The organism is Ectothiorhodospira shaposhnikovii, assembly GCF_022227765.1.
GTDB lineage: Bacteria > Pseudomonadota > Gammaproteobacteria > Ectothiorhodospirales > Ectothiorhodospiraceae > Ectothiorhodospira.
The window spans coordinates 112701-168572 of sequence record NZ_JAJMLZ010000001.1 but is presented as its reverse complement, the minus strand read 5'-3'; the positions used below and the strand labels follow the sequence as shown (position 1 = coordinate 168572).

At 64.7% G+C, this 55872-nt stretch carries 61 protein-coding genes and 2 tRNA genes (2 of these 63 running past the window's edge); 26 read left to right on the top strand and 37 right to left on the bottom strand.

The genetic code is table 11. The features are described 5' to 3' along the window. The 5 genes in view from LQD11_RS00830 to LQD11_RS00810 are tightly spaced (at most 30 nt apart) and all read left to right on the top strand, a layout consistent with a single transcriptional unit that may run on beyond the window. Positions 1–414, top strand: partial view of a thiamine pyrophosphate-dependent enzyme gene (locus tag LQD11_RS00830; RefSeq protein WP_238615822.1) — the 3' end only. Its footprint begins 1218 nt before the window's first position; 414 of the gene's 1632 nt are visible here — the last part of the coding sequence; its start codon lies beyond the left edge, outside the window; its stop codon occupies positions 412–414. A 30-nt stretch (positions 415–444) separates the two neighbouring features. Further along, positions 445–951: an indolepyruvate oxidoreductase subunit beta gene (locus LQD11_RS00825; protein WP_238615821.1), complete on the top strand. Its 507-nt coding sequence runs from the start codon at positions 445–447 to the stop codon at positions 949–951. Beyond that, a complete protein-coding gene (locus LQD11_RS00820; RefSeq protein WP_008932551.1) occupies positions 952–2286 on the top strand; it encodes a phenylacetate--CoA ligase family protein in 1335 nt (444 codons plus the stop codon). It begins immediately after the preceding gene. A 27-nt stretch (positions 2287–2313) separates the two neighbouring features. Continuing rightward, positions 2314–2751 (top strand): ACT domain-containing protein, encoded by a 438-nt coding sequence (locus LQD11_RS00815; RefSeq protein WP_090209239.1) that lies wholly within the window; start codon positions 2314–2316, stop codon positions 2749–2751. A gap of 17 nt (positions 2752–2768) precedes the next feature. Beyond that, positions 2769–4073: a DUF3422 family protein gene (locus LQD11_RS00810; RefSeq protein ID WP_238615820.1), complete on the top strand. Its 1305-nt coding sequence runs from the start codon at positions 2769–2771 to the stop codon at positions 4071–4073. Position 4074: 1 nt separating this feature from the next. On the opposite strand, the gene LQD11_RS00805 is transcribed toward LQD11_RS00810, so the two are convergent. Next, complete coding sequence (locus LQD11_RS00805; protein WP_238615819.1) at positions 4075–5712, bottom strand: fatty acid--CoA ligase; 1638 nt, start codon at positions 5710–5712, stop codon at positions 4075–4077. Positions 5713–6070: 358 nt separating this feature from the next. On the opposite strand from LQD11_RS00805, the gene LQD11_RS00800 reads away from it, so the two are divergent. Continuing rightward, a complete protein-coding gene (locus tag LQD11_RS00800; RefSeq protein WP_238615818.1) occupies positions 6071–7687 on the top strand; it encodes a methyl-accepting chemotaxis protein in 1617 nt (538 codons plus the stop codon). Positions 7688–7763: 76 nt separating this feature from the next. Here the strand turns inward: LQD11_RS00800 and LQD11_RS00795 are convergent, their stop codons facing one another. From LQD11_RS00795 to LQD11_RS00785, 3 genes are read right to left on the bottom strand one after another with little or no spacing between them, the layout of a single operon-like run. Then, positions 7764–8162 (bottom strand): CBS domain-containing protein, encoded by a 399-nt coding sequence (locus LQD11_RS00795; RefSeq protein WP_238615817.1) that lies wholly within the window; start codon positions 8160–8162, stop codon positions 7764–7766. A 14-nt stretch (positions 8163–8176) separates the two neighbouring features. Then, positions 8177–8524, bottom strand: coding sequence for a P-II family nitrogen regulator (locus LQD11_RS00790; protein WP_238615816.1), 348 nt, complete (start codon positions 8522–8524; stop codon positions 8177–8179). Continuing rightward, positions 8521–8658: a hypothetical protein gene (locus tag LQD11_RS00785; RefSeq protein ID WP_238615815.1), complete on the bottom strand. Its 138-nt coding sequence runs from the start codon at positions 8656–8658 to the stop codon at positions 8521–8523. Before LQD11_RS00785 ends, LQD11_RS00790 begins: the two co-directional genes overlap by 4 nt. Positions 8659–8740: 82 nt before the next feature. Between LQD11_RS00785 and nadC the strand changes: the two genes are divergently transcribed. Next, a complete protein-coding gene (gene nadC / locus LQD11_RS00780) occupies positions 8741–9580 on the top strand; it encodes a carboxylating nicotinate-nucleotide diphosphorylase (RefSeq protein ID WP_238615814.1) in 840 nt (279 codons plus the stop codon). Positions 9581–9596: 16 nt separating this feature from the next. Here the strand turns inward: nadC and mazG are convergent, their stop codons facing one another. The 10 genes from mazG to LQD11_RS00730 all read right to left on the bottom strand — a co-directional run bounded on the left by mazG (position 9597) and on the right by LQD11_RS00730 (position 17833). After that, positions 9597–10421 carry a nucleoside triphosphate pyrophosphohydrolase gene (mazG, locus tag LQD11_RS00775; RefSeq protein WP_238615813.1) on the bottom strand — a complete coding sequence of 275 codons (825 nt, stop codon included), beginning with the start codon at positions 10419–10421 and terminating at the stop codon, positions 9597–9599. A gap of 2 nt (positions 10422–10423) precedes the next feature. Next, positions 10424–10990 carry a YfaZ family outer membrane protein gene (locus tag LQD11_RS00770; RefSeq protein ID WP_238615812.1) on the bottom strand — a complete coding sequence of 189 codons (567 nt, stop codon included), beginning with the start codon at positions 10988–10990 and terminating at the stop codon, positions 10424–10426. Positions 10991–11066: 76 nt separating this feature from the next. Next, positions 11067–11462, bottom strand: coding sequence for a monovalent cation/H(+) antiporter subunit G (gene mnhG, locus LQD11_RS00765; RefSeq protein ID WP_412852786.1), 396 nt, complete (start codon positions 11460–11462; stop codon positions 11067–11069). A 4-nt stretch (positions 11463–11466) separates the two neighbouring features. Then, entirely contained in the window at positions 11467–11742 is a 276-nt protein-coding gene (locus LQD11_RS00760) for a cation:proton antiporter (protein ID WP_238615810.1), read from the bottom strand. 48 nt (positions 11743–11790) lie between these two features. Then, positions 11791–12267 (bottom strand): Na+/H+ antiporter subunit E, encoded by a 477-nt coding sequence (locus LQD11_RS00755; protein WP_238615809.1) that lies wholly within the window; start codon positions 12265–12267, stop codon positions 11791–11793. Next, the gene (locus LQD11_RS00750) at positions 12267–13763 is read right to left on the bottom strand and encodes a Na+/H+ antiporter subunit D (protein WP_238615808.1); all 1497 of its coding nucleotides are present in this window, start codon (positions 13761–13763) and stop codon (positions 12267–12269) included. Before LQD11_RS00750 ends, LQD11_RS00755 begins: the two co-directional genes overlap by 1 nt. After that, positions 13760–14107, bottom strand: coding sequence for a Na+/H+ antiporter subunit C (locus tag LQD11_RS00745; RefSeq protein ID WP_008932565.1), 348 nt, complete (start codon positions 14105–14107; stop codon positions 13760–13762). The genes LQD11_RS00750 and LQD11_RS00745 overlap by 4 nt, the downstream gene beginning before the upstream one ends. A 19-nt stretch (positions 14108–14126) precedes the next feature. Then, a complete protein-coding gene (locus LQD11_RS00740) occupies positions 14127–14564 on the bottom strand; it encodes a Na+/H+ antiporter subunit B (RefSeq protein WP_238615807.1) in 438 nt (145 codons plus the stop codon). Further along, positions 14561–16870, bottom strand: a complete 2310-nt coding sequence (locus LQD11_RS00735; RefSeq protein WP_238615806.1) for a putative monovalent cation/H+ antiporter subunit A — start codon at positions 16868–16870, stop codon at positions 14561–14563. The genes LQD11_RS00740 and LQD11_RS00735 overlap by 4 nt, the downstream gene beginning before the upstream one ends. A gap of 270 nt (positions 16871–17140) precedes the next feature. Further along, complete coding sequence (locus LQD11_RS00730) at positions 17141–17833, bottom strand: TIGR04211 family SH3 domain-containing protein (RefSeq protein ID WP_238615805.1); 693 nt, start codon at positions 17831–17833, stop codon at positions 17141–17143. Positions 17834–18070: 237 nt separating this feature from the next. Here LQD11_RS00730 and LQD11_RS00725 point away from each other — a divergent pair, with 237 nt between their 5' ends. Next, a complete protein-coding gene (locus LQD11_RS00725; RefSeq protein ID WP_238615804.1) occupies positions 18071–18502 on the top strand; it encodes a rhodanese-like domain-containing protein in 432 nt (143 codons plus the stop codon). Between the two features lie 31 nt (positions 18503–18533). On the opposite strand, the gene LQD11_RS00720 is transcribed toward LQD11_RS00725, so the two are convergent. Beyond that, positions 18534–19949, bottom strand: a complete 1416-nt coding sequence (locus tag LQD11_RS00720) for a hypothetical protein (RefSeq protein ID WP_238615803.1) — start codon at positions 19947–19949, stop codon at positions 18534–18536. Between the two features lie 196 nt (positions 19950–20145). Here LQD11_RS00720 and LQD11_RS00715 point away from each other — a divergent pair, with 196 nt between their 5' ends. From LQD11_RS00715 to LQD11_RS00700, 4 genes are all read left to right on the top strand, one after another. Beyond that, positions 20146–20469: a hypothetical protein gene (locus LQD11_RS00715; RefSeq protein WP_008932571.1), complete on the top strand. Its 324-nt coding sequence runs from the start codon at positions 20146–20148 to the stop codon at positions 20467–20469. 74 nt (positions 20470–20543) lie between these two features. Next, complete coding sequence (gene fabA / locus LQD11_RS00710; RefSeq protein ID WP_040405731.1) at positions 20544–21056, top strand: 3-hydroxyacyl-[acyl-carrier-protein] dehydratase FabA; 513 nt, start codon at positions 20544–20546, stop codon at positions 21054–21056. 71 nt (positions 21057–21127) lie between these two features. Beyond that, positions 21128–22594, top strand: a complete 1467-nt coding sequence (locus tag LQD11_RS00705; protein ID WP_238616137.1) for a glutamate-cysteine ligase family protein — start codon at positions 21128–21130, stop codon at positions 22592–22594. After that, entirely contained in the window at positions 22588–23625 is a 1038-nt protein-coding gene (locus LQD11_RS00700; RefSeq protein ID WP_238615802.1) for a M14 family metallopeptidase, read from the top strand. Before LQD11_RS00705 ends, LQD11_RS00700 begins: the two co-directional genes overlap by 7 nt. Here LQD11_RS00700 and LQD11_RS00695 read toward each other — a convergent pair. The 11 genes from LQD11_RS00695 to LQD11_RS00645 all read right to left on the bottom strand — a co-directional run bounded on the left by LQD11_RS00695 (position 23594) and on the right by LQD11_RS00645 (position 32053). Further along, complete coding sequence (locus LQD11_RS00695; protein ID WP_238615801.1) at positions 23594–24403, bottom strand: transglutaminase family protein; 810 nt, start codon at positions 24401–24403, stop codon at positions 23594–23596. The two genes, LQD11_RS00700 and LQD11_RS00695, sit on opposite strands and share 32 nt — an antisense overlap. A 63-nt stretch (positions 24404–24466) precedes the next feature. Then, positions 24467–24670, bottom strand: coding sequence for a hypothetical protein (locus tag LQD11_RS00690; RefSeq protein ID WP_238615800.1), 204 nt, complete (start codon positions 24668–24670; stop codon positions 24467–24469). Positions 24671–24789: 119 nt separating this feature from the next. After that, a tRNA-Met gene (locus LQD11_RS00685) sits at positions 24790–24866 on the bottom strand. A gap of 279 nt (positions 24867–25145) precedes the next feature. After that, positions 25146–26237 carry a redox-regulated ATPase YchF gene (gene ychF, locus LQD11_RS00680; RefSeq protein ID WP_238615799.1) on the bottom strand — a complete coding sequence of 364 codons (1092 nt, stop codon included), beginning with the start codon at positions 26235–26237 and terminating at the stop codon, positions 25146–25148. 61 nt (positions 26238–26298) lie between these two features. Beyond that, positions 26299–26880, bottom strand: a complete 582-nt coding sequence (gene pth / locus LQD11_RS00675) for an aminoacyl-tRNA hydrolase (protein WP_008931086.1) — start codon at positions 26878–26880, stop codon at positions 26299–26301. Between the two features lie 43 nt (positions 26881–26923). Then, on the bottom strand, positions 26924–27553 hold the full coding sequence (locus LQD11_RS00670; protein WP_238615798.1) for a 50S ribosomal protein L25/general stress protein Ctc: 630 nt from the start codon (positions 27551–27553) through the stop codon (positions 26924–26926). Between the two features lie 78 nt (positions 27554–27631). After that, positions 27632–28570 (bottom strand): ribose-phosphate diphosphokinase, encoded by a 939-nt coding sequence (locus LQD11_RS00665; protein ID WP_200174853.1) that lies wholly within the window; start codon positions 28568–28570, stop codon positions 27632–27634. Between the two features lie 228 nt (positions 28571–28798). Further along, positions 28799–28873: transfer RNA gene (locus LQD11_RS00660), tRNA-Gln, on the bottom strand. Between the two features lie 17 nt (positions 28874–28890). Next, the gene (gene ispE / locus LQD11_RS00655; protein ID WP_420828243.1) at positions 28891–29769 is read right to left on the bottom strand and encodes a 4-(cytidine 5'-diphospho)-2-C-methyl-D-erythritol kinase; all 879 of its coding nucleotides are present in this window, start codon (positions 29767–29769) and stop codon (positions 28891–28893) included. After that, positions 29769–30368, bottom strand: coding sequence for a lipoprotein insertase outer membrane protein LolB (gene lolB, locus LQD11_RS00650; RefSeq protein ID WP_238615796.1), 600 nt, complete (start codon positions 30366–30368; stop codon positions 29769–29771). The genes ispE and lolB overlap by 1 nt, the downstream gene beginning before the upstream one ends. Then, on the bottom strand, positions 30365–32053 hold the full coding sequence (locus tag LQD11_RS00645) for a tetratricopeptide repeat protein (protein ID WP_238615795.1): 1689 nt from the start codon (positions 32051–32053) through the stop codon (positions 30365–30367). Before LQD11_RS00645 ends, lolB begins: the two co-directional genes overlap by 4 nt. A gap of 541 nt (positions 32054–32594) precedes the next feature. Here LQD11_RS00645 and hemA point away from each other — a divergent pair. Genes hemA through prmC form a run of 3 tightly spaced genes read left to right on the top strand, consistent with a single transcriptional unit; the run spans position 32595 to position 35808 of the window. Beyond that, the gene (gene hemA / locus LQD11_RS00640) at positions 32595–33869 is read left to right on the top strand and encodes a glutamyl-tRNA reductase (protein WP_040404872.1); all 1275 of its coding nucleotides are present in this window, start codon (positions 32595–32597) and stop codon (positions 33867–33869) included. After that, positions 33866–34948 (top strand): peptide chain release factor 1, encoded by a 1083-nt coding sequence (gene prfA, locus LQD11_RS00635; RefSeq protein ID WP_238615794.1) that lies wholly within the window; start codon positions 33866–33868, stop codon positions 34946–34948. Before hemA ends, prfA begins: the two co-directional genes overlap by 4 nt. Before the next feature lie 8 nt (positions 34949–34956). Then, positions 34957–35808 carry a peptide chain release factor N(5)-glutamine methyltransferase gene (gene prmC / locus LQD11_RS00630; protein ID WP_240544848.1) on the top strand — a complete coding sequence of 284 codons (852 nt, stop codon included), beginning with the start codon at positions 34957–34959 and terminating at the stop codon, positions 35806–35808. Here the strand turns inward: prmC and lipB are convergent. The 9 genes from lipB to ppa form a co-directional block, all read right to left on the bottom strand. After that, complete coding sequence (gene lipB / locus LQD11_RS00625; RefSeq protein ID WP_238615793.1) at positions 35795–36421, bottom strand: lipoyl(octanoyl) transferase LipB; 627 nt, start codon at positions 36419–36421, stop codon at positions 35795–35797. The genes prmC and lipB overlap by 14 nt on opposite strands. A 10-nt stretch (positions 36422–36431) precedes the next feature. After that, positions 36432–36701, bottom strand: coding sequence for a YbeD family protein (locus LQD11_RS00620; protein ID WP_238615792.1), 270 nt, complete (start codon positions 36699–36701; stop codon positions 36432–36434). Further along, positions 36701–37552 carry a D-amino acid aminotransferase gene (locus LQD11_RS00615; protein ID WP_238615791.1) on the bottom strand — a complete coding sequence of 284 codons (852 nt, stop codon included), beginning with the start codon at positions 37550–37552 and terminating at the stop codon, positions 36701–36703. Before LQD11_RS00615 ends, LQD11_RS00620 begins: the two co-directional genes overlap by 1 nt. A gap of 20 nt (positions 37553–37572) precedes the next feature. Continuing rightward, positions 37573–38742, bottom strand: coding sequence for a D-alanyl-D-alanine carboxypeptidase family protein (locus tag LQD11_RS00610; RefSeq protein ID WP_008931098.1), 1170 nt, complete (start codon positions 38740–38742; stop codon positions 37573–37575). 87 nt (positions 38743–38829) lie between these two features. Further along, positions 38830–39696: a septal ring lytic transglycosylase RlpA family protein gene (locus LQD11_RS00605; protein WP_238615790.1), complete on the bottom strand. Its 867-nt coding sequence runs from the start codon at positions 39694–39696 to the stop codon at positions 38830–38832. Next, positions 39693–40760, bottom strand: coding sequence for a lytic murein transglycosylase B (gene mltB, locus LQD11_RS00600; RefSeq protein ID WP_238615789.1), 1068 nt, complete (start codon positions 40758–40760; stop codon positions 39693–39695). The genes LQD11_RS00605 and mltB overlap by 4 nt, the downstream gene beginning before the upstream one ends. After that, positions 40757–41875 (bottom strand): rod shape-determining protein RodA, encoded by a 1119-nt coding sequence (rodA, locus tag LQD11_RS00595; protein ID WP_238615788.1) that lies wholly within the window; start codon positions 41873–41875, stop codon positions 40757–40759. The genes mltB and rodA overlap by 4 nt, the downstream gene beginning before the upstream one ends. Then, positions 41875–43728 carry a penicillin-binding protein 2 gene (gene mrdA, locus LQD11_RS00590; protein ID WP_238615787.1) on the bottom strand — a complete coding sequence of 618 codons (1854 nt, stop codon included), beginning with the start codon at positions 43726–43728 and terminating at the stop codon, positions 41875–41877. Before mrdA ends, rodA begins: the two co-directional genes overlap by 1 nt. 115 nt (positions 43729–43843) lie before the next feature. After that, positions 43844–44377 (bottom strand): inorganic diphosphatase, encoded by a 534-nt coding sequence (ppa, locus tag LQD11_RS00585; protein ID WP_238615786.1) that lies wholly within the window; start codon positions 44375–44377, stop codon positions 43844–43846. Positions 44378–44555: 178 nt separating this feature from the next. On the opposite strand from ppa, the gene LQD11_RS00580 reads away from it, so the two are divergent. The 11 genes from LQD11_RS00580 (at position 44556) to LQD11_RS00530 (ending at position 55289) form a co-directional block, all read left to right on the top strand. Then, positions 44556–45209: an adenylate kinase gene (locus LQD11_RS00580; RefSeq protein WP_238615785.1), complete on the top strand. Its 654-nt coding sequence runs from the start codon at positions 44556–44558 to the stop codon at positions 45207–45209. A 145-nt stretch (positions 45210–45354) separates the two neighbouring features. Next, entirely contained in the window at positions 45355–47538 is a 2184-nt protein-coding gene (locus LQD11_RS00575; RefSeq protein WP_238615784.1) for an LPS-assembly protein LptD, read from the top strand. Beyond that, complete coding sequence (locus tag LQD11_RS00570; protein ID WP_238615783.1) at positions 47522–48865, top strand: peptidylprolyl isomerase; 1344 nt, start codon at positions 47522–47524, stop codon at positions 48863–48865. The genes LQD11_RS00575 and LQD11_RS00570 overlap by 17 nt, the downstream gene beginning before the upstream one ends. Then, complete coding sequence (gene pdxA, locus LQD11_RS00565) at positions 48862–49863, top strand: 4-hydroxythreonine-4-phosphate dehydrogenase PdxA (protein WP_238615782.1); 1002 nt, start codon at positions 48862–48864, stop codon at positions 49861–49863. Before LQD11_RS00570 ends, pdxA begins: the two co-directional genes overlap by 4 nt. A gap of 23 nt (positions 49864–49886) precedes the next feature. Continuing rightward, positions 49887–50216 carry a DUF4156 domain-containing protein gene (locus LQD11_RS00560; RefSeq protein WP_238615781.1) on the top strand — a complete coding sequence of 110 codons (330 nt, stop codon included), beginning with the start codon at positions 49887–49889 and terminating at the stop codon, positions 50214–50216. Positions 50217–50242: 26 nt separating this feature from the next. Continuing rightward, positions 50243–51034 carry a 16S rRNA (adenine(1518)-N(6)/adenine(1519)-N(6))-dimethyltransferase RsmA gene (gene rsmA, locus LQD11_RS00555; RefSeq protein ID WP_238615780.1) on the top strand — a complete coding sequence of 264 codons (792 nt, stop codon included), beginning with the start codon at positions 50243–50245 and terminating at the stop codon, positions 51032–51034. A 55-nt stretch (positions 51035–51089) separates the two neighbouring features. After that, positions 51090–52214, top strand: a complete 1125-nt coding sequence (gene tal, locus LQD11_RS00550; RefSeq protein ID WP_238615779.1) for a transaldolase — start codon at positions 51090–51092, stop codon at positions 52212–52214. A 25-nt stretch (positions 52215–52239) separates the two neighbouring features. Then, positions 52240–53247, top strand: a complete 1008-nt coding sequence (gene glk, locus LQD11_RS00545; RefSeq protein WP_238615778.1) for a glucokinase — start codon at positions 52240–52242, stop codon at positions 53245–53247. A gap of 87 nt (positions 53248–53334) precedes the next feature. Continuing rightward, positions 53335–53718, top strand: a complete 384-nt coding sequence (apaG, locus tag LQD11_RS00540) for a Co2+/Mg2+ efflux protein ApaG (protein ID WP_238615777.1) — start codon at positions 53335–53337, stop codon at positions 53716–53718. Positions 53719–53840: 122 nt separating this feature from the next. Beyond that, the gene (locus LQD11_RS00535; protein ID WP_008931113.1) at positions 53841–54440 is read left to right on the top strand and encodes a class I SAM-dependent methyltransferase; all 600 of its coding nucleotides are present in this window, start codon (positions 53841–53843) and stop codon (positions 54438–54440) included. Positions 54441–54449: 9 nt separating this feature from the next. Next, entirely contained in the window at positions 54450–55289 is an 840-nt protein-coding gene (locus LQD11_RS00530) for a symmetrical bis(5'-nucleosyl)-tetraphosphatase (protein WP_238615776.1), read from the top strand. Between the two features lie 12 nt (positions 55290–55301). On the opposite strand, the gene LQD11_RS00525 is transcribed toward LQD11_RS00530, so the two are convergent. Together LQD11_RS00525 and LQD11_RS00520 are read right to left on the bottom strand one after the other, a co-directional pair. Then, entirely contained in the window at positions 55302–55841 is a 540-nt protein-coding gene (locus tag LQD11_RS00525) for a phosphatase PAP2 family protein (protein WP_238615775.1), read from the bottom strand. Further along, positions 55832–55872: the final stretch of a glycosyltransferase family 4 protein gene (locus tag LQD11_RS00520; protein ID WP_238615774.1), read on the bottom strand. It continues 1198 nt past the right edge of the window; only the last 41 of its 1239 coding nucleotides appear in the window; the start codon falls outside the window, past its right edge; it ends in the stop codon at positions 55832–55834. Before LQD11_RS00520 ends, LQD11_RS00525 begins: the two co-directional genes overlap by 10 nt.

The window sequence follows — 55872 nt, the reverse complement described above, 5'->3', positions numbered from 1 at the left end:
GTCATCGGTGACTCCACCTTCGTGCACTCCGGCCTGACCGGCATCGCCGAAATGGTGTACAACCCGCCGCCCACCGGCCATGTGGTCCTGATCGTGGACAACAGCACCACCGCCATGACCGGACGCCAGGAACATCCGGGGACCGGCCGCAGCCTGAACCACGAACCGACCAACAAAATGGACTTCGTGGCCGTGTGCAAGGCCATGGGCGTGAAGAACGTCGAGGTGGTGGATCCGCAGAAGGATGAAGCGAAGTTCGAGGAGATCCTCAAGGACATGATGGCCCGGGACGAGTTGTCCGTGCTGATCGCCGAGCGGCCCTGCATCCTGGCGGCACCGCTGATCCGCAAGCTGGAAAAGGCCGAGGCGGAAAAGCATTGTGCTGCCGGTTGTGCGGCCGCACCGGTGGAATGACCCATCCAACGAATCTTTAGGGGATCATCAATGGCAGTTACCAACGTAGTGCTGGCCGGCCTGGGCGGACAGGGCGTGGTCAAGGCATCCGACCTGCTCTCCACCACCGCCTTCTCCAGCGGGTTGCAGGTCAAGAAGAGCGAAGTCCACGGTATGAGCCAGCGTGGCGGCTCCGTCACCACCGACGTGCGCTTCGGCAAACAGGTCCTCAGCCCCATGGTGCCCATGGGCGAGGCGGATTTCCTGATGGTGTTCGAATCCACTCAGGTGGATCTCAACCTGGGCTGGCTGCGTCCCGGCGGCGTCCTGATCACTCCGGACCTGATCCCGGAGGGCGAGCTGAAGAATCGCAAGAGCCTGAACGTGGCCCTGCTGGGTGCCGCCTCCATGGTGATGGACTTCTCCGAACAGGAATGGGTGGCGGCCATCCATCAATGCTTCCCGCCCAAGCTCCATGCCGTCAATGAACACGCCTTTGCCCTGGGGCGCAAACTGGGGGCGGGACTGTCCCGCCCGGAAGTGATCGAGGGGGTTTGAATGCTGAGCGAACGCTGGAACGACGTGGAGGGTGGATTCCACCCTGCCAGTGCACCCGACTATCTGCCCGTGGAACGCCTGCGGGAAGTGCAGCTACGGCGCCTGCGCGCCGTGGTGACCCGCGCCTACGACAACGTGGACCTGTTCCGCTCCCGCATGCGGGAGCGGGGGCTGACCCCGGCGGACATCCGGACCCTGGACGACATCGCCCAGCTGCCGTTCACCGTCAAGGTGGATCTGCGCGACACCTACCCCTTTGGCCTGTTTGCCAGCCCCATGAGCGAGATCGTGCGCCTGCACGCCTCCTCCGGGACCACCGGCAAGCCCATTGTGGTGGCCTACACCCGTGAAGACCTGAATGTCTGGGCCGAGGTGATGACCCGCACCTTCGCCGCCTGCGGCTTGCACCGGGGCGACATCGTGCAGAACGCCTTCGGCTACGGCCTGTTCACCGGCGGTCTGGGCGCCCACTACGGGGCCGAGGCCCTGGGGGCAACGGTGATCCCCGTTTCCGGCGGCAACACCGAGCGCCAGCTGATGGTGATGAAGGACTTCAACGTCAGCGCCGTCTGCGCCACCCCCAGCTACTTCATCCATGTGATCGAACGGGCCAACGACATGGGGCTGGACCTGCGGGAACTGCCCCTGCACACCGGCATCTTCGGCGCCGAACCCTGGAGCGAGGAAATGCGCCGGCGTATCCAGGAAGGGGCCGGCATCCGGGCCTACGACATCTACGGCCTGTCGGAGATCATCGGCCCCGGGGTGGGCAGCGAGTGCGAGCACCAGGACGGCCTGCACATTTTCGAGGATCACTTCTACCCGGAGATCATCGATCCGGAGACCGGCGCGGTGCTGCCCGACGGCGAGGAAGGGGAACTGGTGCTCACCACCCTGAGCAAGCAGGCCATGCCCATCATCCGCTACCGCACCCGCGACATCACCCGCATCATCACCGAGACCTGCGGCTGCGGCCGTAGCCTGCGCCGTATCCGTCGCGTGGGACGCCGCTCGGACGATATGTTCATCATCCGCGGTGTGAACGTGTTCCCGTCCCAGGTGGAAGCGGCGCTGCTGGCGGTGGAAGGCACCCTGCCCCACTACCAGATCATCCTCACCCGCGACCATGGCCTGGACCAGATGGCGGTGGAAGTGGAAGTGACGCCCGAGGTCTTCAGCGACAAGGTCCGCGCCCTGGAGGATGTCCGCGCCGAACTGGCCAAGGCCATCGAGCAGATCATCGGCATCCGCGTGGCCCTGCGCCTGGTGGAACCCCGCACCATCGCCCGCAGCGAAGGCAAGGCCAAGCGGGTGATCGACAAGCGTGCCATCTAGTCGGCCCGCATCAAGGAGTATCGCTTCATGAAGCTGCAACAGCTTTCCGTGTTTCTGGAGAATCGTCCCGGGCACCTGGCCGAGCCCCTGGCCCTGCTGTCCCGGGAAGGCATCAATATCCTGAGTCTGTCCCTGGCGGACACCTCGGACTTCGGCATCCTGCGCATGATCGTGCGCGACTGGGAGCGGGCCGCGCAGGTACTCAAGGCGGATGACTGGGTGGTCAAGCTCACCGAGGTGGTGGCGGTGGACGTGGAGGACCGTCCCGGCGGCCTGGCCGAGGTGTTGCAAGCGGCCGGCAAGGCGGAACTCAAGATTGAGTACATGTACGCCTTCTCCCTGCGGCGCAACCACCGGGCCGCCCTGATCTTCCGCTTCGAGGAACCGGACCGGGCCATCGACGCCCTCTCGGCCGCCGGTTGCCATGTGATCGAAGCCGAAGCACTCTTCGCCGCGGTGGAATAAACAGGACGCTCACGGCCATGCCGCTGCCCTTCAAGGAACACCCCCTGCGCCATGCGGTCACCACCGAGCTGCATGCCCGTACCTTTGAGCCCATCAAGGCACCGGCCAGGGTCTCGCACCTGGCCTTCATCTGCGGGGAACGGGGCAGCGGCCGCAATACCGGGCACCTGATCAAGCTGCTGGAGTTCTTCGGTGCCCCGGTGCCGGAGTCCGTGGGTCAGTACCACGTGGCGGATCTGGGCGGCATCCGCCTGCACTGGGAGCGGCATACCGAGTTCGTCACCTATACCTTCACCGAGCCCGGACCTTACACGCACCCCTTTGACAACCCGGTCATCGAGCGGCTGCCGCCCCAGTGGCTGGCGGCCTCTCCGGGGGAGCTGGTCAGCGCCGTTTCCGTGGCGCTGGAGTCGAAGGACATGCCCGAACGCAGCCCGGCGGAACTGGCCGAGCTGTTCGGTCACAACATCATCATCGGCTCGGAAGTGGTGGGGGGACTGGGACGGGCTTGGTCGGATCTGCGCATCCACACCGACGGTTATGCCCGCATCCTGCTGCGCAACGAAGGCCTCACCGATGCCCAGGCCGGCCGCATGGTCAAGCGGGTACTGGAACTCAACGCCTACCGCTCCATGACCCTGCTGGCCCTGCCCGTGGCACGCAAGGTCAGCCGCACCCTGGACATGGCGGACCGACGTCTGGCGGAACTGGCCGCCGTCATGACGGAGCAACCCTCCCAGACCCCGGGCCAGCCGGTGGAAAGCCGACTGCTGGCGGAACTGACCGGCCTGGCAGCGGAAATCGAGTCGGCGGCGGCCCAGACCACCTTCCGCTTCGAGGCCTCCAAGGCCTATTACCGGGTGGTCAAGCAGCGTTTGGAACAATTGCGTCAGCGGCGTATCGTCGGCCTGCAGACCTTCACCGAATTCCTGGATGCCCGGCTGGCGCCGGCGGTGGCCACCTGCGAATCCGTGGGCAGCCGGCAACGGGACCTGGCGGAGCGGGCGGCCCGTCTCACCGCCCTGCTGCGGGCTCGGGTGGAGGTGAGCCTGCAGGCCCAGAACCGCAACCTGCTCGAATCCATGGACCGCCGCGCCAAGCTGCAGCTACGGTTGCAGGAGACGGTGGAAGGCCTGTCGGTCATCGCCATCGGTTATTACGGCGTGGGCCTGGTGGGGTATCTGCTCAAGGGCCTGGAGTCCCAGGGTCTGCCCGTCAACGCCACCCTGGGCATGGGGATTGCCATGCCCATCGTGGTACTCAGTGCCTGGTTCTTCCTCAAACGGGTGAAGAAGCGCCTGATGCAGGGACACGGCGAATAGATCAGGTGAGGTATTTCTCCCGCAGGGCCACCTTGTTGGTCTTGCCCACGGAAGTCTTGTCCACCTGATCCACGAAGCGCACCTTGAGCAGGATGGACTCCTTGGGCAGCATGCCCTTGTCCACGAACTCACGGACATGGTGGGTCAGTTCGCGCTCACCCGGCTCGGTGCCGGCACGGGGCACCACCAGGGCCAGGGGGATCTCGCCCCAACGCGCCGCCGGCTGTCCGATGACCGCCACCTCGGAGACATCCGGGTGCTGCATGAGCACATCTTCCAGCTCCAGGGAACTGAGCCATTCCCCGCCCACCTTGATCACGTCCTTGGTGCGATCCGTGATGCGGATGCTGCCGGTATGGTCGCGGCAAGCCACGTCGTGGGTATGCAGCCAGCCACCGGCCCAAAGACGCTCGGATTGTTTTTCGTCCTTCAGGTACCCACGGGTCAGCCAGGGCGCACGGACCTGCACCTCGCCCGGGGCATGATCATCGGCCGTCACTTCCCTGCCCTCGGCATCCACCACGCGCAAGGCCACCAGCGGCAGCGGACGGCCGGTGCGGACCCGGCGATCGATCTGTTCGTCCATCGGCAATGCCAGTTCGTCATCGCTCAGTTGGGACAGGGTGAGGATGGGACAGGTCTCGGACATGCCGTAACCGGTATAGATGTCCACGCCACGGCCCATGGCCTGACGGCACAGGGCCTTGGACAGGCTGGAACCGCCGATCAGCACCTTCCAGCGCGAGAGGTCACAGTCCGCATTCTTCGCATCGTTGAGCAGCATGTGCAGAATGGTGGGCACGCAATGGCTGAAGGTGACCCCTTCCGTCTCGATGAGCCGGGCCAGCTGGTGAGGGATGTACTTGCCCGGATAGACCTGCTTCACCCCCAGCAGGGTGGCCATGTAGGGGATGCCCCAGGCATGGACATGGAACATGGGTGTGATGGGCATGTAGACGTCTTCCCGGTGAAAACGCCCCTGGGTGCCGTTGGAGGCCAGAGTCAGCAGGCTGGTCAGCGTATGCAGCACCAGCTGGCGATGGCTGAAATACACCCCCTTGGGCAGACCCGTGGTACCGGTGGTGTAGAAGCAGGTGGCCCGGGTGTTCTCGTCCAGGTCAGGGAAGGTCTCCAGGGGCTGTGCCGCCTGCAGCAGCTGCTCGTACTCACCCACGAAATTCAGTCCCGCCGGATCGACCCGATCGTCGCTTTCGTCGGAGGTTTCATCCGTCAGCCGGATGAACTTCCGCACCGATTCGATCCGGCCGCGGATCGGGGCCAGCAAGGGGATGAACTCGTCGTGGACCAGGATCAGATCATCCTCGGCGTGGCTGATGGTATAGACCAGCTGTTCGCTGGACAGTCGCACGTTGATGGTGTGCAACACGGCCCCGATCATGGGCACGGCAAAGTAGCACTCCAGGTAACGATGGCTGTCGTAGTCCATCACCGCCACAGTATCCCCCGGCTCGACGCCCTGGGCTTTGAGCATGGCCGCCAGCCGGGCGACCCGCTGCCGAAACTCCGCATAACTGAAACGATGCTCGCCCTTGTAGACGATCTCTTGCGCCGGATCGTAATGGACGGGAGAAAACAGCAGGTGCTTGATCAGCAGCGCAGGCAGGGAACCCATGGGCATGGCATGAAATCTCCTTGTGGGCAACGTTGCCTGAGACTATACAGGATGCATCCGCACCGATTGTCGGACATTCTCTGCCGGTAATGGGGCTCAATGACAAAACTCAAAACCTGATCGCCCGATACGGCGCACAATAAGCCGTCGTACAGTCCACATTAGCCTTCCCGACAGGATGTTTCCAAGGATCGGCCCGATGTGTCACCACGGGACGAGTACTGTCGATCCGGAAAAATGCCTTGCCGCGCGACTCTGCCGGCAACAGGCCATCAACTTCTTGCCAACGCGGCCGATATCTACTCCATGCAGGGGCTGTTCAGGGCAGTGCCGCAATGATCAATGGGTATCCTGGGGAACCAACATGCAGCGTATCAATGACTTGCCGATCTGGGTCCGCCTGGTGGGGGCCATGTGGCTCATCCTGGTGCTGGCCTGGGGCGGCATGACCTTCTGGACGGTCCAGGAACAGCGGCAAACGGCCGTTCGTCAGGCAGAGTCTTTTTCCGAGACCCTGCATGAGATCACCATGGCCGGCCTGACCACGATGATGATCACCGGCACCATCAATCGGCGTGCCGAATTCCTCGACCAGATCATCGAACTCCAGAACGTCCACGATCTCAGGGTGCTGCGCGGTGATAACGTCTCCCGCCAGTACGGTCCCGGCGGCGAGCATGAAAGACCCCGGGATGCCATCGAGCGCAACGTGCTGGAAACCGGAGAGCCCTACATTGCCCTTTCCGAAGATCGCTCCACCCTGCGGGCGGTCATGCCGGTACTCAATTCACGCCAGTATCTGGGCAAGAACTGCACCTTGTGTCACGCGGTGGCGCCGGAGGGCGCGGTGCTGGGCGGGGTGAGCCTGCAGATCAGCCTTGAGGATGTCAATACCGCCTCGCGTCGGTTCGGCTTCAACTTCCTTGCCGTGGCCACCCTGATCAGTTTGCCGGTGCTGCTGTTCCTGTTCCTGTTCACCCGCCGCTTCGTCACCAACCCCCTGCATGAAATGACCCGCGGGCTGCAGGGCATCGCCCAGGGCGACGGCGACCTGTCCCATCGTCTGCCCATCCACGGCAAGGACGAGATCGGCCAGGCCGCACAGGCCTTCAACGCCATGATGGACAATTTCCGCGACCTGATCAGCCGGGTCCTGCAGTCCACCAGTCAACTGGCCAGGGCCGCCAGTGATCTGGCCTCGGTCACCGAGCGCACCAACGACGGCGTCTCCCGCCAGCGCAGCGAGATCGATCAGCTGGCCACCGCCATGAACGAGATGAACAGTACCGCCCATGAGGTGGCGCGCAACGCCCAGCAAAGCTCGGATTCCACCCGGCAGGCGGAAGAGGCGGCCCAGGAAGGCAAGCATGTTGTCTCCGGCACCATGAAGCGCATCGAGCAGTTGGCCAAGGAAGTGCAGAAGGCGGCCGATGTCATCCGTGAACTGGACAACGGCAGCGAGGAGATCGGCAAGGTGCTGGACGTGATCCGGGGCATTGCCGAACAGACCAACCTGCTGGCGCTCAATGCCGCCATCGAGGCGGCCCGTGCCGGCGAGGCCGGTCGCGGCTTCGCCGTGGTGGCCGACGAGGTCCGCTCCCTGGCCAACCGCACCCAGAGTTCGACCCAGGAGATTCAGGCCATGATCGAACGGCTGCAGCAGGCCAGTCGTCGCGCGGTGACGGCCATGGACGAAAGCCGGCAGTCGGCCCAGGCCAGCCGCGACAGCGCCGCCCAGGCGGATGCCTCGCTGGATGCCATTACCCTGGCGGTCACCACCATCAGCGACGTGAACGCCCAGGTGGCCAGTGCCGCCGAGGAGCAAAGCGCCGTGGCCGAGGAGATGAACCGCAATGTGACCAGCATTTCCGATGCGGCCGAACTCAACGCCCAGGGCGCGGAGGAAACCACCCTCGCCTCCGAACAGCTGGCCCGACTGGCGGACGAACTGCAGGATCTGGTGGGCCGGTTCAAGGTGTGAAAACGGCGCGGGGCGGGCCATGGGCCCGCCCCGCGTGACCATCAGCCCCACTCCACCGAATGGGGGCCGTGATGAATTACTCGGCGTCCACCTCGGACATCTCCAGGATGGAGGCGACGATGTCGTTCATCGTCACCAGCCCCACCAGGGTGTTGTCCTTGAGCACGACGATGCGGCGAATCCCCTGATTGACCATCAGCTTGGCCACGTGCTTGACCTCAAGCCCCTCCGGCACACTGATCACCGGCTTGGAGCAGACGTCGTAGACATTGATCAGGTCGATGTCCCCTTCCTCCGCCACGATGGTGCGCAGGATGGTGGTATAAGTGATGATGCCGTAGGCATCATGCTCGTAGCGCTTGTCCACCACCAGGGACTTGACCTGGTGCCGGCGCATCTCGCGCATGGCCTCGCGAATGGTGGCGAGGGGGGAAATCATCGCCACGTCCTTCACCATGATATCTTTGACCAACATGGGTTACCTCGGGCTTACAGCTCGTCCTTGAGACGGTCTTCAAACTGTTCGATCTGGCGCATGTCGATACCGGCAATATGCTCCAGGGGCACGGTGAACACCACGCCGTGGCTATGAGACTTCAGATCCAGTTCATCCCGCAGCGCCTTCATCACCGCCAGGGACAATTTCTTCTCCAGGACCATCAACAGAATCGACTGGCTGCCCTCATAGGTCAAGCCGAAGAAGGTTTTCTTCTCCTTGGCGCCGATCCCCCGGGCATCGATGATGGTCACCCCGCCGGCCCCCGCCTGCTTGGCGACGTCGATGGCCTTTTCTTCCAGGTTGTCGGCCACAATGGCCACCAGAACGGCAAACTTCATGATTCAGCTTCCCTCCACCCAGTGGTGAGTTCAACCGCGGTAGCATAGATCATCACGCCGATGATCGGGAAGACGATGATTTTAAGACGCGTTCCCGGCGCCACCGGAAAGCCGCCCGGGTCGGCATGCTGCAATCCGGTCAGTCCGTGATGGGCTTGACCGGCATTTGAGGTATGCTTGCCCCCTGACCGGAGCATTCAGAATCAAAAGGCGATCATGTCCCTTAAACTGCCCCACGAAATCATTCGCGAATCCGTCAAACTGGCCCTGATCGAGGATATCGGAGGCGGCGACCTCACCGCCGGCCTGATCCCGGAACAGACCCGGTGCCGGGCTCATGTGGTCTGCAAGGACCAGGCAATCGTCTGCGGACAGGCCTGGTTTGACGAGACCTTCAGACAACTGGACCCGACGGTGGAAATCACCTGGCATTGCCGGGAAGGCGAGGCGGTGGAGCCCGACACCCGGCTGTGCACGCTGAGCGGACCGGCCCGGCCCATTCTCACCGGGGAGCGCACGGCGCTGAATTTCCTGCAGACCCTCTCGGCCACGGCCACCCGGACCCGGCGCTATGTGGATGCCGTGGCCGGCACTCCCGCCAATATCCTGGACACCCGCAAGACCCTGCCCGGCCTGCGTCTGGCACAGAAATACGCGGTCAGCTGCGGCGGCGGCATGAACCATCGCCTGGGTCTCTACGATGCCGTGCTGATCAAGGAGAATCACATCATGGCCGCCGGCTCCATTGCCGCAGCCGTGGCACAGGCCCGCGCCCTGCCCGGCCAGGTAAAGGTGGAAGTGGAAACGGAAACCCTGGACGAGGTCCGTCAGGCGCTGGAGGCCGGCGCCGATGTGATCATGCTGGATGACTTCGACCTGGAAGGGATGCGCGCCGCGGTCGCCATGGTGGGCGATCGTTGCAAGCTGGAAGCCTCCGGCGGCGTGGACCTGTCCAGGATCCGGGAAATCGCCAAGACCGGCGTGCACTTCATCTCCGTGGGCGCCCTGACCAAGCACATCCAGGCGGTGGATTTGTCCCTGCGCCTGGAGGCCTGATCCTTTTCTTCTTTCTCTAGCCCACCCGGGTCTTGGCCAGCTGCCAGAGGGCTTCCAGGGCCTCCAGGGATTCGTCTTCCATGCGGCTGCCCTCCCGGGTCAGGGTCTCCTCCATGAAGCGGAAACGGCGCTCGAACTTGGCATTGGTGCGCCGCAAGGCCGCCTCGGGGTCCACTTTCAGGTGGCGGGCCAGGTTCGCCACAGCAAACAGGACATCCCCCAGCTCGTCCTCCAGGCGGGCATGGGGGGCTCCGGCCCCCATCTCCGCCCGCACTTCGTCCAGTTCCTCATGGATCTTGTCCAGGATGGGAGCGGCATCGGCCCAGTCGAACCCCACCCGGGCGGCACGCTTCTGGATCTTGGCGGCACGGGCCAGGGCCGGGAGTGTCAGGGCAATGCCGTCCAGAACACCGGATGCCGGTTCATTTCCGCCGCTGCCTGCGCCCTGACGGTCGGCCCGCTCCCGGGCCTTCTCCGTCTCCCAGGCCGCATGCTGGACGTCTTCCGATTCAAACCGGACACCGGCAAAAACATGGGGGTGACGGCGGATGAGCTTGTCCGCCAGGGTGCGGGCCACATCATTGAAATCGAAACGCCCCTCCTCTTCCGCCATCCGGGCATGAAACACCACCTGCAACAGCAGATCCCCCAACTCCGAGCGCAGCTCATCAAAATCGCGCCGGGCAATGGCATCGGCCACCTCATAGGCCTCTTCCAGGGTATGGGGGACGATGCTGTCGTAGGTCTGCTTCAGATCCCAGGCACAGCCCCGCTCCGGATCCCGGAGTCGGGCCATGATGCCGAGAACCTCATCCAGTGCGGGAGATGATGAGGGTTTCATGGCTAGAAACTGAAACGGATGCCGAAGTGAATGTTGTCGTCCAGTTTGTAGTTCTTCTTGTAGTCCAGATCCGTCTCGATCCGCCGGTAACCGATGAATCCGGCCGCGCCCGGCGTCACTTCCAGTTCATAGCGCAGGGAAACGTCCCACAGATCATCGGCATCGCCGAAGCTGGTGATGGGCGGGGCATAGTAGGCTTCCAGGGCAAAGTACATGGGCGTATTGGCCGGTATCGTGTACCTCACCTCGCCCCCCAACCCCAGGGCCTGGAACTTGTCGTCCGGTTCATCGATAAACCCGAAAAAGAGCTTGCCGCCGACACCGAAGGTCAGCGGCTGCTCGCCGGCGGGGACACCCCGTACGTGCATGCCGGTGGTCAGCATGTAATCACTGTCTTCATTAAAGAACAGGCCGAAGAACAGGTCGGCGCCGCCGAACCCGACGGCGCTGGAGTCGGTGATGAAGTTGAACTGGGCCGTTTCCTTGCTCAAATAGATGTCAAGGGTGTGGGCCGAGGCCATGGGGGCCATCCCCATCAAACAGGCCGCTGCCAGCAGTTTTGCGCGCATAGAGGTGTTCCAATGAGTGTTTAAAAAGTCAGGACGCAATTGTAACGCTTCACGCTGATATCGGCCCTTGTTGCTATCAGCCCTTGGGCTGTTCATCCCGGGTCTTGTTCAGCCCCGGCGGGGACATCAGGGTCTGGGTCTTGTGATCATAACGCCCCTTGAGCTCATCCTTGATGGTACCCGACCACATGGGGACACCCACGAAATATCCGGCACGTCCGATCAGATGGGCCGCCACCGGACCGGTCAGCACCAGGAACACGATGATGGCCGCGGCCTTGGCGGCCACCGCCACGTCACCGAAAAATTCCAGCCCCACGGCGATCATCAGCAACCCTCCCCCCAGGGCACCGGCCTTGGTGGTGGCATGGAGCCGGATGGGCAGATCGGGCATGCGCAGCAGGCCCAGGGCCGCCACGAACATGAAGCCGACCCCGGTAAGCAGGAACAGGCTGATCAGGATTTCCACCAACAGATCAATCATCATCCCGGCTACCTCCCTTGGCAATCAGACGGGCAAATCCCACCGCGGCCAGAAACGCCGTCAGGGCCAGCACCATGGCCACGTCCAGGAAGGCCGTCACGCCGCTGGAGAGGGTGTAGACGGCGATGAAGCCCACCGTCAGCGTTGCCAGCATCTCCAGGGCCACCACCCGATCCGGCAGGCTGGGCCCCAGGATCAGACGAAAGAAGATCAACACCAGGGACACCCCCAGCACCAGATAGGCAATGAATATGGAGAACTCAAGCATGGCTGCCCCCGCTGCAAATTCTTGAATGCCGATCCTGTCCCGCACACCTCACCGCAGCACCTCCAGGGCACGATATTCCATGTAGCGGATGCTCTCGATCACCGCTTCCTCGTTTTCCAGGTACATCACATGGATGTACAGCACCTTGCGGTCACTGGAGACGTCCAGGCTCAGGGTGCCCGGCGTCAGGGAGATGAGATTGGCGACCACGGTGATTTCCGCATCCGTCCTGGCCTCCAGCGGAAACGCGATCACGCCCGGCTTCATGTAATACGTCGGCGTGAGCACATCATAAGCCACCTTGAGATTGGAAAGGATCAGCTCCTTGATGAAAAAGCCGATGAAAAGGATCGCCTTGGGAATCTTGCCGGTATAGGCGGCAAAACCCGGTTGATCCCGCAGGGCGGAGGCCAGGATCAGATAACCCAGCACCAGGCCGATGAACAGGTTGGTACCCGTGAAGCTGCCGGTCAGGCCCATCCAGACCAGGGCCAGCAGGATATTCGAGGCCAGTGGACCGATCATTACCGTTCCCCCAGGACTGCATCAATGTACAGGCTCGGATTGAGCAGCTGATGGGCTGCCGCATCCGCGATCCGGTAGATGGGCTCCGCTCCCAGACCGATGAAGACCGTCAGGGCCGCCATTCCGCCGATGGTCAGATAGAGCACGCCGGAGCCGACGCTGCCATGGACCGGACGATCGGCATGTTCCTCCGGCTGAGCCTTCCAGAACACCTCGGCCCAGATCTTGATCATGGAGTACAGCGTCAGCAGACCCACCACCAGGGCCACACCCACGATCCACCAGGCCTCGGCCTCCACGCCGGCCCGGATGAGGATGAACTTGGCGAAGAACCCGGACAGGGGCGGTATCCCGGCCAGGGACAGGGCCGGGATCAGGAACAGGATGGCCAGCATGGGATGGGACCGATACATGCCCCCCAGTTCCTTGAGCTCGTAGGTCCCCTTGAGCCGGTACACCAGACCGCTGACCAGGAACAGATTCGCCTTCACGATGATGTGGTGCATGATGTAGAACACCCCGCCGACGATGGCCAGGGGCGTGAACAGCGCCAGTCCCATGATCATGTAACCGATCTGGCTGATGATGTGAAACGACAGGATGCGGCGGAACTCGAACTGGGCCGCCGCGCCCAGCACCCCGGTGAGCATGGTGGCGGCGGCCACCCACAGCAGGATCTCATGGGTGTAGTCCACGTCCTGGGTGAAGATGAGGGTGAACACCCGGAACAGGGCATAGACCCCCACCTTGGTCAGCAGGGCCGCGAACAGGGCCGAGACCGCCACCTGGGGCGTGTGATACGAGGCCGGCAGCCAGAAGAAGAAGGGAAAGGCACCGGCCTTGATGCCGAAGGACACCAGGAACAGCATGGCGATCACGGTGATGATGCCCGGATCTTCGGCATAACTGAGCTTGTCGGCAATGTCCGCCATGTTCAGGGTGCCCGTCAGGCCGTAGAGCAGGCCGATGGCGGACAGGAACATGGCCGAGGACACCAGGTTCAGGGTCACATACTTGATGGCCCCTTCCATCTGCGCCCGTTCCCCACCGAGGATCAGCAGGGCAAAGGAAGCCACCAGCATCACCTCGAACCAGACGTAGAGGTTGAAGATGTCGCCGGTGAGGAAGGCCCCGTTCACCCCCGCCAGCAGCAGGTGCAGCAGCGGATAGTAGCCGAAGGCCTCATGGCGCTTGCTCATGGAGGTCAGGGAATAGACCGCCGTGGCAAACCCGCTGATGCCCGCCAGCACCACCATGATGGCGCCGAGCAGGTCCGACACCAGCACGATGCCGAAGGGGGCCTGCCAGTTGCCCATGTGCATCACCAGGATGCCGTCCTGCCAGGTGGCGGACAGCAACCACAGGGCGGACAGCAGCATGAGCCCGGTCCCGACCACGGTGGTCACGCGCTGGGCAAGGCGCCAGCGCCAGAGGATCAGCGTCAGGGCGCCGAAGAACAGGGGAATGATGACAGGCAGCGCGACCTCGAGCCTCATGTGTCGGTATCCTTCATCTGGTCCATATCGTCAGCCTGCACCACTTCGTAGGCGCGGTGGATCAGCACCACCGCAAAGGCCAGCACCCCGAACCCGATCACGATGGCGGTCAGGATCAGGGCCTGGGCCAGGGGATCGGCCACCACGCCCGCCGGCTGCATGGCACCCTCGGGCACCAGGGGCGGCGCACCGCGCAACAGACCGGCCTGGGTGAACAGCAGCAGGTTGGCGGCATTGGACAGCAGCACCAGCCCGATCACCAACTTGACGATCGAGCGTCGCAGCATCATGTAGATGGCGGCGGCAAACAGGCCGCCGACGGTAAACGCCATCAAGGTTTCCATGGGTGATCTCCTGTCATCATCACTCTTCCGCCTCGGCCAGGGACAACAGGATCAGCAGTACCCCGCCGATCACCACCAGATAGACCCCGATATCGAACAACAACGGCGTCCCCACCTTCAGATCACCCAGCACCGGCAAGGTCAGCTCCAGCCACTGGGAGGTGAAGAAGGGCTGCCCCATGAAGACCGCGGGCACCCCGGAGATCACGCCGAACAGCAGGCCCCAGCCCAACAGGTCCCGGGGTTCGAAGCGCAACACCCGCTTGGCGCTGCGGATATCCAGGGCGAACATGTAGAGGGCGACGGCGGAGGCCGCCACCAGTCCGGCGATGAAACCGCCGCCGGGCTCGTTATGCCCTCGCAGCAGCAGGAACACGGAGAAGATCAGCAATAGCGGCAGCAGGAAATGGGCTGCCGTGCGCAGGATCAGCGACTGCAGGGTGAACTGTGGGCTCATCGTCTTCTGTCCTCCGCACGGAACTTGATCATGGCGTAGACCCCCACCGCGGCCAGTGCCAGCACCACGATCTCACCCAGGGTATCCAGGGCACGGAAGTCCACCAGGATGACGTTGACGATGTTGCGGCCATAACCGGAGGGCTGACTTTCCTGGATGAAGTACGCGGAAATGCTGTCCGCATACTGGGTGGTACTGGCGGCCAGCTTGAGCACAGCCATCATGGCGCCCACAGCCAGGGCAATGATGGCATCCCGGACCCTCAGGACCATGGGTGTCAGGCCGAGGAAGCCCGGCAGACGGAACAGCACCAGCACCAGCATGATGACGGTGAGCGTCTCCACCAGCACCTGGGTGATGCCCACGTCCGCGGCACTGAACAGCACGTAGATCAGGGCCACGCAGAACCCCACCACCCCCAGGGAAGCCACCGCTCCCAGGCGGGAACGGGTGGTCACCGACACCAAGGCCGCCATCAGCAGCACCGCGACGATGAAGGCCTCGTGCACCAAGATGCCGGAAAGATCCAGATCGATGTGCACGTCGGTGCGGGTGAGCAGGGTCACCATGACCAGGCCCACGGTGGAGATCAGGATGGTGAGCAGGTAGTAGCGCAGATAACCATTCTGCAGCACCCGTGTCTGCCACTCGGAGAGCCACACCATCCCGGCCATGGTCTTTTCATAGGCCGCTTCGGGACCATAGCGATTGACCACCTCCATGAAGCCGGTGACGCGGCGGAACCGTTCCCAGTTGAGGTAGAGCAACAGGCCCAGGGCCAGGCTCACCCCGCTCAGCAACAGGGGCAGATTGAAGCCGTGCCAGAGGGACAGGTAGGGCGATACCGGCGCCCCATACACCGCCGCCGCCGCCCAGGCGATCAGGCCCTGATCCACCAGCCCCGCCCCCAGTCCGAACAGCAGTCCCAGGGAGGCCAGGACCACGGGGCCCGCCAGCAGGGCCGGCGGCGCCTCATGGGCAGGCACCTTGGGCGTGTCGGCCCGAGGACCATACCAGGGCCGGATACCCACGATGGCCGCCACCGCCACCACCATGACGGCGGAGATCACGGCAAGGACACTGAACAACCCGGCCAGGGCCGGTGCCTCCAGCACCGCCTCGAACAGCAGTTCCTTGGCCACGAAGCCGAACATCGGCAGCACCCCGGCCAGGGACAGGGCGGCCAGACCGGCAAAGACGGTGGTCACCGGCAGCGCGCGGCGCAGCCCGCCGGTCTGCAGGAAGTCCTTGCAGCCCGCCTCGTGATCCAGGATGCCGGCCACCAGGAACAGCGCCCCTTTGTAGAGGGAGTGGGCCAGCAGGAAGGCCATCGCGGCCAGCATGGCGGTCTCGGTGCCCACGCCGATGAGCATGGTGAGGGTACCCAGGGCCATGACGGTGGAATAGGCCAGCACCTGCTTGACGCCGGTGGAACGCAACGACAGGAAGATCCCGACGAACATGGTCACGGCCCCGAACAGGCCCAGCAGCAACATCCAGGCCTCGGTCCCACCCAGGGAGGGATTCAGGCGGGCCATCAGATAGACCCCGGCCTTGACCATGGTGGCGGAGTGCAGGTAGGCGGAGACGGGGGTCGGTGCCGCCATGGCATTGGGCAACCAGAAATGGAAGGGATACTGGGCCGACTTGGTGAAACACCCCAGCAGGACCAGCAGCAGGATGGCCAGATACCAGTCGTGCTCGCGGAAGATGTCGCCGGAGGTGAGGAGTTCGTGCAGCTCGTAGCTGCCTCCCACCAGGGCCATCATGACCAGGCCGGTGAGCAGGGCCAACCCGCCGGCCACGGTGACGAACAGCCCCTGCAGGGCGGACTTGCGGGCCTTGGCGTCCTCATGGTTGTAGCCGATGAGCAGATAGGACGTGATGCTGGTGAGTTCCCAGAACACGAACAGGGAGATCAGGTTGCTGGAGAGCACCAGCCCCAGCATGGAGGCCATGAAGGCGAGGATAAGGACATAAAAGCGCCCCAGGTCCCGATGACCTTCCAGATAGCGGCCCGCGTAGGCCACGACGAAGAAACCGATCCCCGAGATCAGCAGGGCAAAGAGCAGGCTGAGACCGTCGACAAGGAAGGTGAGCTGGATGCCCAGACTGGGAATCCAGTCGTATTCCATGATGATCCGCCCGCCGTCGGCCTCGCGTAGCGCGGGCAGGAAGGAGGCGAAGTAGATGAACAGCACCGCGGGCAAGGCGGCCAGCGCCCAGCCACTGTGGCGACCCAGGCCCCGATGCACCCAGGGCGCAACCGCGGCAATCAGAAATCCGGACAGGACGGCAAGCAGCATGGGTTGTCTGATGGGCGATTCAGCAGAGGCCGGCGCGGTGTTCGGCACCAATACCCCCTGCCCCGCGTCAAGGACCGACCGCGGATGCCTCTCTCCTCCAGGTTGAACGTGGATGGATGCAATATTGCCCCCGGACATCGGGCAGGCAAAAATTAGCGGCACACGACTCCGTGAGCCTTCACTCAGGCACGTTTTATGCTAACCAAACTTGCTTTTTGTTTGCAATCCCTTTCTGCTGCGACGCAGCAGAAAGGGATGTCGCCGCCGGGATCAGTCGATCCAGCCACTTTGCCGACGGCGCCAGCGAATACGGGTCAGGATGATCCCCAGCAACAGGCTGCCGATGGATACACCGGCTCCCACCAGAAACCAGTCCCTGCGCACATTTTCCTGTAAGGCACGATTCTGATCCTGGAGCGCCCCGACCCGGGCCTGTTCCCGGGTCAGCGCGTCGGTCAGGGCCTCGTTGCGACGGGCGGTTTCCAGTGGATCCGCCGCCACCTCGCGCAGGGTTTCCAGTTCCCGCTCCAGCTCCGCCAGCCGCGCACTCAAGGCGTTGGCCCGCTGGGTTTCATTGTCCCGTTCAGCCGTCAGACCACGAATCCGGTCGCCCTGTTCCCCGCGATTTTCCTCCAGCTGCTGTATACGACGCTCTGCCTGGGCCAAACGTTCCCTGGCGTGGGGACGGTTCATGAGAAAACGGCTCTCGATCCACCCCTCGGTCCCGTTGGCCGTCCGAACCAGGCTATAGCCGTCGTCATCCACCTGCAGCACGGTCACCGCCGTGCCGCTGGTGAGAAACTGCAGGATGCGATGCTGCAGCGTCTTGCCGGTACGGATATGGGCGCTGAGTTCGTCGGAGATATAGGCCGTGCTCTGGGCCTGGGCCAAGCCGGACCAGGCAGTTGTCAGCAGCAGGATGACCAGGATCAGAGGCGGCAGGGATACCAGAGGGTGTTTCACGAAAGATGTCCTTTGCTTGTCGGTCATGGATCAGGCGCGCCTATTGTAATCGTCCCCCCGGCAGGGCCGGGGACAGCAGGACTGTTACTTGTGCCGAAGGTCACAAAAACACGGCCGGCCCTCACCGCGTGCGGGGTGACGGACGAGCGCCACTCCCCTACTCTATCAGCCTTGCAGGCCTGAAACCTGAACGCCTGCCCCAGGATCACGTCACACCAACCACTGGAATCACAGCCCATGGCAGAGAAAGACCCTGCTCACCTGAGTCCGCGGGAAGCCCATGAATTGCTCAGGGAAAATCCGAGAGCCCTGCTGATCGACATCCGCTCCAGCATGGAATTCCTGTTTGTCGGGCACCCGGTCGGCGCCGTGCACATCCCCTGGATGGACGAGCCGGACTGGACCCTCAACCCGAGGTTCGTGCCCGAGGTACGCAAGCTGCTGCTGGGCAGCGTCGGGAGTGAGTCAGCCCCGGAAACCGGTGCCCCGGTGATCCTCATCTGCCGTAGCGGCAAGCGTTCCCTGGATGCGGGTCGACTGCTGATCAGGGAGGGGATTCCCAACGTCTACCACATCGGCGAAGGCTTTGAGGGAGAACTGGACGAGAAGCACCAACGCTCCAGCCTGGGCGGCTGGCGCTTCCACGGTCTGCCCTGGGAGCAGTGCTGATCCCTTCGGCCCGGCATGGCGGCCCGGGACATCACGTCTTCGTGGATGCCCTGGACCGCTGCCATCGCCGTACCCGGTGCTCCAGTTGCAGGGGCAGGAACAGGATCAGGTCATAGACTACCGGCAGGAACCAGGACAGCAGCCGCATCGTGCGGGCAAGATGGAAGCTCAGGAACGCCAGTACCTGCAGCACCACCACGACCCACCACCCCCCCAGCACCCCCATGGCCTGCATGAACAACTGCAGCGGCAACGGGGTCAGCGCCAGCAGCAGGGTCATCAACCCGCCCAGGGACAGCAGCGTCAACAGGGAAAGCCATTCCAGCGGCGGCAGCGCCAGTTCCGGCTCACCTTCCAGCAGTCGGCCCAGGGCGTCCTCGTGCAGGATGAACAGATCACGGGACGCGGCCAGCGCGCCGGACAGCCAGGCCAGCAGGATCAGCAATAGAATGCCGCCCCACATCAGGCGCCGCCTCCCCGCCGCGTCCCAACCGGCAACCATGGGCAACAGGGAGGTCACGCCCCGGGACTCCAGAATCATGCCACCGGCCATCGCCGGCATGAGCAGAAACAACAGCGTTGCCAGGGAGGCCAGGCCGGGGCCACCCGCTTCCCCGGGATGCCAGCCCAGCATTTCCGTGACGGGCATGAGCAGCAGGTGATACCCCGTCACCCCCGCCATCAGGATCAGACCCAGCAGTAGCAGGCTCACCAGCAGCTGGCCCAGCGAGGCCAGGGTCAGGGCGGGCGGGGGCATGCCCCGGTCCCTGAAGCGCTGGTACTGGGACAGCGTCACATCCAGGTGTCGCGCCTGATCCCGCACCGCGACCACGCCTTTTTCCAGGTCGGTCAGACGGTCGCCCAGGGCACGCCATTCCGGCAATAAACCACGGAGTATCTTCAGTCGCTCCCGGTTGCCCTGGCGATACTCCTCCAGGGTATCCCGGCCCACGCGGGCCAGGGTGTCGTGGATCTCCTGCAGCATGGTGCCGACACGAGGATCCGGTTTTGGGGGGGCCTCGGCCAGGGCGCGGGCGGTATGGATCCAGGCGGGCTCCTCGGGAATCTGGTCCCGGGTCTGGCGGTAGTCCTCTTCGATCCTTTCGATCTGTTCGGCAATGCGTCGCTGCAGGAGGGCATACCCTCCCAGATCCCGGTTGAGACGATGATGGATGCCCAGATATTCCCGTTCCACCCTCAGCTGCAGACGGCGCAGCGCCACGCCACGCAGATAGGCCTGGTGACGATGACGCACCTTGCGACCGGCAAATCGCAGGCCATGGGCGGCAGCTCGGAACTGCCATTCCAGCAGATGAAAGAGCTGCCGCAATCCACGGCGCAGCCAGGGGCGACTGAAGTAAAGGACCAGGATCCCGATCACCACCCAGATCAGGATGGAAATACCCAGGCTGTCCGCCCACAGGCCCCATAGATCGTTGCTGCTCATTCATCAACTCCCGGTTTTCGGTACGGGTGGCCGGCAGACGGCTTAAAGTTTTCCGATGGACGGCCGACAAATCTATTGAGGCCATCCTGTTCCAGGCTACCCCGTTGTACACCACCTGGACTGACAGGCGCATGCATGTTCACGCATGAATATGCCGAAATACAATCGGATCATGCAATTCAATAGAGACCGACCCATGGACCGAAGCCAACTGGAACTGAAAATGGGCGCCCAGCTCACCCCCTACCGGGAACTGCCGGACATGACGGCCGGGGCTGCCGTGCTGGGTTTTCTCCCTGCGTTCATGGACGTGCAGACGCACGAAACACACCTGTCCATCAACGAGGATGGTTCGCTGGCGGTCATCCACCTGCTGGATGGGCTGCCGGATCACTGGGTGATCGAACGGGATGAACAGGGCCGCATCACCGCCCTGAAGGACGGCATTGTCGCCGGCTTCATGCGTCAGGGCCGGTTCTTCACCCGTTCGGAACTGGCTCAGCTACGCTGGGACGCCTGAAACCGGATTTCCCCTTGTGCCCGGGGGCGTAATCCGGTCCAATAGGCGGCTCCTTATCGCCAGACACCCAACCCATGCGAAAGAACAGTTACGAGCGCGAAGAACTTCTGCAATGCGGCCACGGAGAGATGTTCGGCCCCGGCAATGCTCAGCTGCCGGTCCCGAACATGCTGATGATGGATCGCATCAACCATATCAGTGACGAGGGCGGCGCCTTCGGCAAGGGTGAGATGCGTGCCGAACTGGACATCAATCCCGATCTCTGGTTCTTCGACTGCCATTTCCCGGGTGACCCCGTCATGCCCGGCTGCCTGGGCCTGGATGCCATGTGGCAGCTGGTGGGCTTCTACCTGGCCTGGATCGGCAATCCCGGCCGCGGTCGCGCCCTGGGTGTGGGCGAAGTGAAATTCACCGGGCAGGTTTTGCCCAGCGCCAGGAAGGTCACCTACCAGGTGGACGTCAAGCGCGTCATCACCCGCAAGCTGGTACTCGGCATCGCCGACGGCCAGGTACTGGTGGACGATCGCCTGATCTACACCGCCAAGGATCTGCGGGTCGGGCTGTTCACCTCCACCGACGGTTTCTGAAGCCCCCTCCCCGTTTGACCCGTGAGCCCTGATCGACGACGATCAGGGCTCACGCACATCCGGGGATGACCGTGGGCCAGGAGATCGATCACACACACTTCAAGGCCGGCGATTTCACCCGCTTCCGGAGCCACCTGGAAGCCGAAACCCGGCTCGCCCGGGAATGGTTCCAGCAGGGCCGTTTCGTCCACGACGACCCGGTGGCGGGATTCGAGATCGAGGCCTGGCTGCTGGATCGGCACGAAGGCCCGGCCCCCCTCAACGAAGCCTTCCTGCGACAATTCGATGACCCCATGGCCACGCCCGAGCTGGCCGCCTTCAACATCGAGGTCAACACCCACCCCCACCCGCTGAAGGGCCGTGCCCTCGGCCTGATCCATCGGGAGATGTCGGCCACCTGGCAGCGCGCCCTTGAGGCCGCCGAGGCCGTCGGCGCCCGCGCCCTGATGACCGGCATCCTGCCCACCTTGCGCCCGGAACACCTGCGTCTGGGCAACATGTCGTCCATGAAACGCTACCGCGCCCTGAACCGAGAGGTCTTCCGCTCCCGGCAGGGGCGCCCGGTGCGTCTGGACATCGCCGGCCGGGAGCATCTTCTGCACCTGCACCGGGATGTCATGCTGGAGGCCGCCACCACCTCGTTCCAGATCCACCTGCAGACACCGCCGGATACGGCCCACCAGGTATACAACGCCGCCATCATCGCCTCCGCCCCAATGGTGGCCGCCGGCGCCAATGCCCCCTTCCTGTTCGGCAAGGATCTGTGGGACGAGACCCGGATTCCCGTCTTCGAACAGGCGGTGGAAGTGGGTGGCTACGAAGAGGTGGCCCGAGGCCCCCTGCGCCGGGTCAGCTTCGGTTCCGGCTATGCCCGGGAGTCCATCCTGGAATGCTTCGAGGAAAACCTGGCGCATTTCCCGGTTCTGCTGCCCATGTGCAGCGACACCCCGCCGGAGCGGTTCCCTCATCTGCGCCTGCACAACGGCACCATCTGGCGCTGGAACCGGCCCTTGATCGGTTTTGACGACGAAGGCCGCCCCCATGTCCGGATTGAGCACCGGGTCCTGCCGTCAGGCCCCACCCTCGCCGACAGCATGGCCAATGCCGCCTTTTTCTATGGTCTGGTGGAAGACCTGCTCACCGAACCCGGGGGGCCCGAATCCCTGATCCCCTTTGCCGCCGCCAAGGACAACTTCTACCAGTCGGCCCGCCTGGGACTGGCCGCCGTCCTGCAATGGCGACATGGGGAACGCATCGGGATACAGGACCTGATCCTGGACGAACTGCTGCCCCGGGCCCGTCACGGCCTTCAGCGCCTGGGACTGGCCCGGGCGGACAGCCATCATTACCTGGAAATCCTGGCCGAGCGAGTCCGGTCGGGCCGCAACGGCGCCCGCTGGCAACGGGATTTCGTTGCCCGGCACGGACGGGACATGCCCGCGCTGACCCGGGCCCTGCGCCGGCACCAGGCCACCGACGACCCTGTCCATCAATGGGATCTGCAACCCGTCTCCCCGGAGGATTCTGAATCATGCTGAGACAGCAGGAAGGACTGCCCGCGGGCTTTCTGGATACCCCGGTCGGGGAACTGCATCGCATCGTCCCCGAACCGACCCTGTTTCATCTGCCGGGCCGCCGGATGCCTGCCCTGTTCGTCTCCATCCTGCTGCACGGCAACGAGCCGGTTGGCCTGCATGCCATCCAGCAGGTACTCGCGGAACTGTCGGCCGGGGAACTGCCCAGGGGATTGAGCCTGTTCGTGGGGAATGTGGCGGCAGCCCGGGAAGGCGTCAGACGCCTGGAGGGTCAGGCGGACTTCAATCGCATCTGGCCGGGCACGGAGGCACCGGACAGCCCGGAATCCCGGCTTGCCGCCGAGGTGGTGGATACCATGAGGTTACGGGGCGTCTTTGCCAGCGTGGACATTCACAACAACACCGGCCTGAACCCCCACTATGCCTGCATCAACCGGCTGGACCACCGCTACCTGCGTCTGGCCACCCTGTTCAGCCGCACGGTGGTGTACTTCATACGCCCCCGGGGCGTGCAGTCCATGGCCTTTGCCGAGTTGTGTCCGGCGGTGACCCTGGAATGCGGCAAACCCACCGACCGGCACGGGGTGATGCATGCGGCGGACTATGTCCGTGCCTGCCTGAACCTGGCGGAACTGCCGGATACCCCGGTTCCCGCCCATGATCTGGACCTGTTCCATACCGTGGCCCAGGTAAAGATCCCGGCCGAGGTCCGGATCAGTTTCGAGGACAGAAGGACGGACCTGCTGTTCGCCCCGGACCTGGACCACATGAACTTCCGGGAACTGCCCGCCGGCACCGTGCTGGGCACGGTCAACGGGGGCCGCCCGCTACCGGTCACGGCCCATGACGAACAAGGGGCGGAGGTGTCCGCCCACTACTTCGCGGTGGAACACGGCCGTCTGGTACTCACCCGCCCCATGATGCCCTCCATGCTCACCCTGGATGAACGGGTGATCCGCCAGGACTGCCTGTGCTACCTGATGGAGCGGATGGATGCCGAAATCAGGACGGGGTTTCACCGATCGGCACTGTGATCTGCTCCACGGACACTTCCATCCGGGACGGCAGCACCAGCGGACCGAACTGATTGAACACGGGAACATCTGCCGCATCCCGCCCATAGCCCAAGCGAACCCGGCCTGCATCCGGCCTTGCCCGGGTAGGATCAAAGGAATACCACTGCCCTCCCACGAAGGCCTCGAACCAGGCATGCAGATCCATGGGTTCCAGTTGATTCAGGTAACCCACCACATAACGGGCCGGGATGCTCAGACTCCGACACAGGGCGATGCCGACGTGGCTGAAATCCCGACAGACACCATTACGCCGATCGATGGCCTCCAGCGCGGAAATAGGCGCCGGATCGGAGTCGGTGAGGTAGCCAAGGTGCTCATGGGTCCAGCGGGTGATCGCCGCCACCTGGTCATAGCCGGGAATGCAGCCTGCCACAATCTCGCCGGCCAGCCGGCCCAGCCGGTCCGAGTCGCAGTAGCGACTGGGTGTCAGATACATCAGGGCCTGATCCGGCAGGTCCTGAATCAGGACGAAGGGCGCCCCGGGTGCCTGCTCCAGGGTGGCCGGCACCTGCACATCGGAACGCACCTCCACTTTGAAGTAACCGGGCGGCGCCGTCAGGCGCTGCCACAGGTTACCGTACATGTCGGTGTATTCGATGATCGGCATGCCGGGAAAAACGGCATAACGATCCTGCGCCACCCATTGATGGGCATCACTGCGCGGTCTGAGCAGGAGCAGCATGGGACTTTCCACCTGAAAACGCATTTCCAGGTTACAACCGACTCGCAACCACATGGTCCGTCCTCTCTGCTATTCAGTGTTCCATGCACCCCGGAGCGGACCAGTCCCGGCAAGATATCAGCGATCCACCTTCTCCAACACCTGAGTTGCCACGTCACCACGCCGGTAATACGGCGGCGGCCGGCGCATCTCATCGAACATGCGATCCCGCTCCTGAGCGCTGTCGAACCACCGGAACTGCTCCCAGTTCTCCCCCAGTAGATGGCCGGCGGACAGGGTGTCTCCCTCGGGCAGGGTAACGCGGATGCCGTATCTCTTCATGGATCTCCAAACTCCGAAACCGTTGATGCAAAAGAGTATCGACCTCGAAGACGGCCAACACAACCGACAACGGGATCAACAGGCACAAAAAAACCCGCACTAGGCGGGCTTTTTGACTATGGTGGCTACGGGTGGATTTGAACCACCGACCCCCGCATTATGAGTGCGATGCTCTGACCAGCTGAGCTACGTAGCCTTGAAAGCGCGTTATTTTGCTCGGACCCAGGATCGTTGTCAAGCACGGAGACAACATTTGGTGAATCTCCTGCCGTCACTCCCGCGAAAGCGGGAGTCCAGAGTTTCCGTCCGCAACTGGATTCCCGCTTGCGCGGGAATGACAAACCCGCCAGAAACTGATCTGGCATCGTCATGAAATGGATTCCCGCTTGCGCGGGAATGACGCTTCAACTGGATTCCCGCTTGCGCGGGAATGGCACTTCGGGGGAAGGCAAGGTCGGGAAAACCGTCGAATGGCTCAGACGTTGAACCGGAAGTGCACCACGTCCCCTTCCTTCATGATGTACTCCTTGCCCTCCAGACGCCATTTACCGGCATCCTTGGCACCCTGCTCGCCCTTGCAGTTGACGTAGTCGTCATAGCCGATGACTTCGGCGCGGATGAAGCCCTTCTCGAAGTCCGTGTGGATGGCGCCGGCCGCCCGGGGCGCGGTGGCGCCGCGCTTGACGGTCCAGGCACGGACTTCCTTGACCCCGGCGGTGAAGAAGGTCTGCAGACCCAGCAGTTCGTAGGCGGCCCGGATCACCCGGTCCAGCCCGGCCTCTTCCAGACCCATCTCACCCAGGAATTCGGCCTTGTCGGCCTCGTCCAACTGGGCGATCTCCGCCTCCATGGCGGCACAGACGGGCACGACCTGGGCCTGTTCCGCGGCAGCGTGTTCCCGCACCCGATCCAGCAGCGGATTATTCCCGAAACCATCCTCATTGACGTTGGCAATGTACATGGTGGGCTTGGCGGTGATGAGCTGCAATTCCCGCAGCAGCAGGCGCTCTTCATCATCCAGCTCGGCACTGCGGGCGGGACGGCCTTCGGCCAGCACCGCCTGCACCTTCTCGGCCACCTGCTTGCGGGCGATGGCATCCTTGTTGCCGGACTTGGCGTTGCGGGTCAGGCGGGTCAGGGCCTTTTCCACGGTCTCCAGGTCCGCCAGGGCCAGCTCGGTGTGAATGACCTCGATGTCGGACAGGGGATCCACCTTGCCGGCCACGTGGATCACGTCGTCATTCTCAAAACAGCGCACCACGTGGGCGATGGCGTCGGTCTCGCGGATGTGGGCCAGGAACTGGTTACCCAAGCCTTCGCCCTTGGAGGCACCGGCCACCAGGCCGGCGATGTCCACAAACTCCACGGTGGTGGGCAACACCCGCTCCGGGGAGACGATCCCGGCCAGGACCTTGAGCCGGGGATCAGGCACCGGCACCACGCCCACATTGGGGTCAATGGTGCAGAAGGGGTAGTTTTCCGCCTGAATGCCCGCCTTGGTGAGGGCATTGAAGAGGGTGGATTTGCCCACATTGGGCAGGCCGACGATGCCGCATTTCAAGCTCATGGGAGGGTCCGGGTGGGATCAGGTGGAAAATCAGGATGGAAAAAGAGACAAACCGGGTCAATCACGCCGAGTGCAGTCGGTTCATGGCCTTCTGCAGTCCCTCGGACAACAGCAGGGGCATGAGGTCGGCGGCACGATCAATGGCGTCCATGATCAGGGGCTCTTCCTCGCGGGAGGGACGGTTAAGCACGAACCCGACCACCTGCTCACGATGCCCGGGATGGCCTACCCCCAGCCGCAGGCGCATGAAGTCCTGCCCTTGGTGGGCCATGATGTCCCGCAGGCCGTTGTGCCCACCATGACCACCCCCGCGCTTGAGACGGGCCGTGCCCGGAGGCAGGTCGATCTCGTCGTGGGCCACCAGCACGGAGGTGATGGGAAGCTTGTAGAACTGGGTCAGCAGCCGGATGGGCTGCCCACTGTGATTCATGTAGGTCTGGGGCTTGATCAGCCAGATTTCCTGCCCCTGGATGCGGATGCGCGCCGTTTCGCCGGCAAACTTGTTCTCCAGGCGAAACTGGCCACCATGACGGCGTGCCAGCTCATCCACGAACCAGAACCCGGCATTGTGCCGGGTCATGGCATAGTCGGGGCCGGGATTTCCCAGCCCCGCGATGACCTGAACGGTGTCTTTGTCAGCCACTGGCAGGTGTCATCCTTTCTTGCGGTCGGAAAGATAAGGCGGCTTACGCCTCGCCTTCGCCCTCGCCTTCAGACGCTTCGGCGCTGCTGCCGCCACGGGTCTTCAGCACGCTGACCACCGGCAGGTCATGATCCGGACCCTGGGCCAGGGCCACGATGCTCACGCCTTCCGGCAACTGGATCTGGGACAGGTGCAGAGAGTCACCCACATTCAGGGCAGCCACGTCCACCTCGATGAACTCAGGCAGATCCTTGGGCAGGCACTCCACTTCCACTTCCACCGCCTGATGGCTGATCATGCCGCCGCCGGTCTTCACGCCCACGCAGCTTTCTTCGTTGATGAAGTGCAGGGGCACATGCACCTTCAGGGTCTGGTCATCGGTGACACGCTGCAGATCCATGTGCAGAACCATCTGCTTGACCGGATGACGTTGCAGGTCGCGCAGGATGACCCGCTCGGACTTGCCATCCATCTTCAGGGTCAGGATGTGGGAATAGAAGGCTTCATGGGCCAGGCTCAGCCACACGGCATTGTGGTCCAAGGTGATGGCCACGGGATCCTTGCCGCCGCCGTAGACGATGGCGGGCAGCTTGCCGGCACGACGCAGGCGGCGGCTCGCACCCTTGCCCTGGTCCGCGCGCGGCTCGGCTTGCAGTTCAAAATTGACACTCATGTCGGTTCTCCAGTCATACAAACAAAAAGCCTCTCCCGCGACCAGGAGAGGCAGTGGCGATCCAGCCTTACCGGTTCATCAGTCGATGAACAGGGAGCTGACCGATTCCTCGCGGTTGATGCGGCGGATGGTTTCCGCCAGCATGCCGGCAACACTGAGCTGCTTGATGCGACCACAGGCCTTGGCCTCGGGACGCAGCGGCAGGGTATCCGTGACCACCAGCTCGTCGAGCTGGGAGTTGTTGATGTTTTCGATGGCGGGGCCGGAGAGCACCGGATGGGTGGCATAGGCCATGACCTTGGAAGCCCCGTGGTCCTTGAGGGCCTTGGCGGCCTGGCACAGGGTGCCGGCGGTGTCCACCAGATCGTCGATGATGATGCAGGTCTTGTCTTCCACATCCCCGATGATGTGCATCACCTGGGACTCGTTGGGCTTGGGACGCCGCTTGTCGATGATGGCCAGCTCCGCGTCATCCAGGCGCTTGGCCAGGGCGCGGGCGCGGACCACGCCGCCGACATCGGGAGACACCACCAGCAGGTTCGGGATCTTCTGGCGCCAGATGTGGCCCAGCAGGACCGGCGAGGCATAGACGTTGTCCACCGGCACGTTGAAGAAACCCTGGACCTGATCGGCATGCACGTCCACCGTGAGCACCCGGTCGGCGCCGACAGCCTCAAGCATGTTGGCCACCACCTTGGCGGAGATGGGCACGCGGGCGGACCGCACCCGGCGATCCTGACGGGAATAGCCGAAATAGGGAATGACGGTGGTGATGCGCCCGGCGGAGGCCCGGCGCAGGGCGTCCACCATGATCAGCAATTCCATCAGATTGTCATTGGTGGGCGCGCCGGTGGACTGGACGATAAAGACGTCCCGGCCGCGCACGTTCTCCAGAATTTCCACCTGCACTTCCCCGTCGCTGAAGCGACCGACGACGGCCTTGCCCAGCGGCAGGTTCAGGTGATTGACGACACTTTGTGCCAGTTGGGGAGTGGCATTCCCCGCGAAGACCATCATCTTGGATTTTTCCACCACTGTGGACCTGGGCAGCATGATTCCAACAATGTCCGGTTGCGAGCGAAGCGGATGACAGGGCTGCACCAGCAGGGCTGACGCGGGCCACCCTGCCGGCGAAAGGACGCACCGGTCCGCGCCATAGCGTAAACGCCGCCAGCCGATGACCGTCATGGGGACAGTGAACCGGTGGCGGCGCTGGCCTGGCGACGGCAGGCAACGTCCGAAGAATGGCTGGGCCGGCAGGATTCGAACCTGCGAATGCCGGGATCAAAACCCGGTGCCTTACCACTTGGCGACGGCCCAATAAATCGTGTGACTCGTTATTCCTGCGAGGCAGTGACAGCCTGAAGCCGAGCCCTGCGTCGATGCAACGGAGACTGGTTGCAACCACGGGCCACAAACCCCGTCCATCCACCCGGCAGACAGTCACGGGCGGCGCGGGCGGCTTCCTCGGTCTCGAAGATGCCGAACACACAGCTGCCGGTACCCGTCATGCGCGCCGTCACACCCTGTCGTTGCAGCCATTCCAGGGCCTTGGCCACCTCCGGAAAGCGCCGACAGACGACCGGCTCACACACGTTGCCTGCTCGTCCTGCAAGAAAGTCCGCTATTTTGATGGGTGGACAGTCCCGTGTCAATCCAGGATCGGTAAAGATCGCCCCGGTGGGCACCATCACGCCGGGATGCACCACCAGATACCAGGGCTCAGGCGGCGACACCGGCGCCAGCCGCTCCCCGACCCCTTCCGCCCAGGCGGCATGGCCGCGCACGAACACCGGCACGTCCGCACCCAGCGTCAGACCCATGTCGGCCAGGGCGTCGTCGTCCAGTCCGGTCTCCCAGAGGGCATTGAGGGCCACCAGCACCGTGGCCGCATCGGAACTACCGCCGCCGAGCCCGCCTCCCATGGGCAGACGTTTATGGACCCGGATGGCCACGCCGCCGGGGTGACCGGTGGCGGCCTTGAGGGCCCGAGCGGCCCGGACGGTCAGATCATCGTCATGATCCACGCCGTCAAGGGCGTGCTCGGCGCACACCCGATCCTCATCCAGCAAACGGAAATCCAGGGTATCCCCATGGGAGAGGAACTGAAACACGGACTGCAATTCGTGATAGCCGTCGGGCCGACGACCGGTGATGTGCAGGAACAGGTTGAGCTTGGCGGGCGCGGGCCAGCCCATGCAAGGGTCTTGTTGCATCATGGTGTCATTTGCCAGTCGTCCACCACCAGGCGGACGCGTATGTCGTCGAATTCCAGCCTCATGCGATCGGGCAGCGGCGCCGGGCCGACGGCCTCGGCATAGCGATCGTACCCCACGTCCCAGCCGGATTGCAGCAGTCGCTGGGCCCTGCCCGCGGAATCCAGGGTCCGCCCTTCCAGGCGGTCGTGGGAGGGTATGCCGAGCACCCAGTAACGCAATCCGCTGACCGGCAGCTGCCAGCCCAGGGCCTGATGCACCAGACGGTCCACGTCCCGGTCCTGATACACGTCGCCCTCGGCATTACGCAAGGTCACGCCGGTGGCATTGCCCTCCAGGGTGGCGGCATGACGTCCGAACGGTCCGAACAGCTGGATGTCGTAGTCATCCCCCCGCTGACGCCAGCGCAGATGGGCATTCCACTGCTCGTTCTCCAGGAACAACGCGATCCGGCCGCTCAGGGTCCATTCATCCTGGGCGGAGAGCAACTGCACCCGTTCTCGCCAGGCCTGCTCCCGATCATCCACCGGCACCGGTGGACGCACGGCACAGGCGGTGAGCAGCAGGCTCACCAGACAGACAAGCAGGAGTGTCCTCATGGATCCAGACGCTCCTTGAGCCTGAGCAGACGCGCATGATCGGGATCCCGCTCCAGGGCCTGGTAGAGGATCTCCAGGGCTTCCTCCCGCTCGCCCCGATCCCACAGCAGGGCCGCCAGATTACTGGCGATCTCGCCGTCCTCCATCATGTCGTGGGCACGCCGCAGGTAGACCTCGGCCTCGTCCAGACGCCCCAGACGGTAGAGCACCCAGCCCATGCTGTCGATGATGGCCGCGTCATCCGGGCGCTGGGCATAGGCCCGACGGATATAGCCGTAGGCCTCCTCGTGGCGATCGGTACGATCCGCCAGGGTGTAGCCCAGGGCATTGAGAGCGGCCGGGTTATCCGGATCCTGGGCCAGGATCTGGTTCAGATCCGCCTCCACCAGATCGATCCGGTCCAATCGCTCCGCCATGAGCGCCCGGGAGTACAGCAGGTCCGGATTGCCGGGGTATTCCCGCAAGGACTGATTGAGCAGGTCCATCCCGGCTTCATAGTCACGCACATCCCGAAGCAGACCGGCCTCGGCCAGATAGACCCGCACCCGATCACCCGGCTCGGCCAGACGATCCCGCAACGCCGACAGATCGGCACGAGCCCGCGCCACCTGCCCGAGTTCCCCCCTGAGCAGGGCGGCGCGAATGACGGACTCGTCACGGTGATCTCCCCGAGTCACCTGCTCATAGAAGCGGATGGCCCGTTCACGGTCACCGGTGGTCTCTGCGATCCGTCCCAGGTAATAGCGGGCCTCCTGGGCACGCCGCCCGGTCTGCAGCACCCGCTCCAGATAACGCTGCGCGTCCTCGTACTGTTCCACCTCGATGTTCAGCAGCCCCAGGGTATAGAGCAGGTCGGCATCCCCCGGCCGCTCGCGGGCAACCCGCTCGAACTGTTGACGGGCCTCCTCATAACGCTCCGATTGCAGCAGCAGGCGGGCATAGGTGATGCGCAGATCCACATCCCCGGGATAGCGCGCCACCAGATCCCCCATGGCCCGCAGGGAGGCTTCCTCGTCACCGGCATGCCCCAGGGCACGGGCGCGCAGGACGTGAGCTTCCCTAAGCCCGCCGTCCAGGGTCAGCGCCCTTTCGGCCGCCGCCACGGCCGTCAGGGGGCGATCCTGCTGCAGGGCCAGGCTGGCCACCGCCAGATAGGCATGGGCCTCGTCGCCACGGCCCTCCGCCACCAGGGCAAGGGCCTCTATCGCGGCATCACCGTTCTGACTGCGGGACAGCATGTTCACCAGCAGGCCGTAGCCGTCACCCTCCACCGCCTCCATGCGCTCAAGCACGGTGAGCAGATGGGTGGCGGCTTCTTCCGGGCGGCCCTCGTTGACCAGCAGCGCGGCCAGGATCTGACGGGCCTCCAGATTCTCCGGCTCCAGCGCCAGCCAGCGCTCGGCACCCGGCAGGGCCGCGGATGGGTCGCCGGCGAACAGGGCGATGCGGGTCGCCCGCTCAGCCACTTCGGGGTTGCGTGTACGCTGGGCCGCCCGCAGATAGTGCTCGATGGACACCTGCAATTCACCCTGGTGCCCGGCAATCTCGCCCACCAGCAATTCATAGAACAAATCGGCGACACCGTTCTCCTGCGCCTGCAGCGGCAGCAGATGGCCTTCGGCAAGGGGCCGCCAGGGTTCATGGTCCTGACCGTCCCGGGGCAACCCCGCACAGGCGGTCAGCAATCCGCACAGCACCACCGCCATCCCCATGCGGGGTAGCGGGCGACGCGGGGGGAACCAAGGGAAAACGGATCTTTGATCGGGCAGCATGGAAAGACTATAAACCCATTTGCTTGAAAAATGATCGCCCCATGGGGCGTGCCAAAATCGCCGGACAGTGTAAACTAGACTGGACACGCCCCGGCTCGACGTCGTGTCAACCGGATCAACCGAAAGTCAAGCCCCACTGACCACGAAATCGCAAGCTCTTGATGCGGGACATGGACGATCAGCGGGCAATCCACCACATTGGAGTGGATCTGATACGGTCGACGACAGAACCGGGCCAGGGCAACGGAACGAAAAATGACGCACCGCGATGCAAGCGCATTTTTCCTTCCCATGTTCCTTAGCACCCCACGGCGGCCGATAAGTTCCCGCCGCGACGGGTCAATTTTGGGCAGACCGGTTTTACGAGCGGACTCAAAGGGTTGAAAATCCGGGACATCTTGTCATGACTTCAATGCTGGCGCAGAATACGCTATTCCACAGGTCCTCACGTGCGATGCTTTTTACTCTCGGAGTCAATCATAAATCCGCCCCGGTCGGGATTCGTGAACGCGTCGTGTTCTCCCCGGACCGCATGGATGAAGCCCTCACCGGTCTGACCCGCTCCACTCCGGTGGAGGAAGCGGCGATCCTGTCCACCTGCAACCGGACGGAGATCTACTTCCGCTCCGAAGCCCACCAGCCAACGGACCGGGTGCTGCACTGGATGGCGGATTTCCACCGCCTCAAGCCCGGCGAGATCCAGCCCTACATCTATCGTCACTCGGAAGCCGACGCGGTCAAGCACCTGCTCCGCGTGGCCTGCGGCCTGGACTCCCTGGTGCTGGGCGAACCCCAGATCCTGGGCCAGCTCAAGGGTTCCTATCAGAGCGCCGGCGCCGCCGGCACCCTGGGCCGCCAACTGGGACGACTGTTCCAGCATGCCTTCTCGGTGGCCAAGAACGTCCGCACCTCCACCGCCATCGGGTCCAGCCCGGTCTCGGTGGCCTTTGCCGCCGTCTCCCTGGCCAAGCAGATCTGGGGCGACATGAAGCCCCTCACCGCCCTCATGATCGGCGCCGGTGAAACCATCGAACTGGCGGCCCGCCACCTGCACAGCAACCAGATCGGCCGCATCATCGTCGCCAACCGCACGGTGGAACGGGCCAAGGTACTGGCCAGCGAGTTCGACGCCGAGGTCATCACCCTGTCCGAGATCCCCGCCCGCCTGGCGGAGGCCGACATCCTCATTTCCTCCACCGCCAGTCCCCTGCCGATCCTGGGCAAGGGCGCTGTGGAGCGTGCCCTGAAGGCCCGCAAGCGCCGCCCCATGTTCATGGTGGACATCGCCGTGCCCCGGGACATCGAGCCGGAGGTGGGCAATCTGGACAACGTCTTCCTCTATACCGTGGACGACCTGGAAGAGGTCATCCAGGAAAACCTCCAGTCCCGCCGCGAGGCGGCGCGTCAGGCGGAGGAGATCATCGAATCCCAGGTCAGCACCTTCATGGGCTGGTTGCGGGCCCAGAGCGCGGTGAGCACCATCTGCGCCTTCCGCGACAAGGCCCACGGCGTGCAGATGGAGGTGCTGGAAAAGGCCAATCAGATGGTGGCCGCCGGCAGGTCGCCGGAAGAGGCTCTGTCCTTCCTGGCCCATACCCTCACCAACAAGCTGCTGCATGACCCCTGCCACACCATGAACGAGGCCGCCCGCGAAGGCCGTCTGGAACTGGTGGACGCGGCCCATGCCCTCTTCAAGCTGCCGAGTTCCACCGACAAGATCCATTCGTGAAAGACTCCATTCGCCGCAAGCTTGAAGACATCGCGGATCGTTTCGAGGAACTCAGCGGCCTGCTGGCGGACCCGCAGGTCATCGGGGATCAGGATCGCTTTCGCCGGTATTCCATGGAATACAGCCAGCTCGAACCGGTGGTTCAGAGCTGGAAGGCCTATGCCGCCGCACTCGATGAGCTGGAGGCGGCCCGCCAGATGGCCCGCGATCCGGACCCGGACCTGCGCGCCATGGCCGAGGAGGAGATCCCCGCGGTCTCGTCCCGGCTGGAGTCCCTGGAACTGGACCTGCAGCGGCACCTGATCCCGAAAGACCCCCACGACGAGAACAACACCTTCCTGGAAATCCGTGCCGGCACCGGCGGGGACGAGGCCGCCATCTTTGCCGGCGATCTGTTCCGCATGTACAGCCGCTATGCGGAAACCCGGGGCTGGCAAGTGGAACTCTTGTCCGAAAGCGAGGGCGAGCATGGCGGTTACCGGGAGGTCATCGCCCGCATCATTGGGCGCGGGGTCTATTCCCGCCTCAAGTTCGAGTCCGGCGCCCACCGGGTACAACGGGTGCCGGATACAGAGTCCCAGGGTCGCATCCACACCTCCGCCGCCACCGTCGCCGTGATGCCGGAACCGGACGAGATGGAGATCCCCGAGATCAATCCGGCGGACCTTCGCATCGACACCTACCGGGCCAGCGGCGCCGGCGGCCAGCACGTCAACCGTACCGATTCCGCCGTGCGTCTCACCCACCTGCCCACCGGCTTGGTGGTGGAATGCCAGGACGAGCGCTCCCAGCACAAGAACAAGGCCCGGGCCATGAGTCTGCTCGCCGCCAAGCTGATCGAGCGGGAAGAGACCCGCCGCTTCCAGGAACAAAGCGCCACCCGCAAGAGCCTGGTGGGCAGCGGGGATCGCTCCGAGCGCATCCGCACCTACAACTTCCCCCAGGGGCGGGTCACGGATCACCGCATCAACCTGACCCTCTACAAGCTGGAAGCCATCATGGCCGGCGATCTGGATCCGGTCATCGATCCGCTGGTGAACGAACATCAGGCGGAACAACTGGCCGCCCTGGCGGACTGAAGCCGGCCTTGCCCGCCATCACCCTCAAGGCCCTGCTGGTCGAGGCGAGATCCGCCCTGGCCCAGGGGGACGCCCCCCGCCTGGAAGCCGAGTTGCTGCTGGCCCATGTCCTGGGCAAGGACCGCGGCTGGCTCTATGCCCATGGCGATGACATCCTGGAAGACCCGGACGCCCTGGCGATCTTTCGGACCCTGGTGCGGCGTCGCGGCGAGGGCGAACCGGTCAGCTACCTGCTGGGCTGCCGGGAATTCTGGTCCCTGAACCTCACGGTCCGCCCCGGCGTGCTGATCCCCCGCCCCGATACTGAAACCCTGGTGGAGGCCGCCCTGTCTCGGCTGGCCGAAGATTTTTCGGGCCGGCTGGCGGACCTGGGCACGGGCACGGGTGCCATCGCCCTGGCCCTGGCCGTGGAGCGCCCTCGATGCCGTATCGTTGCCGTGGACCGCTCGCCCCAGGCACTGGCGGTGGCACGGGAAAACGTGACGCGGCTGGGTCTGGAGGCACGGGTCGAATGCCGCCAGGGCAGCTGGTTCGCGCCCCTGACCGGCGAACGGTTCGATCTGATCGTCTCCAACCCCCCCTATATCGCCGACGCAGACCCCCATCTGACCCAGGGTGATCTGCGCTTCGAACCACGCTCGGCCCTGGCCTCCGGGCCGGACGGGCTGACGGACATCCGCCGGATCGTCGAGCAGGCCCCCCGTCATCTCGGACCAGGCGGCGCATTACTGCTGGAACACGGAATGGATCAAGGCGAGGCCGTGCGGGCGCTGCTGGAGCAGCGGGGGTTTACCGAAGTGGACACGGTGCGGGATCTGGGCGGCAGGGACCGGGTGACACTGGGAATCATGGGGCAATGAGCGGCCTTTGCAACCGCCGTGACAAGGCGTTCGTCAGCCCCTGGGCCGCCAGGTCCCAGTCCGTCCGCACGCCCAGCGCCACCAGCGAGGTGGTCGCCAGGCCCCGATAGCCGCAGGGATTGATGCGATCAAAGGCGGACAGGTCCGGGTCAAGGTTGAAGGCCAGCCCATGATAACTGCCCCCTCGCCTGACCCGAAGCCCCAGGGCGGCAATCTTGGCCCCATCCACATAGACGCCCGGTGCATCCGGCCTGGCCCGGGCGGTGATGCCCTGGGTGGCCAGATAATCGATCACCGCCGACTCCAGCGCAGTGACCAGGGCCCTCACCCCCAGGCCCGAGCGCCGCAGATCCAGCAGGGTGTAAATGACCACCTGCCCCGGTCCGTGATAGGTCACCTGACCACCCCGGTCCACCGAAATCACCGGGATGTCACCCGCATCGAGAATGTGCTCGGACTTGCCGTTGAGGCCCAGGGTGAACACCGGAGGATGCTCCACCTGCCAGAGTTCATCGGCGGTGGTTTCATCCCGGACATCGGTGAAGGCCTGCATCCGCCGCCAGGTGGAAGCATAGTCCCGGCGCCCCAGGCGGCGTACGAGAATGGCGGACATCAGACCGGACTCAGAGGGTCATCTGCACCAGCTCACAGGCATTGAGCTCAAGGTAGAGGGCATCCATCTGGGCCTGGCTGCGAGCGTGGACACGGATGGTGATGGCCTGGTAGCGCCCGCCCTTGGAGGCACGCATGGAGAAATCCGACTCCCGGATGTCCGGCACGTGCTTGCCGACGATGGCCCGCACCCGTTCCCCCAGTTCCGGCACCGAGGCACCGAATACCTTGACCGGGAACTGGCAGGGAAACTGCAACCCCATCTCTTCAGGCTTTTTCATCATGCGGTCTCCCGCAGTCGGGCCTTGTAATCCTGGTACAGGCCGTGCACGCGGCACCACACCGGACCGGGCACGCCCGCCCCCACCGGCCGACCGTCCAGACGGGTCACGGGCAGGATCTCCCGGGTGGAACTGGTCAGCCAGATCTCCTCCGCCACCCGCAGGGACTGCTCCGGAATGGTGGACTCCATCAACGGCAGCCCCGCCTCCTGGGCCAGTTCCACCACCAGATCACGGGTGATGCCGGGCAGGAGGGATCGGTCCTTGGGCGGGGTGACGATGACGCCGTCTCCCACCACGAACAGATTGCTTGCCGCCCCTTCCGTTGCCAGCCCCTGACGGATCAGGATGGCTTCCGTCGCCCCGGCATCCAGGGCCTCCTGACGGGCCAGCACGTTGGGCAGCAGGGTGATGGCCTTGATGTCGCAACGGGACCAGCGATGGTCGTCGACCACCACCGCCGCCACCCCCTGCTCCAGTACCGCCGGATTCTGGGGGACGATGGGGTTGACCATGGCAAAGACCGTGGGCCGGACGCCGGTCGGAAAGGCGTGATCACGCCGGGCCACGCCCCGGGTCACCTGGACGTAGAGGCTGCGGTCCCCGCCCGGATTTTTCTCCAGCAAGGTCGTGAACAGGGACTCCCATCCCGACCGATCATGGGGATTGTCGATGCGCACCTCGGCCAGACTACGCGTCAGGCGCTCCAGATGCTCCGCCAGCCGCAAAGGGCGGCCGCCGAACACGGGGATCACCTCGTAGACCCCGTCACCGAACAGAAAACCCCGGTCGAACACGGACACCCGGGCCTGTGTTTCCGGAACGAACTCACCATTGAGATAGATGATCATGTCTTGAACCATCCGCAGTGTTAGCGCACCAGCATCCAGGCACTGTCGATCAGGCGCCGGAACAGGCCGCCCTCCTCGACGCCCTGCAAGGCCACCAGGGGCAATACCCGCAGCGGTTCACCGTCCAGCATGATGCGCAGTTCGCCGTAGGCACGCCCCTGCTCGATGGGGGCTTCCAGCTTGCTGCCCAGGGAAATCTCGGCCTGGAGGCGATCATAGCTGCCGCGGGGGATGGTCACGTGAAGATCCTGCACCAGACCCAGCTGGACCTTGTTCTGCTCTCCCTTGAAGACCCGGGCTTCGGTCAGGGCCAGCCCGCCGTCATAGAGCTTGTGGCCCTCGAACTGCCTGAAGCCCCAGTTGAACAGGGCCTGGGACTCATTGGCGCGGATGCGTCCACCCTGCTCGTGATCACCGGCCTGGATACCCATGACGGCGGCCACCAGACGCATGCCGTCCCGCTGGGCGGAAGACACCAGGTTATAACCGGCATTGCTGGTCCAGCCGGTCTTGCCCCCGTCCACGGAGTCATCCCGCCACAGCAGGATGTTGCGATTGGACTGGGAGATGCCGTTGAAGGTGAAGCTGCGTTCGGAATAGTAGGAATAGTATTCGGGAAAATTCCGGATCAGGGCTTGCATCAGCACGGCGATGTCGTGGGCCGTGGTGTACTGGGCCGCGTCACTGGGCAGGCCGTGGCTGTTCTGGAATTGGGTATCGTACATCCCCAGGGCGCGGGCCTGGGCGTTCATCATGTCCACGAAGGCGCCTTCCGTACCGGCAATGCGCTCCGCCAGGGCGACGCAGGCGTCGTTGCCGGACTGCACGATCATGCCGCGGATCAATTCCTCGACCCCGACCTGGGTGTTCACCTCGATGAACATGCGCGATGCCCCCCGCATGCCGGTTCGCCAGGCCCGTTCACTCACGTCCACCGGTTCGTTCAGAGCCAGCCGACCGTCCTGCAATTCCTTGAAGACGATATAGGCGGTCATGATCTTGGTGAGGCTGGCGGGCTCGACCCGCTCGTTGGCGGCCCGCTCGGCGAGTACCATGCCGCTGACCGCATCCAGCAGCACATAGTTGCGCGCGGTCAGGTCCGAGGGGGGAGAGACACGCAGGCTGGCGCCGGCCAGTCCGGGCAACAGGAGGGCAAGCAACAGAACGCTGACGACGAGTCTTGGCATCATGGCATCTTCAGGGGCTGTAAAACCGACGGAATGGGTATTCGGATCGAAAAGGGTAACACACCAGGGACACCCCGGATGCGAAGGGGTTCAATCGGCGACGACCCGATAGTCTCCAAGCCCCATGGACTGCAGGATCCGGACCGTATCCCGCTTGCTGCGCACGTCCGACAGGGGACCGACACGCACACGGTAAAGCGTGGTGTCGTCCTGGCGACTTTCCAGCACGGCCACCTGGTCGAGCCGCGCGTGCAGACGGTCGCGCAACTGCTCCGCGTTCACGCGGCTGGAAAAGGCGCCCACCTGCAGGAATACGGGTCCGGCCAGGCCGGATTCGGACGGCCCGGCGGGCGGCGACGGCTCCACCCAGCCGGCCTGGATGACATTCGGGCCGGACGGTTCGGGCGTCAGGGCCTTGACCTCCACCCGCGCCGTGCCCCGATCCAGCATGCCGATGCGATGGGCCGCCGCATAGGAAAGGTCGATGATGCGGTTGTCCACGAACGGTCCGCGGTCATTCACCCGCACCACCACGCTGCGGCCGTTTTCCAGGTTGGTCACCCGCACGTAGGTGGGCAGGGGCAATGAAGTATGGGCCGCGGTCATGGCGAACATGTCATAAGGCTCGCCGCTGGAAGTGCGCCGGCCATGGAACTTGGTCCCGTACCAGGAAGCCACGCCGCGCTCGCGATACCCTTGCGCGCTGTCCAGGGTGGTGTAGCGGCGCCCGAATACCACATAGGACTCCGGGTTGCCGTAACGGCTCATGGGCTCCACCCGGGGCACCGGCTCGGGGATCCGGGACAGATCCGGGATCCGGCTGGGATGGGGGGCGCCGTCGCGCTCTTCCGGTGTGTACCCGGAAACAGGGGCCGGACCGCGGCTGCCGCTGCAGGCTGCCAGGATCAGCGCCAGCAAGATGACCGGCAAAAGACGCATGGCACCGTGCCGTGTCACCGCGCCCCACCCTCCGCCAGGGCCTGCTCCCGGGCCTTGCGAATCTCCCGAGCCAACTCATACACCGCCATGGCATAGAGCGGACTGCGGTTGTAGCGGGTGATGACGTAGAAGTTCTCGTAACCCAGCCAGACCTGGGTCCCCTCCTCCGCCTGCAGTTCGATCACGGAGAAGCGGGCGTCGGGGGCGACCCGACCTTCCGGCACGATGCCGTGGCGGGCCAGTTCGTCGAGGCCGTATCGGGCCTGGTAGCCGCCGCCGACCAGGGACTTGTAGGCATCGCCCTCCACCCGGGCCCGCACCACCACGGGCGCGCCCATGGTCCAGTGATGACGACGGAAATAATTGGCCACGCTGCCGATGGCATCGGGCCAGGAGTTGAGCAGGTCCCGACGGCCGTCGCCGCTGAAGTCCACGGCATATTCACGATAGCTGGAAGAGATGAACTGCCCCCGGCCCATGGCCCCGGCATAGGAACCAAGCGTGCCGCGCAGGTCCAGCCCTTCCTCCCGCGCCAGATGCAGGTAGTGGCGCAGTTCGGAACGGAAGAAATTTGCCCGGGGCGGATAGTCAAAGCCCAGGGTCACCAGGGCGTCCAGCACCGGGAAGGTGCCCTGATGGCGGCCGTAGAAGGTTTCCACGCCGATGATGGCGACGATGATCTCCGCATTGACCTGGAAGGTCTCCTGGGCACGCAGGATGGTGGCCTCATGCTCCTGCCAGAAACGCTCCCCGGCACGGATACGCTGCTCGGTGAGGAAGATCGGACGGTAATCCTTCCAGGGCCGGGCCTCGGCCGGGGTGGAGATCAGATCCAGGATCCGCTGCTGCGGCCTGGCCTCGGCAAACAGGCGCTCCAGCTCGCGGGCATCGAAGCCGTCTTCCCGGGCCAGGGTGCGGATGAACTCCCGGACGTCATCGCGCTCCAGGTAGGGCGGATCACCGGCCACCAGGCCGCGAGGGTTGGCCCCGGCCGCGGCACAGGTGCCCAACAGCAGCGCCGTCAGCAGCAGGGAGAGGATACGACGGTGGAAAGGCACTGGAGAAGCGCACAGGGAAGTCATCGGGCGAGTAGTCTGCGATGGGAGTTGATGGACATGAGAATACCGAAAGCCGCCATCAGGGTCACCATGGACGTACCGCCGTAGCTGAATAAGGGCAAGGGGACCCCGACCACCGGCAGCAGTCCCGACACCATGCCCGTGTTGACGAATACGTAGACGAAGAAGGTGAAGCTCAGGCTGCCGGCCAGCAGGCGCGAATAGGTATCCTGGGCCCGCAGGGCGATGGTCAGCCCGCGCAGGATCACCAGCAGGTAGAGGGACAGCAGCAGCAGGATGCCCATCAGGCCGAACTCCTCGGCGTAGACGGCGAAGATGAAGTCGGTGGAACGCTCCGGCAGGAACTCGAGCTGGGACTGGGTACCGTTGAGCCAGCCCTTGCCGTAGAACCCGCCGGAACCGATGGCGATCTTGGACTGGATGATGTGATAGCCGGCCCCCAGGGGGTCGCTCTCCGGGTTCAGCAACGTGAGTACCCGCCGACGCTGATAATCCTGCATGAAATGCCACAGCAACGGTGCCGCCACCAGGGCCAGGGCCCCCAGCCCCATGAGAATACGCCAGCGCACCCCAGCCAGAAAGATGATCACCAGACCGGATCCCGCCACCAGCAGGGCGGTACCCAGGTCCGGCTGCTTGGCGATGAGCACGGCCGGCACCATCACCAGCAAAGCCGCCGCCGCCACTTCCAGGAACCGGGGCGGCAGGGGGCGGTCGGCGAAATACCAGGCCACCATCATGGGCACGGCGATCTTCATGAACTCGGAAGGCTGGAAACGCACCACGCCCAGATCCAGCCACCGCTGCGCTCCCTTGCCCACTTCGCCGAAGAACATCACCGCCAGCAACAGCAACACCCCGCCGGCATACACCCATGGCGACCACTGGCGCAGATGGTTGGCCGGGATCTGCGCCATCACCATCAGCACGGTGAAGGCAATACCCACCCGCACCCCCTGGCGATACAGGGTATCCAGGTCTTCCCCGCTGGCGCTGTAGAGCACCACGAAGCCCATGGCCAGCAACAGCGCCACCCCGCCCAGCAACAGCAAATCCAGGTGCAGGGCACGGACGATGGCGCGCCCCAGGCCGTGTTCTTCCGCGGTGCCGTTGAGCATCAGGGGGTCATCTCCAGTATGAAATAATCCATCACCTTGCGGGCCACCGGTGCCGCCACCCGGCCACCGCTGCCGCCGTTCTCCACCAGCACCGCCACCGCGATGCGGGGATCATCCGCCGGCGCAAAACCGATGAACAGGGCGTGATCCCGCAGGTGCTTGGCCACGGACGCCTCATCGTATTCCTCGTCCTGCCCCAGGCCGAACACTTGTGACGTCCCCGTCTTGCCGGCGATGCGATAGGGCGCGTCGCGGCCCGCCGAATGATAGGCGGTGCCGTTGGGACGGTGCATGACATGCTCCATCGGGGTCAGCACCTGGTCCCAGAACTCCGCGCGGGACACCTGCACCGGGGCCAGGAACTCCGGCTCGGCCACATGCAGTTCCTCGCCGTCCTCGCCCAGCATGCCGCGCAGCAGATGGGGACGCACCCGCTGGCCCCGCATGGCCAGGGTACTGCTGATGGAGGCCAGCTGCATGGGCGTGGCCAGCATGTAGCCCTGTCCGATGGAGGTGATCAGGGTCTCGCCGGGAAACCAGGGCATGCCCTGGGCGGCCCGCTTCCATTCCCGGCTGGGCAACAGGCCGCGACGTTCGCCCGTACTGTCGATGCCCGTGGCCTCCCCCACCCCGAAACGGCCCAGAAACTCCGACATGCGATCGATCCCCAGCCGGAAGGACATGTCATAGAAATACACGTCGGAAGACTGGGTGATGGCCTTGTCCAGGTCCACCCAGCCATGGCCGTGTCGACGCCAGTCCCGGTAGCGGCGGGTGTCGTTGGGCAGGGTGTAGTAGCCGGCGGCGAACATCATGCGGTCGGCCCGGATCACCCCATGCTCAAGCCCCGCCAGACCCACCAGCATCTTCAGGGTGGAACCCGGCGGGTACTGACCGGAGAGGGCACGGTTGAACAGCGGCTGACGGCGGTTGTTGCGCAACTCCTGGAAGGTTCGGGCCGGAATCCCGTGCACGAAGAGGTTGGGATCGAAAGTGGGCATGCTGACCATGGCCAGGACCTCGCCGTTGCGGGGATCCATGGCGACGATGGCGCCGGCCATGCCGTCCAGTGCCTCCTGGGCCACGGCCTGCAGGCGCACGTCCAGGCTCAGCACCAGATCACGCCCCGGTACCGGCGGCTCCCGCTCCAGTACCCTCAGGGTCCGGCCCTGGGCATTCACCTCCACCTTCTGGAACCCCACATGACCATGCAGGTGATCTTCGTAATAGCGTTCCACCCCCAGCTTGCCGATGTGGGTGGTGCCGGCATAGCGACGGGTATCGATGCGTGCCAGTTCCCGCTCATCGATACGTCCCACGTAGCCGATGACATGGGCCAGGGCCTCGCCATGAGGATAATGACGTGCCACCCCGGCCTGCACGTCCACGCCGGGGAACAGATGCCGATTAACGGCAAAGTTGGCCAGTTCCTCGTCGGTGAGATTGAGCTTGAGCGGCACCGCCTGGAAAGGGCGTTTGCCCCGCAGGGAGCGGCGAAAGCGATCTATCTCGGCCGGTTCCAGATCCAGCAGCGCCGACAGGCGATCCAGGGTGTCCTGGAGGTTGTCCACCTGCTCCAGGGTCACCTCCAGCTGATAGGTCGGACGATTCTCCGCCAGCACCACGCCGTTGCGGTCATAGATCAGCCCCCGGGGCGGCGGCAGGGCTTCCAGGCGCACCCGGTTATTCTGGGACAGGGTGGAAAAATGGGAATGATTGATCACCTGCAACTGCGTCAGCCGCACCCCGACAAGACCGAACAGCAGGACGATGATGACACCCAGGGTGATGATCCGGGCCAGGAACAGCCGCTGCTCCTGGTGATGATTCTTGATGGGTTGACGCGACGACATGCCCTTGATCCGGAAGACTCATGGCCACACGGGCAGGAGGAGGTATAGGGGCCGGCGTGCCTGAAAAGAGTGGGCAAACGCACCGGGGAGGCCTCGGGCCTCCCCGGCAACGAGATCAGGCCTGAGCCTGGTAACGCTTGACGGAACTCTCGATCTCCGCCCGGGCCTCGTCGACGCCGACCCAGCCTTCGACCTTCACCCACTTGCCGGGTTCCAGTTCCTTGTAGTGCTCGAAGAAGTGCTTGATCTGGTCCAGCAACAGGGCGGGGACATCATCGGGTCCCTGGATGTGATCATATTCCCGGGACAACTTGGACACGGGCACCGCCAGCAGCTTGGCATCCTCGCCCGCCTCGTCGGTCATCTTGAGCATGCCCACGGGGCGGCAACGGATCACGCTGCCGCTGGCCACCGGGAAGGGGGTCATCACCAACACGTCCACCGGGTCACCGTCATCGGACAGGGTATGGGGCACGAACCCGTAGTTGCAGGGATAGAACATGGGGCTGGCCATGAAGCGATCCACCAGCAGGGCACCGCTGTCCTTGTCCACCTCGTACTTGACCGGGGAGGCATACGCGGGAATCTCGATGATCACGTTGATGTCGTTGGGCAGGTCTTTGCCTGCGGAGATCTTGTCGATGTTCATTGGATCAGGCCCAAGAGTGAGTGAATCGGGAGGCGGCATTATAACGGCAACCCGGCCGACGAAAAGCCATATCCCCAAGGGGAGTGCTTGCGTGCCGGGCGCTTGAGCAGGTATAAGTTTCGGCCTAATGTCTTTATAACCCATGCAACACACGCCTATATACTAAAGAGGAAATGCCATGCGTATCGTGCTTCTGGGCGCACCGGGGTCCGGCAAGGGAACCCAGTCCAAGCTGATCATGGAGCGTTACAAGGTGCCTCAGATCTCCACCGGGGATCTCCTGCGCGCTGCCGTTTCCGCCGGAACGCCCCTGGGCCAGCAGGCCAAGGCCGCCATGGACGCGGGCCAGCTGGTGACCGACGATATCGTTCTGGGCATGATCCGTGAACGCCTGGCCATGCCGGATACCCAGCAGGGCTACATTCTGGACGGGTTCCCCCGCAACCTGGCCCAGGCCGGGGCGCTGGACGACCTGCTCAAGGAACTGGGCAAGCCGCTGGATGTGGCGCTGCTCATCGACGTGGACTTCGACAATCTGATGCAGCGCCTCACCGGCCGCCAGACCTGCGGCTCCTGCGGCGCCGTCTTCAACCGTCACACCAACCCCTCCCGGAAGGAAAACGTGTGCGATGTCTGCGGCGGTGAACTCACCCACCGCGCGGACGACAACGAAGAAACCATCGGCAAGCGTCTCAAGGTCTACGAAGAGCAGACCCGCCCCCTGGTGCAGTATTACAGCGAACGCAGCCTGCTGCAGACAGTGAAGGGTGAAGGTGAGATCGAGTCCATCTACAAGGCGGTCTCCGAGGTGCTGGAGTCCTGCCGCAAGTAAGGACGTGCTCCGCCCCGAGACACACTCCGGGTGTCTCGGGGTCATCTCACCCCGATGTCTCCCCGGTCCCCATGCATTCCAGCGCAATTCATCTAGGCACCACGCCACCCGGCCTCTTCCCGGTGGTTCAGGCGCACCAGCGCGCATGAACCCTCGCAAGCTTCTCTCCTGCTGCCTGCTCATGACCTGCTGCGTCACCACGGTCCAGGCGAATGACTGGTCCCTGTGCCGCTACCAGCCCCAATCCCTGGACTATCCGTTCCCCCGGGATGATCAGACCCGTTTCTTCGCCGACCGTGCCTTCATCGACCGGGACGGGATCTCCCGCCTGGAAGGGGATGTCACCCTCTATGACCGGGGTCGCATGCTGCGGGCGGATCTCATCACCTACGAGGAAGGCCGCGCCTTCCTGGAAACCCGGGGGGACGTCCGGTTCCAGACCGATACCGGACTGTTCTTTGAAAGCCCCGGCGGTTTTCTGCACCTGGACACGGAAACCGGCCGGTTCGAGCATGCCCGCTACCGCTACGACCCCCGCCATGCCCGGGGAGAAGCCCGGGCGCTGGAGCCCCGCGGCAGCGACACGCTCTACCTTGAGGGAGCCACCTTCACCACCTGCGATCCCGGCCGGGACGACTGGCTGCTCAGCGCGCGTCATGTGCAGCTGAATCAGGACAGCGGCCAGGGCACGGCCCGGAATGTTCTGCTGCGCTTTCAGGGGGTGCCCCTGTTCTACACCCCGTGGATCACCTTCCCCATCGATGACCGCCGTAAATCCGGCCTGCTGCCGCCCAGTTTCGGCACCTCGGACAATACCGGCGCCGATCTGCTGATCCCCTTCTATCTGAACCTGGCGCCCCATCGGGATGCCACCCTGGGTCTGCGCCTGATGGACAGCCGGGGCGCCATGCTGATGTCGGAGTTCCGTTACCTGAATCCCGACAACCGGGGCAAAATCCAGCTGGATTACCTGCCCAACGACACGAGCTATGGCGAGGATCGCGTCCTGGTGGCCTGGGATCACCACTGGCGCATCGCCCCCCGGCTGCACTTTCATACGACGGGCACCGACGTCTCCGATGAGCGCTACTTCCGCGACCTGGGCGACTCGCTCGACGATACCAGCATCACCCACCTGGAACGGCGGGCGGATCTCGTCTACAGCGGTCAGGGATGGAGCCTGCTGGGGCGGGTGCAGGATTTCCAGATCGTGGACGAGACCCTCGCCAGCACCAGCCGCCCCTACAAGCGTCTGCCCCAGTTGCTCTTCCAGGGCCGCAGGCCCCTGCAAGCGGGTGGATTCGACTATCGCCTGCGGGCCGAGTGGGTGGCCTTCGAGCGGGACGACACCGTCACCGCCCAGCGCACGGACCTGATGCCGGAGATCAGCCGCCCCACACACGGTGCAGCCTGGTTCCTGACCCCGAGCCTGAAATACCGCGTCACCCATTACGCTCTGGAGGACCAGCCCGCCGGGGTCGACCGTCACCTGACCCGATCCCTGCCCATCGCCAGCCTGGATGCCGGCATCTTCCTGGACCGCCCCCTGGCGAGCGGGAACCTCCAGACCCTGGAACCCCGCCTGTACTACCTCTATACCCCGCGCCGGGACCAGGACGACATCCCGCTGTTCGATACCGCGCAATTCGATTTCAGCTTTGACCAGCTGTTTCGCGACCACCGTTTCAGTGGACCCGACCGGGTTGCCGACGCCAACCAACTCACCACCGCCCTCACCACGCGAATCATCGACGGCCGCTCCGGCGAGGAACGCCTGCGCGCGAGCCTGGGACAGATCCACTACTTCGACGATCGTCGCGTGACCCTGCGCGAGGATGATCGCGGCGAAACCGCGGACAGCTCATCCCTGGTGGGTGAGGTGGGGGCACGGCTGGGGGCGCGCTGGAACGCACGCGCCAGTGCGCAGTGGGACCCGCGACGGGAACAAATTGAACGTTCATCCACTCATCTGCAATATCGGGTGGATGGACGTCGCGTGATCAACCTGGGCCATCGTTACCGTGAGGACCTGCTGGAACAGACGGACCTCTCGTTTGCCTGGCCCCTGTCCCGTCACTGGGATGTGGTGGGTCGCTGGGCCTACAGTCTGGAGGACAACCGGGAACTGGAAGTCCTGGCGGGCCTGGAATACAAGAGCTGCTGCTGGGCCTTCCGCCTCGTCTCCCGCCGATTCCTCAACGACGGCGTCACGGGTGAGTACAATGAAGGCATCTATTTTCAACTTATCCTCAAGGGACTCGGCAGCCTGGGCACCGGCCTGGGTGACCTGCTGAGCGAGGGCGTGCTGGGTTATGAAACTGATTACTAGACTGTTGATCCTCCTGGTCCTGGCCGGGTCCACCGGCCTCGGCGCCCAGGTGCCGGAAGACGGCCGACTGATGGACCGGATCATCGCCGTGGTGGAAGAAGACGTCATCATGCAGAGCGAGCTGCTGCGGCGCATGGATGAGATCGGACAGCAACTGGCCGCCCGCGACGGCCAGGCCCCGCCCCGGGAGGTGCTGATCCGCCCGGTGCTGGACCGCCTGATCCTGGAGCGCCTGCAACTGCAGGAGGCACGGCGCATCGGCATCCGCATCGACGACATCACCCTGAACAACGCGATGGAAAACATCGCCCGGGAAAACCGCATGACCCTGGCGGAATTCCGGGACAGGCTGGTGGCCGACGGTGTGGATTTCCCCGCCTTTCGCGAACAGATCCGGGATGAACTGGCCATCAATCAGTTGCGACGCCGGCAGGTGGACAGCCGCATCCAGGTCAGTGAACAGGAAATCGACGACCTCATCGCCAGTGAAAGCGGTGCCATCGACAGGGATGTGGAATACCGTCTGCTGCATCTGCTGATTTCTCTCCCCGAAGGGGCGACCCCCGACAGGATCCAGGCCGCCCGGGAACAGGCCCGGAAGATCCGCGAGGAAGCCGCCGACGGGGCCGACTTCACCGCCCTGGCCCTGCGGGAATCCGCCGGCCAGCACGCCCTGGACGGCGGCGACCTGGGCTGGCGCAACGCCGCCCAGGTACCCACCCTGTTCGCCCGTCATGTGGTCCTGATGCGAGAGGGCGAAGTCAGCGAGGTGATCCGTTCCCCTTCCGGCTTCCACATCATCAAGCTGGCGGAACGCCGGGGCGGAACACGGGCCCAGATCCGCCAGACCCGGGTGCGTCACATCCTCATTACCCCCACCGAGGTGCTGAGCAGCGATGAAGCCCTGGAACGCCTGTCCAGCCTGCGCAGCCGCATCGAGGACGGCGCCGACTTCGCCGAACTGGCCCGCGCCCACTCCGACGACCGGGGCAGCGCCCTGCGGGGCGGCGACCTGGGCTGGACCGACCCCGGTGATCTGGTGCCCCAGTTCGAGGACATCATGAACCGCCAGCCCCCGGGGCGGGTCAGCGAGCCCTTCCGTTCCCCGTTCGGCTGGCACATCCTGGAAGTGCTGGAACGACGAGATCACGACGGCTCCCGGGAGCTGATGCGTGCCCAGGCCCGGGAGATCATCCGGGATCGCAAGCGTGACGACGAACTGGAACTGTGGCTGCGCCGACTGCGGGACGAATCCTTCGTGGAGCTGCGCCTGGACAGACTGGCCCTGGGTGGTCCGACCACTCCCATTGAGCCGCCGGCACGATGATGGCCCACCCCATCCCCCGTATCGCCATCACGCCGGGAGAACCGGCGGGCATCGGCCCGGATCTGGTGGCCATGCTGGCTCAGGAACCCTGCCCGGCCCAGCGGGTCGTGATCGGTGACCCGCTGGTGCTGCAGGACCGGGCCGCGGCCCTGGGCCTGCCACTGACACTGGCCCCCTTCGAGCCGGACAGTCCACCCCACGCCGACCTCCCCGGCTGCCTGAGCATCGTCGGCGACTGCCAGGTGAACCGCCCCGTCAGAGCCGGCCAGCTGGATCCGGCCAACGGGGACTACGTGCTCAAGACCCTGCGGCGGGCCGCCGACGGCTGTCTGGCCGGCACCTTTGACGCCCTGGTCACCGGGCCGGTGCACAAGGGCGTCATCAACACGGCGGGCATCCCCTTTACCGGACACACGGAATATCTGGCCGAGCGCTGCCGCGCCCCCATGCCGGTGATGATGCTGGCCGCCGGCACCCTGAGGGTGGCCCTGGCCACCACCCATCTGCCCCTGTCCAGGGTTGCCGCCGAGATCACCCCGGCACGACTCCTGAGCGTGCTACGGGTGCTGCACCAGGATCTGCGGGCGCGTTTCGGCTTGCCCAGACCCCGCATCCTGGTCTGCGGCCTCAACCCCCACGCGGGCGAGGGTGGCCACCTGGGGGACGAGGAGATCCGGGTCATCGCCCCGGTGCTGGAACAGCTGCGCACCGAGGGCATGGACCTGCGCGGCCCCCTGCCCGCCGACACCCTGTTCACCGAGCGCTATCTGGGCGAGGCGGACGCGGTGCTGGCCATGTATCATGACCAGGGACTGCCGGTACTCAAGCATGCCGGCTTCGGCCGGGCCGTGAACATCACCCTGGGGTTGCCCATCATCCGCACCTCGGTGGACCATGGTACCGCCCTGGAGCTGGCCGGCACCGGCAGGGCCGAAGTCGGCAGCTTCGTGGAGGCCCTGTCCCTGGCCATCCACCTGGCCGAGCAAAGATCATCCTGACCATCCGTTCCGAGGAATCCCCCATGTCCCGAGCCATGCGCATCGGCACCCTGTCCCTGCTCAGCCTGACCCTGATGCTGGGCGGCTGTACCTTCGTCAAGCTCACTCCCGGCGGTGAACGGGTCCGCATCCTGGATGCCCAGGATGTGACCCAGTGCGAGCGGGTCGGCAACACCTCCGCCACGGTGGCCGAGCAGGTGGGCATCTTCAAGCGCCCCCCGGAAAAGCTGGCCCAGGAAGTGGAGCATGCCGCCCGCAATGCCGCCGCCGAGATGGGCGGTGACACCCTGGTCCCCCGCGGCCCCCTGCGGGAAGGGCGACGGGGCTATGACGTCTATCGCTGCATCCGCTGACAGGCCATCCGGAGACACCCACCCCAGTGGAACACGCCCCCAGAAAACGTTTCGGCCAGCACTTCCTGCATGACCCCGGCATCATCGGGCGCATCGTCGGGGCCATCGATCCCCAGCCGGGACAGACCCTGCTGGAGATCGGTCCCGGCATGGGCGCCATCACCCGGCCCGTGCTGACCCGGTGCCGGCAACTGCATGTGGTGGAACTGGACCGGGATCTGATTCCCCGTCTGCAGACGGAGTATGCCGATGCCGGTGAACTCGTCGTGCACGCCGCCGACGCCCTGAAGTTTGACTTCGGCGCGGTACCGGTGCCCGCCGGCCGCAAGCTGCGGGTGATCGGCAACCTGCCCTACAACATCTCCACCCCCCTGATCTTTCACCTGCTGAAATGGGCCGACGGCATCCAGGACATGCATTTCCTGCTGCAGAAGGAGGTGGTGGATCGGCTGACCGCCCGTCCCGGCACGGCCGAATACGGGCGACTGGGGATCATGGTGCAGTATCGCTGTCGGGCCGAATCCCTGTTCCATGTCGGCCCGGGCGCCTTCCGCCCACCGCCTCGGGTGGATTCCGCCGTGGTCCGGCTGGTGCCCTGGGAGGCCCTGCCCTGCCCCGCCCGGGACGAGGCCCTGTTTGCCGCCCTGGTCCACCAGGGCTTCACCCGCCGACGCAAGACACTGCGCAATGCCCTGCAGGGGCTGGCGGAACCCGCCGCCATGACGGCGGCGGACATCGATCCCGCCCGGCGCCCGGAGACCCTGTCGGTGGAGGAATTCGTCCGCCTGGCCAACGAGGTGGCCGCCAGCCGCACTTAAGCCTGCCCCCATGAGGGGTTACAATGCATCTTTATCCGCCATCGGCGAGGACACAATGGCAGAACACAATCCGCTGCTTCGCTTGAGAGAACTGGGCCAGAGCGTCTGGTACGATTACATCCGCAGTGACCTCATGGCCTCCGGGGAACTGGATCGCCTGATCCGGGAGGACGGCTTGGGCGGTCTGACCTCCAACCCCGCCATTTTCGACAAGGCCATCACCGGCAGTGATCTCTACGATACCGCGATCCGGGACTGCCTGACCCGGTCTCCGGACCTGACCACCCAGGCCCTGTTCTACCAGCTCGCCATCCGCGACCTCCGGGCGGCCGCCGACGCCTTTGCCCCGACCTATCACGACACCGACGGACGTGACGGTTTCGTCAGCCTGGAAGTCTCCCCGGAACTGGCCTTCGACACCGAGGGCACCGTGCGCGAGGCCCTGGAACTGGCCGCCCAGGTGGATCGGGCCAACCTCATGATCAAGGTGCCCGGCACCCTGCCCGGCCTGGCCGCCATCGAGCAGCTGACCGCCGCCGGCATCAACGTCAACGTCACCCTGCTGTTCTCCGTCACCCGCTATCAGGCGGTGCTGGAGGCCTTCCTCAAGGGACTGGAGACCCGCCTGGACCGGGGCGAGCCGGTGACCTCCATCGCCTCCGTGGCCAGCTTCTTCGTCAGTCGGGTGGATACGGCCCTGGACGCCCTGTTGGAAGAGCGCATCCGCGAGGGCCGTCCGGTGGAGCACATGCAGGGCCTGCTGGCCATCGCCAATGCCAGGCTGGCCTATGCCCACTTCCAGCAGGTCCGCGACAGTGAGCGCTGGCAACGGCTGGCCCGGGCCGGCGCCCGGCCCCAGCGGCTGCTGTGGGCCAGCACCGGCACCAAGAACCCCGCCTACAGCGATGTCCTCTATGTGGACTCGCTGATCGGCCCCGACACGGTGAATACCCTGCCGCCGGCCACCTATGAGGCCTTCCGGGATCACGGCAATCCGGCCCTGACCCTGACCGAGGGACAGGAACAGGCCCGCGCCCTGATTCAGGGGCTGCCCGACCTGGGCATCGACCTGGAAAGCGTCACCGACCGTCTGGAAGCCGAGGGCGTCCAGGCCTTTGCCGATGCCTTTGCCCATCTGATCCAGGGCCTGGAAGACAAGCGCCGCCGCCTGGCGGCCTGAAGAGCCGTGGCCCAAGGAGACGATCGTGGACGTACTGGCGGGAGACATCGGGGGCACCAAGACCCTGCTCATGCTGGCCAAGGTGGAGGACGGTCGGCTGATCCCCGGGGAAATCCGGCGCTATGCCAGCGCCGACTACCCCGGCCTGGCCCCCATGGTCCGGACCTTTCTGACGGATACCGGCCATGGTACGCCGGTTGCCGCCGCCTTCGCCCTGGCCGGCCCGGTCGCACGCCGGGATGACGGCCAGCAGGCACGCCTCACCAACCTGCCCTGGCAGCTGGACTCCCGGCAACTGGCCCGGGACCTGGGTCTGCCCCGGGTCACCCTGGTCAACGACTTCGAGGGCATCGCCCACAGCCTGGACGACCTGCCCGCTGACAGCCTGCATGCACTACAGCAGGGGGAAAGGGATCCGGACGGGGTGCGCCTGGTGGTGGGTGCGGGCACGGGCCTGGGGGTCTGCATCGTCTGTCCCGGGCGGCCGCCGCGACTCATTCCCACCGAGGCGGGCCATGGCGAACTGGCGCCCGCCGACGCGCGCCAGTCCCGCCTGTGGGCGGCCGTCACCCGGCGGGAAGGGCGATGCAGCCGGGAGCACCTGCTCAGCGGCCGGGGAATCGCCCGGATCGCCGATTTCCTCATCAGCGAGAGTCCCCAAGGGCCGGGCAAGGCCCTGGCCGAGGCCATGGCACAGCCGGACCCGGCCCCCGAACTCACCCGGCTCGCCCTGGCGGGTGGGGACCCCCTGGCCGCGGAAACCCTGTCCCTGTTCTGCAGCCTTTACGGCGGCCAGGCGGGCGATCTGGCCCTGGGCTGCCTGCCCTTCGGCGGGGTCTATGTCGCCGGCGGCATTGCCCCGCGCATCCTGCCCCTGCTGGATGCCGGAGGCTTCGTGGAGGCCTTCCGCCGCAAGCCGCCCATGACCCATCTGCTGGAAAGGATGCCGATCCAGGTCGTGACCGATCCCCGCTCGGGACTGCTGGGCGCCGCCCGGCTGGCGGCCTCGCGGATCCCCCGGGATCGCGGCTGAAGTCCGTTCCGGGCTACAACTTCCCACGCCGATCCGGCAAGATACAGGCTCTTGCCCGGACTCCCGCCGGGCCATCGGAGACAGCCCATGTCGGAAAGCGGCGACCACCATATCCAGGTCCAGGTCAACTGCGGTTACGTGGAATCCCAGTCCGACCCCATGCACGGCCGATTTGTGTTTGCCTACACGGTCACCCTGCGCAATCTGGGCAAGCAAGGGGCGAGACTCGTCAGTCGCCACTGGATCATCCATGACTCCAACGGCAAGGTGCAGGAAGTCCGGGGCGAAGGCGTGGTGGGCGAGCAACCCCACCTGGATCCCGGCCAGGGCTTTCAATACACCAGCGGTGCCATGATCGAAACCCCGGTGGGTACCATGCACGGGACCTACCAGATGGTCGCCGACGACGGCACCCGGTTCGAGGCCGTCATTCCCACGTTCACCCTGTCCGTGCCCAGGGTGCTGCACTGAATAAATCCGACCTGGATCAAGCCTGCAAACCCCTACTTTAGACAGGGGCATGGTCACTGACTACAATCGTGAGCACTGGAAAATAACGATACAAGACTCATCCACAACCACGGGCTAACCTCATGCGCATCCCTTATACCCTCTGGGCACCCATCTACGATCGACTGATTGAAAAACCTTCAACAGGCGTCAGACAGCGCAGCCTGGAACGGCTGGGCAACGTGGAAGGTCGATCCATCCTGCTGGCGGGCGTGGGCACCGGGCTGGATTTTCCCTTCCTGCCCCAGGGCGCCCATTACACCGGCGTGGACCTGACCCCGGCCATGCTCAAGAAGGCGACCGAACGCGCCCAGTCCCTGAACCTGGGCATCGAACTGCATGAAGGCGATGCCATGGCCCTGCCCTACGAGGATGCCCAGTTCGACGTGGTCGTCATGCACAACATCCTGGCCGTCGTCCCCAATGCCGGCAAGGCACTGACCGAGGCCACCCGCGTGCTCAAGCCCGGTGGCCGGATCCTGATCCTGGACAAGTTCCTCAAGCCCGGCGAAAGCGCTCCCTTCCGCCGCCTGCTGGGCCTGGTGTCCCAGTTCATGGCCACCCGCACCGACGTGGTGTTCGAGAACCTGATGAAGAAGCGCACCGACCTGACCCTGCTGGAAGACAGCCCGGCGATGCTGCGCGGCTGGTTCCGTCACATCCTGCTGGAAAAGAAGGCCTGACCCCACCTCATGGCACTGTATGCCGTCGGCGACCTGCAGGGCTGCCTTGACCCGCTGAAACAGCTCCTGGACCGGGTCCGTTTCGACCCGGCCCGGGATCGGCTGTGGCTGGTGGGGGATCTGGTCAATCGGGGGCCGGACTCCCTGGGCTGCCTGCGGTTCGTGCAGTCCCTGGGGGAGGCGGCGGTGACGGTGCTGGGCAACCACGATCTGCATTTGCTGGCCATCCACGCCGGTCTGCACAAACCCCGGCGCCGGGATACCGTCCAGCCCATCCTGGACAGCCCGGACCGGGAGGCACTCATGGACTGGCTGCGTCGGCAGCCGGTGCTGCACCATGATGCCCTGGCCGGCTGGACCATGGTCCATGCCGGCCTGCCCCCCCAGTGGGACCTGGCCACGGCCCTGGCCTGCGCGGACGAACTGCACCGGGTACTGCGCGGCCCCGACTACCGCACCCTGCTGCAGCGGATGTACGGTGACCAGCCCGACCGCTGGGACCCGGCCCTGTCCGGCTGGTCCCGCCTGCGCTTCATCACCAACTGTTTCACCCGCCTGCGCTACTGCACCCGGGACGGCACCCTGGACATGGATCACAAGGGGGCACCGGGCACCCAGCCTTCCGGCCTGCTGCCCTGGTTCCAGGTACCGGGCCGGGCCAGCGCCGACCTGAAGCTGGTGGTGGGTCACTGGTCCACCATCGGCTGCCGTTATGAACAGCAGGTCCTCACCCTGGACACCGGCTGCGTCTGGGGCGGGCGGATGACCCTGGCCCGTCTGGATACCCCCACACCGGACATCGTCCAGCAGGCCTGCCGGGCCCACCGAACCCCCTCCCCGATCATCTGATCCATCGCAGGCTTACAGGGGCACCGCGCCCCCCATCCCCCACAGACTGATCAGGGCCACCGTCGCACCGATGGCGGCACCGGCCAGCACGTCGGTGGGATAATGCAACCCCAGCACCAGGCGGGACAGGGCCACCATCAGGGTAAAGGGCAGCACCAGCCAGGCCCAGACCGGCAACCAGGCCAGCAGCACCACGGTGAAGGCCACCGCATGCAGGGTATGACCGGAGGGGAAGCTGAACCGGTCCAGCGGCGCCATGTGCAGGCTGATGTCGGTGCTATGCCGGAACGGCCTGTCCCGCCCCGTGGTCGCCTTCAGAAACTTGTAGATGGGCAGGCACAAAAGCCCCACCAGGGCCATGTGCAGACTCACATGGAGGGCCTGCATGCCGTGGATCAGGGGCAGGCAAACCATCAGGGTATACCAGAAGATCCCGTCCCCCAACCGGCTGATCCCCGCAAATACCCGGTTGATGAGCCACCGGTGTCCCATGCGGTTGAAGGCCAGGCATACCGGAATCTCCGCCTCGGTCACTCGTTGCATCAGTCCCATGTTGACCTCTCTTGAGCACACTCGAAAAACA

Excerpts from the sequence above, each read along its gene's own strand:
- LQD11_RS00615 (WP_238615791.1), bottom strand. The coding sequence starts at position 37,552 with ATGATCATCTATCTCAATGGTGAGTTCGTTCCGGAAACACAGGCCCGG.
- nadC (WP_238615814.1), top strand. The coding sequence starts at position 8,741 with ATGTCCCTTAAACTGCCCCACGAAATCATTCGCGAATCCGTCAAACTG.
- LQD11_RS00695 (WP_238615801.1), bottom strand. The coding sequence starts at position 24,403 with ATGTGGTTGCGAGTCGGTTGTAACCTGGAAATGCGTTTTCAGGTGGAA.
- LQD11_RS00535 (WP_008931113.1), top strand. The coding sequence starts at position 53,841 with ATGCGCATCCCTTATACCCTCTGGGCACCCATCTACGATCGACTGATT.
- ppa (WP_238615786.1), bottom strand. The coding sequence starts at position 44,377 with ATGAACATCGACAAGATCTCCGCAGGCAAAGACCTGCCCAACGACATC.
- mrdA (WP_238615787.1), bottom strand. The coding sequence starts at position 43,728 with ATGTCGTCGCGTCAACCCATCAAGAATCATCACCAGGAGCAGCGGCTG.
- LQD11_RS00580 (WP_238615785.1), top strand. The coding sequence starts at position 44,556 with ATGCGTATCGTGCTTCTGGGCGCACCGGGGTCCGGCAAGGGAACCCAG.
- LQD11_RS00620 (WP_238615792.1), bottom strand. The coding sequence starts at position 36,701 with ATGAAAAAGCCTGAAGAGATGGGGTTGCAGTTTCCCTGCCAGTTCCCG.
- LQD11_RS00735 (WP_238615806.1), bottom strand. The coding sequence starts at position 16,870 with ATGCTGCTTGCCGTCCTGTCCGGATTTCTGATTGCCGCGGTTGCGCCC.
- LQD11_RS00805 (WP_238615819.1), bottom strand. The coding sequence starts at position 5,712 with ATGCCCATGGGTTCCCTGCCTGCGCTGCTGATCAAGCACCTGCTGTTT.
- pdxA (WP_238615782.1), top strand. The coding sequence starts at position 48,862 with ATGATGGCCCACCCCATCCCCCGTATCGCCATCACGCCGGGAGAACCG.
- apaG (WP_238615777.1), top strand. The coding sequence starts at position 53,335 with ATGTCGGAAAGCGGCGACCACCATATCCAGGTCCAGGTCAACTGCGGT.
- tal (WP_238615779.1), top strand. The coding sequence starts at position 51,090 with ATGGCAGAACACAATCCGCTGCTTCGCTTGAGAGAACTGGGCCAGAGC.
- LQD11_RS00825 (WP_238615821.1), top strand. The coding sequence starts at position 445 with ATGGCAGTTACCAACGTAGTGCTGGCCGGCCTGGGCGGACAGGGCGTG.
- rodA (WP_238615788.1), bottom strand. The coding sequence starts at position 41,875 with ATGCTCAACGGCACCGCGGAAGAACACGGCCTGGGGCGCGCCATCGTC.
- LQD11_RS00525 (WP_238615775.1), bottom strand. The coding sequence starts at position 55,841 with ATGGGACTGATGCAACGAGTGACCGAGGCGGAGATTCCGGTATGCCTG.
- fabA (WP_040405731.1), top strand. The coding sequence starts at position 20,544 with ATGCGAAAGAACAGTTACGAGCGCGAAGAACTTCTGCAATGCGGCCAC.
- LQD11_RS00770 (WP_238615812.1), bottom strand. The coding sequence starts at position 10,990 with ATGCGCGCAAAACTGCTGGCAGCGGCCTGTTTGATGGGGATGGCCCCC.
- LQD11_RS00820 (WP_008932551.1), top strand. The coding sequence starts at position 952 with ATGCTGAGCGAACGCTGGAACGACGTGGAGGGTGGATTCCACCCTGCC.
- mazG (WP_238615813.1), bottom strand. The coding sequence starts at position 10,421 with ATGAAACCCTCATCATCTCCCGCACTGGATGAGGTTCTCGGCATCATG.
- LQD11_RS00725 (WP_238615804.1), top strand. The coding sequence starts at position 18,071 with ATGGCAGAGAAAGACCCTGCTCACCTGAGTCCGCGGGAAGCCCATGAA.
- ispE (WP_420828243.1), bottom strand. The coding sequence starts at position 29,769 with ATGCAACAAGACCCTTGCATGGGCTGGCCCGCGCCCGCCAAGCTCAAC.
- LQD11_RS00760 (WP_238615810.1), bottom strand. The coding sequence starts at position 11,742 with ATGCTTGAGTTCTCCATATTCATTGCCTATCTGGTGCTGGGGGTGTCC.
- LQD11_RS00750 (WP_238615808.1), bottom strand. The coding sequence starts at position 13,763 with ATGAGGCTCGAGGTCGCGCTGCCTGTCATCATTCCCCTGTTCTTCGGC.
- mltB (WP_238615789.1), bottom strand. The coding sequence starts at position 40,760 with ATGACTTCCCTGTGCGCTTCTCCAGTGCCTTTCCACCGTCGTATCCTC.
- LQD11_RS00790 (WP_238615816.1), bottom strand. The coding sequence starts at position 8,524 with ATGAAGTTTGCCGTTCTGGTGGCCATTGTGGCCGACAACCTGGAAGAA.
- LQD11_RS00570 (WP_238615783.1), top strand. The coding sequence starts at position 47,522 with ATGAAACTGATTACTAGACTGTTGATCCTCCTGGTCCTGGCCGGGTCC.
- LQD11_RS00610 (WP_008931098.1), bottom strand. The coding sequence starts at position 38,742 with ATGATGCCAAGACTCGTCGTCAGCGTTCTGTTGCTTGCCCTCCTGTTG.
- LQD11_RS00690 (WP_238615800.1), bottom strand. The coding sequence starts at position 24,670 with ATGAAGAGATACGGCATCCGCGTTACCCTGCCCGAGGGAGACACCCTG.
- LQD11_RS00560 (WP_238615781.1), top strand. The coding sequence starts at position 49,887 with ATGTCCCGAGCCATGCGCATCGGCACCCTGTCCCTGCTCAGCCTGACC.
- LQD11_RS00715 (WP_008932571.1), top strand. The coding sequence starts at position 20,146 with ATGGACCGAAGCCAACTGGAACTGAAAATGGGCGCCCAGCTCACCCCC.
- LQD11_RS00740 (WP_238615807.1), bottom strand. The coding sequence starts at position 14,564 with ATGAGCCCACAGTTCACCCTGCAGTCGCTGATCCTGCGCACGGCAGCC.
- LQD11_RS00720 (WP_238615803.1), bottom strand. The coding sequence starts at position 19,949 with ATGAGCAGCAACGATCTATGGGGCCTGTGGGCGGACAGCCTGGGTATT.
- lolB (WP_238615796.1), bottom strand. The coding sequence starts at position 30,368 with ATGAGGACACTCCTGCTTGTCTGTCTGGTGAGCCTGCTGCTCACCGCC.
- LQD11_RS00815 (WP_090209239.1), top strand. The coding sequence starts at position 2,314 with ATGAAGCTGCAACAGCTTTCCGTGTTTCTGGAGAATCGTCCCGGGCAC.
- LQD11_RS00700 (WP_238615802.1), top strand. The coding sequence starts at position 22,588 with ATGCTGAGACAGCAGGAAGGACTGCCCGCGGGCTTTCTGGATACCCCG.
- LQD11_RS00810 (WP_238615820.1), top strand. The coding sequence starts at position 2,769 with ATGCCGCTGCCCTTCAAGGAACACCCCCTGCGCCATGCGGTCACCACC.
- LQD11_RS00530 (WP_238615776.1), top strand. The coding sequence starts at position 54,450 with ATGGCACTGTATGCCGTCGGCGACCTGCAGGGCTGCCTTGACCCGCTG.
- hemA (WP_040404872.1), top strand. The coding sequence starts at position 32,595 with ATGCTTTTTACTCTCGGAGTCAATCATAAATCCGCCCCGGTCGGGATT.
- LQD11_RS00755 (WP_238615809.1), bottom strand. The coding sequence starts at position 12,267 with ATGATCGGTCCACTGGCCTCGAATATCCTGCTGGCCCTGGTCTGGATG.
- LQD11_RS00800 (WP_238615818.1), top strand. The coding sequence starts at position 6,071 with ATGCAGCGTATCAATGACTTGCCGATCTGGGTCCGCCTGGTGGGGGCC.
- LQD11_RS00795 (WP_238615817.1), bottom strand. The coding sequence starts at position 8,162 with ATGTTGGTCAAAGATATCATGGTGAAGGACGTGGCGATGATTTCCCCC.
- LQD11_RS00670 (WP_238615798.1), bottom strand. The coding sequence starts at position 27,553 with ATGAGTGTCAATTTTGAACTGCAAGCCGAGCCGCGCGCGGACCAGGGC.
- lipB (WP_238615793.1), bottom strand. The coding sequence starts at position 36,421 with ATGTCCGCCATTCTCGTACGCCGCCTGGGGCGCCGGGACTATGCTTCC.
- ychF (WP_238615799.1), bottom strand. The coding sequence starts at position 26,237 with ATGAGCTTGAAATGCGGCATCGTCGGCCTGCCCAATGTGGGCAAATCC.
- LQD11_RS00745 (WP_008932565.1), bottom strand. The coding sequence starts at position 14,107 with ATGGAAACCTTGATGGCGTTTACCGTCGGCGGCCTGTTTGCCGCCGCC.
- LQD11_RS00665 (WP_200174853.1), bottom strand. The coding sequence starts at position 28,570 with ATGATGGTCTTCGCGGGGAATGCCACTCCCCAACTGGCACAAAGTGTC.
- LQD11_RS00575 (WP_238615784.1), top strand. The coding sequence starts at position 45,355 with ATGAACCCTCGCAAGCTTCTCTCCTGCTGCCTGCTCATGACCTGCTGC.